General features: G+C 42.6%; 36 protein-coding genes and 1 tRNA gene (1 of these 37 running past the window's edge). 16 read left to right on the top strand and 21 right to left on the bottom strand.

Going from position 1 to position 57,671, the window contains the following annotated elements; all coding sequences use genetic code 11:
- The 4 genes from FHS57_RS20345 to FHS57_RS20330 all read left to right on the top strand — a co-directional run.
- A protein-coding gene (locus tag FHS57_RS20345; protein ID WP_183976908.1) for a cadherin-like domain-containing protein crosses the window boundary here: on the top strand, positions 1–1,253 show its 3' end. The gene continues 2,212 nt to the left of window position 1, outside the view; the window shows 1,253 of its 3,465 coding nt (coding positions 2,213–3,465); the start codon falls outside the window, past its left edge; its stop codon occupies positions 1,251–1,253.
- 83 nt (positions 1,254–1,336) lie between these two features.
- Entirely contained in the window at positions 1,337–8,023 is a 6,687-nt protein-coding gene (locus tag FHS57_RS20340) for an Ig-like domain-containing protein (protein ID WP_183976907.1), read from the top strand.
- Positions 8,024–8,112: 89 nt separating this feature from the next.
- The gene (locus FHS57_RS20335) at positions 8,113–10,251 is read left to right on the top strand and encodes a cadherin-like domain-containing protein (protein WP_183976906.1); all 2,139 of its coding nucleotides are present in this window, start codon (positions 8,113–8,115) and stop codon (positions 10,249–10,251) included.
- 62 nt (positions 10,252–10,313) lie between these two features.
- A complete protein-coding gene (locus FHS57_RS20330) occupies positions 10,314–11,237 on the top strand; it encodes a T9SS type A sorting domain-containing protein (RefSeq protein WP_183976904.1) in 924 nt (307 codons plus the stop codon).
- A gap of 86 nt (positions 11,238–11,323) precedes the next feature.
- Here FHS57_RS20330 and FHS57_RS20325 read toward each other — a convergent pair whose 3' ends face one another.
- A complete protein-coding gene (locus tag FHS57_RS20325; RefSeq protein WP_183976903.1) occupies positions 11,324–12,088 on the bottom strand; it encodes a T9SS type B sorting domain-containing protein in 765 nt (254 codons plus the stop codon).
- A gap of 167 nt (positions 12,089–12,255) precedes the next feature.
- On the opposite strand from FHS57_RS20325, the gene FHS57_RS20320 reads away from it, so the two are divergent.
- Positions 12,256–13,920 carry a T9SS type A sorting domain-containing protein gene (locus tag FHS57_RS20320; protein ID WP_183976902.1) on the top strand — a complete coding sequence of 555 codons (1,665 nt, stop codon included), beginning with the start codon at positions 12,256–12,258 and terminating at the stop codon, positions 13,918–13,920.
- A gap of 277 nt (positions 13,921–14,197) precedes the next feature.
- Here the strand turns inward: FHS57_RS20320 and FHS57_RS20315 are convergent, their stop codons facing one another.
- The 5 genes from FHS57_RS20315 to FHS57_RS20295 all read right to left on the bottom strand — a co-directional run bounded on the left by FHS57_RS20315 (position 14,198) and on the right by FHS57_RS20295 (position 22,159).
- Positions 14,198–14,986 (bottom strand): hypothetical protein, encoded by a 789-nt coding sequence (locus tag FHS57_RS20315; RefSeq protein ID WP_183976901.1) that lies wholly within the window; start codon positions 14,984–14,986, stop codon positions 14,198–14,200.
- Positions 14,983–19,461, bottom strand: coding sequence for a DEAD/DEAH box helicase (locus FHS57_RS20310; protein ID WP_183976900.1), 4,479 nt, complete (start codon positions 19,459–19,461; stop codon positions 14,983–14,985). Before FHS57_RS20310 ends, FHS57_RS20315 begins: the two co-directional genes overlap by 4 nt.
- Before the next feature lie 7 nt (positions 19,462–19,468).
- A complete protein-coding gene (locus FHS57_RS20305) occupies positions 19,469–20,107 on the bottom strand; it encodes an alpha-ketoglutarate-dependent dioxygenase AlkB family protein (protein WP_183976897.1) in 639 nt (212 codons plus the stop codon).
- A 577-nt stretch (positions 20,108–20,684) separates the two neighbouring features.
- Positions 20,685–21,443 (bottom strand): DUF1835 domain-containing protein, encoded by a 759-nt coding sequence (locus tag FHS57_RS20300; RefSeq protein ID WP_183976895.1) that lies wholly within the window; start codon positions 21,441–21,443, stop codon positions 20,685–20,687.
- Positions 21,444–21,628: 185 nt separating this feature from the next.
- Positions 21,629–22,159, bottom strand: a complete 531-nt coding sequence (locus FHS57_RS20295; protein ID WP_183976894.1) for a GNAT family N-acetyltransferase — start codon at positions 22,157–22,159, stop codon at positions 21,629–21,631.
- Positions 22,160–22,625: 466 nt separating this feature from the next.
- Here FHS57_RS20295 and FHS57_RS20290 point away from each other — a divergent pair, with 466 nt between their 5' ends.
- From FHS57_RS20290 to FHS57_RS20260, 7 genes are all read left to right on the top strand, one after another.
- A complete protein-coding gene (locus FHS57_RS20290; protein ID WP_183976892.1) occupies positions 22,626–22,883 on the top strand; it encodes an Arm DNA-binding domain-containing protein in 258 nt (85 codons plus the stop codon).
- A 7-nt stretch (positions 22,884–22,890) separates the two neighbouring features.
- Positions 22,891–23,286 carry a DUF1016 N-terminal domain-containing protein gene (locus FHS57_RS20285; protein ID WP_183976890.1) on the top strand — a complete coding sequence of 132 codons (396 nt, stop codon included), beginning with the start codon at positions 22,891–22,893 and terminating at the stop codon, positions 23,284–23,286.
- The gene (locus tag FHS57_RS20280; protein WP_183976888.1) at positions 23,219–23,665 is read left to right on the top strand and encodes a PDDEXK nuclease domain-containing protein; all 447 of its coding nucleotides are present in this window, start codon (positions 23,219–23,221) and stop codon (positions 23,663–23,665) included. The genes FHS57_RS20285 and FHS57_RS20280 overlap by 68 nt, the downstream gene beginning before the upstream one ends.
- Before the next feature lie 180 nt (positions 23,666–23,845).
- Entirely contained in the window at positions 23,846–26,917 is a 3,072-nt protein-coding gene (locus FHS57_RS20275) for a type I restriction endonuclease subunit R (RefSeq protein WP_183976886.1), read from the top strand.
- Positions 26,911–28,536, top strand: a complete 1,626-nt coding sequence (locus tag FHS57_RS20270) for an HsdM family class I SAM-dependent methyltransferase (RefSeq protein ID WP_183976884.1) — start codon at positions 26,911–26,913, stop codon at positions 28,534–28,536. The genes FHS57_RS20275 and FHS57_RS20270 overlap by 7 nt, the downstream gene beginning before the upstream one ends.
- Positions 28,529–29,575, top strand: coding sequence for a PDDEXK nuclease domain-containing protein (locus FHS57_RS20265; RefSeq protein ID WP_183976882.1), 1,047 nt, complete (start codon positions 28,529–28,531; stop codon positions 29,573–29,575). Before FHS57_RS20270 ends, FHS57_RS20265 begins: the two co-directional genes overlap by 8 nt.
- A complete protein-coding gene (locus FHS57_RS20260) occupies positions 29,565–30,830 on the top strand; it encodes a restriction endonuclease subunit S (RefSeq protein WP_221225680.1) in 1,266 nt (421 codons plus the stop codon). Before FHS57_RS20265 ends, FHS57_RS20260 begins: the two co-directional genes overlap by 11 nt.
- Before the next feature lie 263 nt (positions 30,831–31,093).
- Here the strand turns inward: FHS57_RS20260 and FHS57_RS20255 are convergent.
- From FHS57_RS20255 to FHS57_RS20240, 4 genes are all read right to left on the bottom strand, one after another.
- Positions 31,094–31,167, bottom strand: a tRNA-Ala gene (locus FHS57_RS20255).
- A gap of 212 nt (positions 31,168–31,379) precedes the next feature.
- Positions 31,380–32,765: a leucine-rich repeat domain-containing protein gene (locus FHS57_RS20250; RefSeq protein ID WP_183976880.1), complete on the bottom strand. Its 1,386-nt coding sequence runs from the start codon at positions 32,763–32,765 to the stop codon at positions 31,380–31,382.
- 90 nt (positions 32,766–32,855) lie between these two features.
- Positions 32,856–33,869 carry a sugar kinase gene (locus FHS57_RS20245; RefSeq protein ID WP_183976878.1) on the bottom strand — a complete coding sequence of 338 codons (1,014 nt, stop codon included), beginning with the start codon at positions 33,867–33,869 and terminating at the stop codon, positions 32,856–32,858.
- 23 nt (positions 33,870–33,892) lie between these two features.
- Positions 33,893–34,669 carry a hypothetical protein gene (locus FHS57_RS20240; RefSeq protein WP_183976876.1) on the bottom strand — a complete coding sequence of 259 codons (777 nt, stop codon included), beginning with the start codon at positions 34,667–34,669 and terminating at the stop codon, positions 33,893–33,895.
- Between the two features lie 210 nt (positions 34,670–34,879).
- On the opposite strand from FHS57_RS20240, the gene FHS57_RS20235 reads away from it, so the two are divergent.
- Entirely contained in the window at positions 34,880–35,512 is a 633-nt protein-coding gene (locus FHS57_RS20235; protein WP_122930200.1) for a peroxiredoxin, read from the top strand.
- 132 nt (positions 35,513–35,644) lie between these two features.
- Here FHS57_RS20235 and ahcY read toward each other — a convergent pair whose 3' ends face one another.
- The 9 genes from ahcY to FHS57_RS20190 form a co-directional block, all read right to left on the bottom strand.
- On the bottom strand, positions 35,645–36,961 hold the full coding sequence (gene ahcY / locus FHS57_RS20230) for an adenosylhomocysteinase (RefSeq protein WP_028524543.1): 1,317 nt from the start codon (positions 36,959–36,961) through the stop codon (positions 35,645–35,647).
- A gap of 210 nt (positions 36,962–37,171) precedes the next feature.
- A complete protein-coding gene (aac(6'), locus tag FHS57_RS20225; RefSeq protein ID WP_183976874.1) occupies positions 37,172–37,615 on the bottom strand; it encodes an aminoglycoside 6'-N-acetyltransferase in 444 nt (147 codons plus the stop codon).
- 35 nt (positions 37,616–37,650) lie between these two features.
- A complete protein-coding gene (locus tag FHS57_RS20220; RefSeq protein WP_183976873.1) occupies positions 37,651–38,421 on the bottom strand; it encodes a nucleotidyltransferase domain-containing protein in 771 nt (256 codons plus the stop codon).
- A 33-nt stretch (positions 38,422–38,454) separates the two neighbouring features.
- Positions 38,455–39,804, bottom strand: a complete 1,350-nt coding sequence (gene mgtE / locus FHS57_RS20215; RefSeq protein WP_183976871.1) for a magnesium transporter — start codon at positions 39,802–39,804, stop codon at positions 38,455–38,457.
- A gap of 22 nt (positions 39,805–39,826) precedes the next feature.
- A complete protein-coding gene (rsmA, locus tag FHS57_RS20210; protein ID WP_183976869.1) occupies positions 39,827–40,636 on the bottom strand; it encodes a 16S rRNA (adenine(1518)-N(6)/adenine(1519)-N(6))-dimethyltransferase RsmA in 810 nt (269 codons plus the stop codon).
- A gap of 154 nt (positions 40,637–40,790) precedes the next feature.
- A complete protein-coding gene (locus FHS57_RS20205; protein WP_183976867.1) occupies positions 40,791–42,455 on the bottom strand; it encodes a glucoamylase family protein in 1,665 nt (554 codons plus the stop codon).
- A 116-nt stretch (positions 42,456–42,571) separates the two neighbouring features.
- The gene (locus FHS57_RS20200; protein WP_183976865.1) at positions 42,572–43,423 is read right to left on the bottom strand and encodes a LamG domain-containing protein; all 852 of its coding nucleotides are present in this window, start codon (positions 43,421–43,423) and stop codon (positions 42,572–42,574) included.
- An 83-nt stretch (positions 43,424–43,506) separates the two neighbouring features.
- Positions 43,507–45,036 (bottom strand): RagB/SusD family nutrient uptake outer membrane protein, encoded by a 1,530-nt coding sequence (locus FHS57_RS20195; protein WP_183976863.1) that lies wholly within the window; start codon positions 45,034–45,036, stop codon positions 43,507–43,509.
- A 28-nt stretch (positions 45,037–45,064) separates the two neighbouring features.
- A complete protein-coding gene (locus FHS57_RS20190) occupies positions 45,065–48,049 on the bottom strand; it encodes a SusC/RagA family TonB-linked outer membrane protein (RefSeq protein WP_183976861.1) in 2,985 nt (994 codons plus the stop codon).
- A 230-nt stretch (positions 48,050–48,279) separates the two neighbouring features.
- Between FHS57_RS20190 and FHS57_RS20185 the strand changes: the two genes are divergently transcribed.
- The 3 genes from FHS57_RS20185 to FHS57_RS20175 are packed head-to-tail and all read left to right on the top strand — an operon-like array spanning position 48,280 to position 55,949.
- The gene (locus FHS57_RS20185) at positions 48,280–51,072 is read left to right on the top strand and encodes a triple tyrosine motif-containing protein (protein ID WP_183976859.1); all 2,793 of its coding nucleotides are present in this window, start codon (positions 48,280–48,282) and stop codon (positions 51,070–51,072) included.
- A gap of 20 nt (positions 51,073–51,092) precedes the next feature.
- The gene (locus tag FHS57_RS20180) at positions 51,093–54,713 is read left to right on the top strand and encodes a PAS domain S-box protein (protein ID WP_183976857.1); all 3,621 of its coding nucleotides are present in this window, start codon (positions 51,093–51,095) and stop codon (positions 54,711–54,713) included.
- Between the two features lie 12 nt (positions 54,714–54,725).
- Positions 54,726–55,949: a 1-acyl-sn-glycerol-3-phosphate acyltransferase gene (locus FHS57_RS20175; RefSeq protein ID WP_183976855.1), complete on the top strand. Its 1,224-nt coding sequence runs from the start codon at positions 54,726–54,728 to the stop codon at positions 55,947–55,949.
- Here FHS57_RS20175 and FHS57_RS20170 read toward each other — a convergent pair.
- Positions 55,946–56,719: a 3-keto-disaccharide hydrolase gene (locus tag FHS57_RS20170; protein ID WP_183976853.1), complete on the bottom strand. Its 774-nt coding sequence runs from the start codon at positions 56,717–56,719 to the stop codon at positions 55,946–55,948. The two genes, FHS57_RS20175 and FHS57_RS20170, sit on opposite strands and share 4 nt — an antisense overlap.
- Before the next feature lie 46 nt (positions 56,720–56,765).
- A complete protein-coding gene (locus tag FHS57_RS20165) occupies positions 56,766–57,662 on the bottom strand; it encodes a DUF6454 family protein (protein ID WP_183976851.1) in 897 nt (298 codons plus the stop codon).
- Positions 57,663–57,671: the final 9 nt, after the last annotated feature.

Genomic DNA, 57,671 nt, shown 5'->3' with positions numbered 1-57,671 from the left:
TTATCGGAAAAGACAGCTTTACGTACAGTATTTGTGACAACGGAACACCAAGTTTGTGCGATACCGCAACGGTGACTATTACGGTGTTACCAACGCCATTGGCAGGAAATAAACCGCCAGTTGCGTTGGACGATGCGAATGCAACTTTGATGAATACGCCTGTAAATGGAACAGTTGCTAACAACGACTTTGACCCAGATAACAATACGCCGTTAACTTTTACAAGAGTAAATGCGCCAACCAATGGGACGGTAGTCTTTAATGCTGACGGAACCTATACCTACACCCCAAATACAGGTTTTGTGGGTAGCGATGTCTTTACCTACAAGGTGTGTGACAGTGGTATTCCAGTGAAGTGTGATACTGCCACAGTTACGTTGACGGTACTACCACTTCCTGTGGCGAAACTTGTATTGAGGGTTTTATTACAAGGGGCATTGTACGGAACAAGCGATGGTTTGATGCGGGATGATTTGAGAAGATTGAATCTCCTGCCATTAAAAGAGCCTTATAAGGCGCTCAATGATTCACTTGGCGCATTAAGTACGCGATTTAAACACATAAAAGGCGGAACCGAAATAACCACTTCGGCCGTATTGAGTGCTAATGTAGGTACTGGAAATGCCATCGTGGATTGGGTATTTGTTGAATTACGGTCAAAATCGGATTCTACGGTAGTACTTCAAACGGCTTCGGGATTGGTTCAGAGAGATGGGGATGTAGTGTCATCCACTGATGGAGTATCTGCACTTACCTTTACAGGTTTAACCAGTACATCCTATTTCGTGTCGGTAAAACACCGCAATCACCTTGGCGTAATGACCAAAAAAGCGATTCCGATGACTACTGTAGGGACGTTGGTGGACTTCACCGTGATGGATAGCTCCGACGTGTGGAATCGTCCTAATATTTTGACTTTAAATTATGACGGTGTTGAAATGAATACAACCGTATTGCCTGGTAAGAAAGCGTTGTGGGCTGGAAATGCCGTCTCTGACTTCCGTTTAAAATATGATGGAGCCAATACGGATTTGACAAAACCACTAAACGAAATTTTAGTGGAGTTCTCAGCCGCTTCTTACAATTTTAACAATGGCATTGGTTATAAACAGGGAGATATAAACATGGACGGAAAGGTTAAATATGCGGGTGCCAATAATGACATTATTTACATCCAAAATAACCTGCTGTTATATCGTCTGAACAGTGGTTTGCTGTACAACTTCAATAACATGTTTGAACAAATCCCTTAAACCTTACCCTACAAACTATTATGGAACGATTGATAAAATATCTTTTAATCTTGTTCGGGGGGCTTTTCGTGAGCGTTCAAGCAATGGCTCAGAAAGTAGAATGTACCATTCGATTCAACTCAACTACGAGTGAATACGAAGTATATGGCCGCCCTGACTTTTCTGCTTCAACATTCAATGTTGGGGGAGGAACCCAGATAACGGTAGTATTACCAAAAAGCATTGCTGATGCAAAGTTGGTAATAACCTCAGTAAACGGCGGGGTGTGGGCGGATAATTCAACCGTTTATGCTCCAACGGCTGCCCCAAATTCTGATTTCCACGGAGTATCTACTACGGGGGCTCCGATGGCTTGGACGAATGGGCAAGAGACAATGTTGTTTAAGTTTTCATTGTCTGGGAATTGCGTGGCAGGCGTACGCTTGTTTGAAAATACTACTGACCCACAGTCGGATGCGCCAGGGATGCTTTTTGGGGATTACAATAACTACATTGGTAATGCTCTGAATTTTGCAGACGTTTACAAAAGCAATTACAATAATACAGGAACGACATGTAGCGTAAATTTACCACCGCTTGCGACGAACGACATAGGTGAAACACCACAGGATAAGCCCTTCAATGGAAATGTGTTGACGAATGACAAAGATCCAGAAGGCGGGACATTGACAGTGACGACCACGCCAGTGACGCCACCGACGAAGGGAACGGTAACGTTGAATCCAAATGGTAGCTACACCTACACGCCGAATCCAGGGGTAACGGGTCAAGACGGTTTCTGTTACGAAGTGAAGGACAATGCGGGCTTGAAAGACACAGCTTGTGTGGTGATAACGATCATTCCGACGCCGACGCCAGGCAACGACAAGCCGATTGCGATGGATGACAATACGCAGACGGAAGTAGGCACTGCTGTGACGATTAATGCGAAAGCCAATGACAGCGACCCCGATGCGACAGGAACTCCCAACGGCACATTGGGCAGTCCAGTGAAGTTGACGAACCCGACGAACGGAACGGTGACACAGAATGCGGATGGTACGTTTGTTTACACACCGAATGCGAACTTTACGGGCACAGACAAATTCACGTACCGCATTTGTGATAACGGAACTCCAAGTTTGTGTGACACGGCGACGGTGACGATTAATGTGGTGCCAGTGATAGCAGGCAACAAGCCCCCTGTGGCGGTTGACGATGCAAAAACGACGACGAAGAACGTAGCAGTAAATGGCACAGTAGCTGAAAATGACAGTGACCCCGACAACACGGCGGCACAGTTGACGTACACAAAGTTGACAAATCCGACGAACGGGACGGTGGTACAGAATGCGAACGGAAGTTACACCTATACGCCAAACACGGATTATGTAGGCAGCGACAGCTACACCTACAAGGTATGTGACCCAAGCGGAGCGTGTGACACGGCGACGGTAGTGATAGCGATCTTGCCACCAGCAAACCAGCCGCCGCTTGCGACGAATGACATAGGCGAAACGCCACAGGATAAGCCATTCAATGGAAACGTCTTGACGAATGACAAAGATCCAGAAGGCGGGACATTGACAGTGACAACTACGCCAGTGACGCCACCGACGAAGGGAACGGTAACGTTGAATCCCAATGGTAGCTACACCTACACGCCGAATCCAGGAGTGACGGGTCAAGATGGCTTCTGTTACGAAGTGAAGGATAACGCGGGCTTGAAAGACACAGCTTGTGTAGTGATAACGATCATTCCGACGCCAACGCCAGGCAACGACAAGCCGATTGCGATGGATGACAATACACAGACGGAAGTAGGCACTGCTGTGACGATTAATGCGAAAGCCAACGACAGCGACCCCGATGCGACAGGAACCCCCAACGGCACATTGGGTAGTCCAGTGAAGTTGACGAACCCGACGAATGGAACGGTGACTCAGAATGCGGATGGTACGTTTGTTTACACACCGAATGCGAACTTTACGGGTACTGACAAATTCACGTACCGCATTTGTGATAACGGAACTCCAAGTTTGTGTGACACGGCGACGGTAACAATCAATGTGGTGCCAGTGATAGCAGGCAACAAGCCCCCTGTGGCGGTTGACGATGCAAAAACGACGACGAAGAATGTAGCGGTAAATGGCACAGTAGCTGAAAATGACAGTGACCCCGACAACACGGCGGCACAGTTGACGTACACGAAGTTGACGAATCCGACGAACGGGACGGTGGTACAGAATGCAAACGGAAGTTACACCTACACGCCAAACACGGACTATGTAGGCAGCGACAGCTACACCTACAAGGTATGTGACCCAAGCGGAGCGTGTGACACGGCGACGGTAGTGATAGCGATCTTGCCACCAGCGAACCAGCCGCCGATTGCGATGAATGACATAGGCGAAACACCACAGGATAAGCCCTTCAAAGGAAATGTGTTGACGAATGACAAAGACCCAGAAGGCGGTGTGTTGACAGTGACGACCACTCCAGTGACGCCACCGACGAAGGGAACGGTGAGTTTGAATCCAAATGGTAGCTACACTTACACACCGAATCCAGGGGTAACGGGTCAAGACGGCTTCTGTTACGAAGTGAAGGATAATGCAGGCTTGAAAGACACGGCCTGTGTAGTGATAACGATCATTCCTACGCCGACGCCAGGCAACGACAAGCCGATTGCGATGGATGACAATACGCAGACGGAAGTAGGCACTGCTGTGACGATCAATGCGAAAGCCAACGACAGCGACCCCGATGCGACAGGAACCCCCAACGGAACATTGGGTAGCCCAGTGAAGTTGACGAACCCGACGAACGGAACGGTGACTCAGAACGCGGATGGCACGTTTGTTTACACACCAAATGCGAACTTTACGGGGACAGACAAATTCACGTACCGCATTTGTGATAACGGAACTCCAAGTTTGTGTGACACAGCGACGGTGACGATTAATGTGGTACCAGTGATAGCAGGCAACAAGCCCCCTGTGGCGGTTGACGATGCAAAAACGACGACGAAGAACGTAGCGGTAAATGGCACAGTAGCTGAAAATGACAGTGACCCCGACAACACGGCGGCACAGTTGACGTACACAAAGTTGACGAATCCGACAAACGGGACGGTGGTACAGAATTCAAACGGAAGTTACACCTATACGCCAAACACGGACTATGTGGGCAGCGACAGCTACACCTACAAGGTATGTGACCCAAGCGGAGCGTGTGACACGGCAACGGTAGTGATAGCGATCTTGCCACCAGCGAACCAGCCGCCGATTGCGACGAATGACATAGGCGAAACGCCACAGGATAAGCCCTTCAATGGAAACGTGTTGACGAATGACAAAGATCCAGAAGGCGGTACATTGACAGTGACGACCACGCCAGTGACGCCACCGACGAAGGGAACGGTAACGTTGAATCCAAATGGTAGCTACACCTACACGCCGAATCCAGGGGTGACGGGTCAAGATGGTTTCTGTTACGAAGTGAAGGACAATGCAGGCTTGAAAGACACGGCTTGTGTAGTGATAACGATCATTCCTACGCCAACGCCAGGCAACGACAAGCCGATTGCGATGGATGACAATACGCAGACGGAAGTAGGTACTGCTGTGACGATCAATGCGAAAGCCAATGACAGCGACCCCGATGCGACAGGAACTCCCAACGGAACATTGGGCAGTCCAGTGAAGTTGACGAACCCGACGAACGGAACGGTGACACAGAATGCGGATGGTACGTTTGTTTACACACCGAATGCGAACTTTACGGGCACAGACAAATTCACGTACCGCATTTGTGATAACGGAACTCCAAGTTTGTGTGACACGGCGACGGTAACGATCAATGTGGTGCCAGTGATAGCAGGTAACAAGCCCCCTGTGGCGGTTGACGATGCAAAAACGACGACGAAGAATGTAGCGGTAAATGGCACAGTAGCTGAAAATGACAGTGACCCCGACAACACGGCGGCACAGTTGACGTACACGAAGTTGACGAATCCGACGAATGGGACGGTGGTACAGAATGCGAACGGAAGTTACACCTACACGCCAAACACGGACTATGTGGGTAGCGACAGCTACACCTACAAGGTATGTGACCCAAGCGGAGCGTGTGACACGGCGACGGTAGTGATAGCGATTTTGCCACCAGCGAACCAGCCGCCGATTGCGATGAATGACATAGGCGAAACACCACAGGATAAGCCCTTCAAAGGAAATGTGTTGACGAATGACAAAGACCCAGAAGGCGGTGTGTTGACAGTGACGACCACTCCAGTGACGCCACCGACGAAGGGAACGGTGAGTTTGAATCCAAATGGTAGCTACACTTACACACCGAATCCAGGGGTAACGGGTCAAGACGGCTTCTGTTACGAAGTGAAGGATAATGCAGGCTTGAAAGACACGGCCTGTGTAGTGATAACGATTATTCCTACGCCGACGCCAGGCAACGACAAGCCGATTGCGATGGATGACAATACGCAGACGGAAGTAGGCACTGCTGTGACGATCAATGCGAAAGCCAACGACAGCGACCCCGATGCGACAGGAACCCCCAACGGAACATTGGGTAGCCCAGTGAAGTTGACGAACCCGACGAACGGAACGGTGACTCAGAACGCGGATGGCACGTTTGTTTACACACCAAATGCGAACTTTACGGGGACAGACAAATTCACGTACCGCATTTGTGATAACGGAACTCCAAGTTTGTGTGACACGGCGACGGTAACGATCAATGTGGTACCAGTGATAGCAGGTAACAAGCCCCCTGTGGCGGTTGACGATGCAAAAACGACGACGACGAACGTAGCGGTAAATGGCACAGTAGCTGAAAATGACAGTGACCCCGACAACACGGCGGCACAGTTGACGTACACGAAGTTGACGAATCCGACGAACGGGACGGTGGTACAGAATGCAAACGGAAGTTACACCTATACGCCAAACACGGACTATGTAGGCAGCGACAGCTACACCTACAAGGTATGTGACCCAAGCGGAGCGTGTGACACGGCGACGGTAGTGATAGCGATTTTGCCACCAGCGAACCAGCCACCGATAGGTATTAATGATATTGCAATTACACCACAGGATAGCCCAGTAAGTGGAAATGTGCTAGTTAATGATACTGATCCCGAAGGTGGTCCATTGACAGTGACAACGACGCCTGTAACGCCACCGACGAAAGGAACCGTGACGTTGAATCCAGACGGGACGTTTACTTACACGCCGAATCCAGGGGTGACGGGTCAAGACGGATTCTGTTACGAATTGAAGGACAATGCGGGCTTGAAAGACACGGCTTGTGTGGTAATTAACATCATTCCTAATCCTAAGCCTACAAATGATAAGCCTGTAGCAATTGATGATAATACGCAAACGTATCAAAATACGGCGGTTGTCATCCCTGTGAAGTTCAATGATACAGATCCAGATGCGGCAGGAACGCCAAATGGTACGTTAGGTACGCCAGTGAAGTTGACAAATCCAACGCATGGCACGGTTGTTGCAAATGTAGATGGTACATTTACTTACACGCCAACGACAGGATTTGTTGGGTCGGATAGCTTTACGTATCAGATTTGTGATAACGGAACGCCAAGCTTGTGTGATACTGCAACGGTAACTATCAATGTCCTTGCACCACCACCAGCAGGAAATAGACCTCCTATCGTTGTTGATGATGCCATCATCACTTCGGTGAATACACCTAAGAGTGGCGATGTTTCTAAAAACGACTATGACCCAGATGCTGGCCAGACGTTGACCTTCAGCAAACAGACAAACCCAAGTCATGGTACAGTTGTCTTTAATGCGGATGGAACATACACTTACACGCCAACAACAGGTTACGTTGGTTCGGATCTATTCACTTACAAAGTATGTGATAGTGGAAATCCACAACTTTGTACGCTAGGAACGGTAATTATAGCTGTTCTTCCTCCTGCCAACAAAGTTTGTTTGCAAGCTAAGGTGTATTTGCAAGGGGCATTGTTTGGGGTATTATTACCAGATACCTTGATGCGTGATGACCTACGAGTGAAAGGTTATTTGCCAACCACTAGTCCATATCCAGCAATGGGAATGACAGGCTTAACAACGGCCAATACCAGTACTTTGGCGGTGCTTGGTGCAAGTAGCCCATCTGGTAAAGATGCAATTGTTGACTGGGTATTCGTAGAGCTACGCAGCAAGACAAATCCAACGACCGTAGTGGATAGCCGTTCTGCGCTATTGCAACGTGATGGTGACATCGTCGATGTGGACGGAGTAAGCACGATAACTTTCAATTCGGCTTCGCCAGATAGCTATTATGTAGTTGTGAAACACCGTAACCACTTAGGGGTCATGAGTAAGACACCTGTGGATATGACAAGCACTTGTGGTGTGATTGACTTCCGCAAAACAACGACGCCAACGTACAATTTGGACGAAACAAACGTAGTCAACAAAGCCCAAGTGGACGTTCTTCAAGGGGTTGCGTTGTGGGCTGGTAATTCACTCTTCGATAAACAAGTGATTTATCAAGGAACGGATAACGACGTGAACGTTATCTACCAGCAAGTAATCAACTACGTAGGCAATGTCTTTGTCAGCAAGTTTTACACGCTGAAAGGCTACTATACTGGAGATATTAATCTCAACGGAGATACCATCTTCCAAGGTACAGGCAATGATGTGGAATACATTTACCAAAACATCATTAAGAACCACCCTGGCAATACCTTAGGACAGAAGTTCTTCATCATTAAAGAGCAAATTCCCTAACCAACAATAGAGTGGAAGCCTACCAAGGCTTCCACTTCAAACTCGATACGAAAGAAGAAGCAAAAACCAATTTTAAACCTTAAAAATTTATGAAGAAAGCTCTCTGCCTCGTTTTTGGGCTTGTAATGGGAATGATGAACACGCTCTGGGCCCAGCAATCCTCAAACACTGTTAATTACAAAGTGACTTTTGACGCAACCAGCCAAACGTACACAGCATGGGTAATTCCAAATTACAACGTTCCAAACACCAACAATGCTGGAACCAGCGAAATAGGAGCTACCGCCCAGTTTACCCTTGTTGTTCCCAAAAACTTTGTGATTCAAAACATTACCGACGTCAAAGGAACGTGGGAAAAAACTCCTGACAAACTTGGTCAAGGCCAAGTTGCCAACGGCGTAACCCAATCGTATCCTGCAACCATCCCCAATAATATCGCTTTTTATGTGATAGGTAAAACGACCGACGAAACCAACTATGGTGCTTTTGCCAATGGGGCTCCCGTTGCTTTATTTACCTTTAAAAGTTCAACGTGTTTTGGACCAGTACGTGTACTTCCGCCAGGTGATCCATTTATCACGGCAGCCAGTTCAAAGTACAGCTTAAACGTGGCCAATAGTTTTTATTCACGTTCGGGACAACCCGCAGGTGGAAATATTGATCCAAGAGAGCAATTTCAAAATGTAAGTGGTGGCCCAGCCTTGTGTAGCAGCCCTTATATCTATGCCTATGATGACGATAATATCACGAATCAAAATACGGCTGTGACGGAAAATGTACTTACCAATGACGATTTAGCAACGGGTACAGGGCCATTGAAGGTGACAACTACGCCAGTCCAAGCACCTGCCCACGGAACGGTTGTGTTGAATGCAAATGGTTCTTACACCTACACTCCTGCAAATGGATTTACTGGAAACGATAGTTTTGTTTACCGCGTTTGTGATAGTGGGAACCCTGCTATCTGTGATGAAGCAACCGTAACCATCTCAGTTCGCCCTACTAACCCATCGGGAAACAATCCTCCTGTGGCTATTGGCGATAAATTTGCAACGACCCAAGAACAACCTGTTTCTGGCAATGTGATTTTAAATGACAAAGATCCCGACGTTGGCCAAACCCTCACTGCTTCGGTGATTCAGCAGCCAACACATGGCACATTGACCTTTAATCCCAATGGAACATTTACTTATACTCCTACAACAGGTTTTACGGGTGATGATTTCTTCTTGTACCGAGTGTGTGACAATGGAACGCCTGTTTTATGTGATACTGCAAGGGTTGATTTGAATGTTTATCCTGCCAATTCAGGTGCAATTCCACCTACCGCTAACACAGATTTGTTCTTTAGAAACCCAACGGGGACTGCCACTGGAAATATCATTGCCAACGACAAAGATAACTCAAACACGGGGCTTGATATTACCACAACTCCTGTTTCAGGACCAAGTAGCGGAACCGTTGTTATCAACTCAGATGGTACATTTACCTATACGCCAAACGCAGGTTATACAGGAAGTGATACGTTTGTGTATCAAATCTGTGACCGACAAAACCCAAAACAATGTGCCACGGCAACCGTATTTATCTTAACAAGAATTGTTTCAACAGGAAGTGCAGATTTGAAGGTAACGAAGGTAGCTGATAAAAAAACAGCCGTAGTAGGGGATGAAATTACGTACAGAGTCGTAGTTAAAAACCTTGGAACTGACCCTGCAACGAATGTGGCATTAAAAGATAGCCTGATGGCTGGAATGCAATTTGTAAGTGCAACGGTAAACAAAGGAACGTATTCAAACCCACTTTGGACAATTCCTAACCTTGCAGCGGGCGACAGTGCCGTATTGACGCTAAAAGCCAAACTATTGGGAGAAGGTGTTTGGTTTAATACTGCTAAAATTATTTCATCTGACCAAAATGACCCTGCTTCGGACAACAATGAAGCCAGCGCTTGTACCACTGTACCAGTAAAATTGTGTACAGGTGAAAAAGTGGAAGTAACCGTACCTGCGACTTATACAAACGTACAATGGTTTAAAAATGGTGGAACTACAGCGGTAGCAACGGGCAACGTGGTGCTACTTACAGAGATTGGTACTTATACTTATACCGCAACCAACGGCGCTTGTCCAGCGGGAGGGTGTTGCCCAGTGATTATCGAAGCAGGGGTAAATTGCTGTCCAGTGCAGCTATGCGTACCTGTAGCGGTAAAAAAACGTAAAAAATAACAACAGTAACAAGGGGCCGTAAAAAGCCCCTTGCTATCCTAACCAAGTTAAATAGGATGAAAATGAAATTTTTAAAAAAGGGAGCTGCTTTATTATCATTTCTTGTAAGTGGTACGGGTGTATTTGCACAAAGTGCATCACCGCTAGGTGTTCACTACATGGTGGACTACGATGCAACACATCAAACTTATACGGCTTGGGTAGTACCACAATACAGCACCCCAAATCGCTATAATTCAGATTCGGAAGAAAAAGGGGCGACGGCGCAGGTGACAATCAAGGTGCCTAAAGGCTTTAAACTAACAAGTTTAGAAGATATTCGTGGAAACTGGGACAAAACACCTGGGCGGATTGGTAGCGAAACACCGCTGCTAAAAGCGGGCGCCAACGAACAATTTGCTTACTATGTCATTGGCAAACAGGCCGCTGAAACCAATTACGGCGTTTTCAAAGAAGGAGAACCTGTGGCACTTTTTCGTTTTAAAGGCACGGGGACAAAACCAGAGGATGTAACGGTGTTGGATACCAGTGATCCGTTTGTTGAGATTGCCAACAAATCAATGTCGTTGAATGTGAGTAACAGTTTTTATTCACGCTCAGGGCAACAGCCCAGTGTTTCGGTTCGTCCACTTGAACAGTTTGCACAGCCAATTACATTGCCAAAAGTGTTGGCACAACTCGCTAAGAAACTTCAAGCGAGTATTGGGAGTATGACCAATGAGTTGGAGGAAGCGGCGGGTTTAATCACCTATCCCAATCCTGCGATAAATGACGTGAATGTGAAATACTTTTCCAAAAGTGACGGCGGTAAAGTTCACATTGAATTAATTGACCCGTCGGGTATTGTACGGTATGAAGCGTATGAAACGGCGAAGCAGGGGATAAATACGTTGAAGATTAATGTAGAAAAACTTTCTTCGGGTTCTTACTTAATCCGAACTGATAAAGACAATAAGATAATCACCAAGAAATTCACAAAAGGGTAAGGGTATAAAAGGAAGAAGACGAATGGTTTTCGTCTTCTTCTTAATCAATGGATAGGGCTATCTTTTTAGATGGTCCTATTTTTTTATTATTTCAATAGTAAAACCTTTCCCGTTTGTTGCCAATTTTCGTTAAAGAAATCAGTGGCATTGATCAAATATGTATATACCTGATTAGTAGCGGGTGTACCATCTGGAAGGATACCATTCCAAGTGTTGGTTGGAGTGTCAGCGGTAAAAATTTCAACCCCACTTCGGTCAAATAACTGTAAACGAAATGTCTGAATCAAATACGTTGTGATAACCCAAGTGTCATTAATGTTGTCGTTGTTCGGAGAAAAGGCATCGGGGACATAAATCGCAGGGAGGTCAATGAGTTCATACAGCGATGAATATAATTCAGTCGTTACAGGTTGTCCGTTTACCTGTATTGTAATAGTCGCCGTAACACGGTAAGTATCATTGGGTTGGGCTTGTTGTGTGAGCGTAAATCGTTCCGAATTTATCCAGTTGGAAACATCGACGGGAGGAGCGTCAATTTTACTGACTTTGTATTGAATGGCTCCTGATTGAGTTGGAAAAGGGGAATTCCATTGCAATGTTCGGCCTCTGCCTTTTAAATGAATGGTACATGCGCTACTGGATGGTTCCGACATCTGTCCACAAGAATTTTCAGTTTTTATATAGTAGCAGTAACTACCAGCGGAAGGGTCAACGTTGGTATCACTAAATTGTGGGGAAGAAGTGGTCGCAATCTCTTCAAAGGTGGTAGAAGAAAAAGATGCACGAAAAATATGATACCTTTCATCGGGTTGTGCGTCCAATACCTTGACCGTTGCAAGTGACCCCTCCACTGTTGCTAATACTGATTTTTTGGGTTGAGGGGAACTACATTGAGCGGCCAGGTGTATTGGGAATAAAATAAAGATACAATAGCAAATAAAACGCATTTATTGTGTAATTTATCATGAGTTAAAAATACCTCTTTTTGACGTAAAAAAATACTAAAAGCAACATGGAAATGAAACAAAGAATTTTGATTTTTTGGTTTTTATTGTTTGCAGTCATTGGTCAATTAAAAAGCCAAACTTCTACAAATACCATTCGTTATCAAATTACATACGAAACCGTTAAGCAATTATATACCGTTTGGGTAATTCCTGGGTATAACACGCCAAATACGTTTAATGCAGACACCGCCGAACGGGGGCCAACGGCCCAAGTGACGTTGCGTGTACCAAAATCGTTTTTGATCACTGAGGTCATTGGGGTGAAGGGCGAATGGGATAAAACGCCGTTGCGTTTGGGACCCAACGAACCCAACCAATCTTTCTTTAACTCACTGAGCGACGCCTACCGCTACTATGTCATTGGGAAATCTGCGACCGAAACCATTTATGGGCGCTTTACGAAAGACAAAGCCGTGGCGCTTTTTCAGTTTAAAGGGAATGGGTGCTTTGGAGCCATATCGGTTTTGGATGAGTCGGACGAATTTGTGAAGTTGGCGGACAAATATGCCCTAAATGTGCGGCCCAGTTTTTACTCTCGTTCGGGTCAGCGAAATTTTGTGAATGCGGTGCCATTGGAACAATTTGCGGATCCGCTCGATCCCCCAGCGTATTGTTGTGGCTCAGGGGTGACGATCAATTCCGCGATTACCATCAATACCAATCAAAGCTCTTTTTGTCCTGGTGCGACGGCCACCCTTTCCCTCAAAGGGATGAGCGGCGTTTCTAACCAAGCCGTTCGCTTTCGACTGACCACCACCGAGCCTTTGACGGAAGAGGAAGCCTACGCCTCATCGGGTACGTTGCTTGGGGTGGTGCCCAACAGCGCGCTGACTTCTAATAAAACGGAAGCCGTTTTAACGAACATTGCACTGCCCAAAAACGCGGGGAAGTACTTTGTCGTTGCCACCCTCGATGGCGTAAGTGGCGCTTGCCGCCCGTATTCATCGGCTCGTTTTACGATCATCACCCTTGCCAATGCGGCCATTAGTTCGGATAAAACGGGGACGATTTGTTTGGGGGAAAGTGTGCTTCTGACGGCTCAGCCCGCTGGACAGACCAAATACGAATGGCTAAAAGACGGCCAATCGGTTGGGGTAACTTCAACAAATACCTACCGAGTGACTTCGGCGGGGGAGTATAAAGTGACGGTGACGAACGAATTTGGGTGTACTTTAGGAGCCTCCAATGCGACAACTTTTACGACGATTGTGGTCAACAAACCAACCATTAAGCAAGTAGGGGAGCGGTTGGTTTCCAGCTCAAAAACGGGTAATCAGTGGTTTTACAATAATACGGCTGTACCGAATGCCACCGACACGGTTTATTCGGCGACCAAACAAGGCGTATATACATTACAGGTTACGTTGGGAAACTGCAAAAGTGAACTATCGGAGCCTGTACTTTTTGCGATAACCTCGGTAGAAAAGCCCGCAACGGCGCCAACGATTGGCCTCTATCCCAATCCCACCTCAGGCGTATTTTACGTTCCCTACGCAGACAATAACCCCTATACGGTTGTGTGTTATGATTTGACGGGCAAAAAAATAAAATTACCAGCCGAACCCATGACTGATAAAATAAAGGCCGACGCAATCCAACTTCCCCGTGGCACCTACCTCATCCGACTAGAAAGTGATAAGAAAGTTGAAGGGAGCTGGGTTTTGAAGAAGGAGTAGATTGCTATTGAAGGGCTTGGTTTTCGATAGATGCTGTAAGTTTAAGAGAGAAAGTACGATGAAATTAGGGATTTATAGTATTTTTTGTACTTGTTTAAACTGATTTAGTCAGGGTCTAAACTGAGCATTTAACGTTTTGGTGATATAGTAACTTTTTTAAACAAAAGTTTATTTGAAAAATGAGGATTAAACCGTTAGCTTGTTTGCTGTTTTGCAAAACTTGGCTTGTGTATTGACTTGGTTGGTTTTGCAAATGTGCCAACAAATAGTCTAAAATTTAAAAAAATATATTTAAAATTATACCAATTATAAGCATTCCAATTGCTGAAAATAATAGAGTTTTTAATGTGTTAATTTCTTTTTCCTGACGGGCAAGTCGTAAAATAATATTGTCACACTTATCTCTTATTTCTTCATGCTTTTTAGTGATTTCAATATTTTGTTTATCTGTATGGTTTGTTAAAGTACTCAGCATGTGTTTAAAATGTGATTCTAAGTCAATTCTTTCAATGCGTAATATTTGTGCCTTGAATTCGTTGATTTTTAATTGAAGGTCTATTACTTTGTTGTCAAGATTAGTGAGTTTTTCTTTTAAGTCTTTATTAAATTGACTGATAACTTGTTTTTCAAGATTGCTAAACGAATCTTTGAAATTGTACTCTGTTAATTTAGTGACTTCTTTTTCAATATTTTTAATTTGCTCTTCTAAGCCTTCAATTGGTTTGCTTAATTTTTTTTGAAATTGTTTTATTGCCTCACCTTCAATTGACTTTAAAGCCTTTGACGTATCAAACTCGCTAAGTTTTGCAGTTTCTTTACTTAAATTTTTTGTTTGCTCAGATAGTTTTGCAATTGAATCAAGGTTGAATTTTCTTGAATCATCAAGAACGGCTTTGACATTGATTGATAGACTCTCAAAACTTGCCTGATATTTTTCTATTATTTTTGCTAAGTTGCCTGTTGTAGTAACAACATTGTTTACTTGCTCCTTGGCAGAATTGATATTTTTTAAATTCTGCTCCAAAATAGCTAAAGACTGTAAAATATTTTCGTTTGTTGTACTCATTGTGCGTTAGTGTATTTTTCTGTAAAACTAGTTAACCAATTTGTATGAATGTGTAATTCACATTCAGTTGTCCAATCGTGCATTTTCTTGATTGTCTTTTTGGGGATATGGCTTATTTTTAAATTTGATGCCAACTTTTCAATCCCAATGTAAAACTCATCTTTGTTAGTGTTATTTGAATAAAAATCTCTGTAACCTTCTTTATAGCTATTTTCTAATTCTTGTTCTAATACTTCATTATTATTTGTACCAAGATAGGCTATACTAAATGCATTTAACATTGCAAGTGCTGGGTTATTGTCAGTTAAAGACCTTCTAATTAATCGAACTGCACCTTGCAAGTGTTTAACACTGTCTTTAGGAGAACCACTTGAGCCGTAAACATCTTCGTTTATTACACGTAGATATTTAAATAATATATCAAATGAAGATAATTTCCCTTTGTCTGTATCGGTTGTTAAAGAAAATGCTTCTCCGTTTTCAGTTTCATAATTATCCTGGGCATATTTTGAATTGAAGTAATAGTAAATAAAGTCTTTTAAGTCTTCATTTACCTCTTTCCAATCTTTTTTGTCATTAATCCCCTGCACACAAAAAGTACGCATATCATCAATTGCTCTTTTTCTTTTGACAGCGATTTTTTCATAAATAAACTCAGTAAGGTAAGAAAGGCATTTATGAATTTCGTTATCGCCTTTATATGCTGGTACTTTTTTTATTTCTTCTTCTGCTCGTTCGATAGAATAATATCGCGTTAAGAACCTTTTAAGTCCTTTGTAATATTCCCCGTCTGCTTTACGTTTTGTAACAATTCTGAATTGTTGTTTACTATAGTCTTGTGTAAAGTCGTCAATCAATTCAATGCAACACATTCGATAAATAGCTTTTGAGTAATCGGCATAATTATCCCTGTAAGAAATAAAAGCAACTATCTCTACGCCAACTTCGACAGATAGTAATTTTTCCAAAAAGTTGTTAACTGTTTCAATTTCATTTACTTTAATTTCTTCGTTGTCATCTAAAAAATATTTTGTTGCAGATTTGCTAAGAATTGCGTGCATTGTTTTTTTCTCATTCAAGCTTCCATTGAAGCTGTTATTATAGAAAAACATAACTGTTTCGTAGTCTGCACTTATGTATTCTAAGTTTTTCTTTGAAAAATCTAAACCATTAATTTTTAAAATTTCTTCTAAATCTTTAATATACTGAAATCCTTTAGCTTCTTTTGGGGTTTTACTCAGACTGCAATTATTGACTAATTCACAGCTATCACATTCGCCAAAAGTAAATTTCTTATTATCATCTTCGCATCGTAATTTAACCAAATCGTGGTGCGGTGTGAAATAATCTAAAAATTCATTCCCAATGATTAAGTTGTAATGTTTTATAATTTTATTTAAGTCTTCTTCTTTAAACCATTTGTTTTTAATGATACGTAAAGGGAATTGATTTGATGGAAACTTAGAGTTTATTCTAACCAACTTATAATCTGCAAACAATATCGTTGCTAAAGCAATTTTTTTATCTCTGCCTGCTCTACCTGCTTCTTGAATAAAACTTTCAAGTGAGCTGGAATAGTTCATATTTACAGTAAAACGAACATTAGGTTTGTCAATTCCCATTCCGAAGGCCTTTGTAGCAACCATTATGGGTAATTTGTTATCCCTAAATAGTTCTAAATTTTCAAATGAAGCTCTGTCTATTTCATCTGAATCTTCATCATCTCCACTTCCCATAAAAGTGCCAATATTAGGAGTGTAATCTTTTAAAGAAATTGCATTTTCATTTACCGAAATTCCTCCATTTTTTTTGTGGGGACAAAAAACTATGCCCGCTTGTTGATATTCATTACTTGAAGTGTAGAAGTCAATTGGGAAGTCAACCTTTAAATTTATTCCATCATTATTTTCTTTTGTGTTTTGCCTATTGTTGAATTGTGTTTTTACTCTTTTTAATGATATTTCTGTTTGTAATTCATTTGCATAGGAAGGAACTAGAGAAATGTATTTTTTTAAAAATTCCTTCTTGGAATTATATACAGTCCATTTATCGGTGATATTTACAGCTTTGCCTAGAGAACTGTCTAACAAGCCATTTTTGTCGAAGAATTTGTCGGCTTCATATTCGATAGGTACTTTTTCAATTTTGTATTGAAGTTCTAATCTGTTTGTATTCTCATATCTCACAATTGTATCAGAATCCAAAGCAAAAGCACCATTACCTGATAATTCTCGTTCAACATCAGCAAGCACGTCAAAGGAAGCCGTAGCAGTTAATCCAAACAATGTTAGTCGCTTATCCTTGTTTTTAGGCAACACATAATTATATAGGTTACGCCCTAAATGTAAATATGAAAAACGGAAATCGTGCCCCCATTCTGAAACGCAATGAACTTCGTCTATTACTCCGTATGCGAAGTAAACATTCATATCTCTCATTGTCTTCAATCGTTCCCGAAACTTGTAAATACATAAACGTTCTGGCGAAAGAAAAACAAATTGCATTTGAGAAGACCCCATTTGCCTTTCTCGTTCGTCTTTTTCTTGTGCAGTCAAGGTTGAGTTTATGAAAGTACAAGTATCGATTCCTATGTTTACAAGCCCGTCATATTGGTCTTTCATCAATGACCTTAATGGGTCAATAATAAGCGTTACACCTGGTTGCAACATTGCAGCCAACTGGTAAGTTAGAGTTTTCCCACCGCCCGTTGGTAAAAGACCAATTACACTCTTGTTTTGTAACGCTCTGTTTAAAATGGGAAGCTGACCTTGTCGAAAATCTTCTTTGCGAAAAAGTAATTGAACGAAGTACTTTAAGTGTAACTTGTTAGTTTCAATATCTTCATAATTACCTTGTGTATCGCTTGTAACTAATGGTTTATATTGAATCGTATCTGATGTGTAAATATGCCTTTGATTTCTTCTTATTTTGGCTGAACGGATATTGAAGTAACAATGATTTTTGCACTTGAACTCGCTAAAAGTTTGCTCTTTTATTTCTTCTATTATAGCCATTGAAATATCTATGACTAAATCATAAACTTTGCTTTTTTGTTGAGATGTCGCACTAGCAACGGGTTTTGTATTCAAGTGTAGTGGTGAAGTCAAATATTCCTGCGAACCAATTATTTCTAGGTTCACCTGTGGAAATTTCATTGTTTCAAAGTCAAGACTTAATGCCGTCAAATTCTCGAATATTTGCTTTAAATCTTCAAAAGCCATTGCGGCACAAGGAACGTCATTTTCTTTAACCAAGATATTCCATTGACTTTGTTGAATATCTAACTTTTCAGTAAGAATTGCTTCAATAATTGTTTTCTGCAGACGGGCAATTGCAACGGGCGATTGCGTTAATTGTAAATTGTTTGGGTCAACATTTTTGTTTTCAAAAATGATCGAACCAAAATCGGTACGTTGAAAATTGTTGCCAAAGCTCTGAAATTGAGTTTCAATAAACGGACTTGCTTTGGTAGGTAATCCTCTTGTAATAATATTATTGAGAACTGCTAATATTGGATTTATATCTTGATAAGCACTGGCTCCAATATCAAAAGGTGCAGAAACCTCAAAGTCAGATAGTAGGGATAAATTAGCCCGTTTGTCTTTAAAGCAATCTAAATAATATCCTGCGTGAAATTGTACAGCTGGATAATAGTCGATAGGAATATAGTAAGTCTTGCCTTTTTCAAATTTGAAGACTTTTAGCTTTAGCGTATATTTTCTAAAAACATCTTTACCGTGTGCTTCTTCCGCTAAAAGATTTAATTTGTTTTCACTTTGCTCAAAATCAGAAAGTACTGGAGGTAAATCGAAATAATTGTAGAAAGCATCTAATCTGTGGCTTCGTCCTTCAATCAATGGACTTACACAGAAAAAATAATGTTCTCCTATTACGTTTTCACCAACAAGCTGAGCTAATTTTTTTAAGTCAATCTGCGGTACATCAAGAATATTTGAGAAAAAATGAATCGTAATTGATTGATTTGTTTCAATATCCGTTCTTTCAACTTCGTCTAAGTATTTGTTTACGAGCTGAATTTTTGTTTCATCTTTGATGTAAACGTTTGTGTGCAGTTTTGCTCTTTCTAATGCTTGTTCAGATGGCTCAATTAAAATTACTTTTTGTGTGTTGTTAGGTATCCCTTGACTTTTTAGAAAATCAAAAAAGCAAACAGTTGCCAAACCTTGACCACAACCCCAATCAATAATTGCTATATCAGTTTTAAAAACTTCCTTTGGATTGCTAATCGAAGATAAAGCCTTTTGGATTTTGGCTTCGTGCATATTTCCATAAGAGAAAATATATTGACACATTAGTTCGTGTGAATCTAATAAATCAACTCCTTGATTTAGATTTTGCCAAAAAGTATCTCTCTCACTTTTTGAAAAGTGCGACAATGCATCATTAGAAATTTTTCTAATTTGCTGAAAAGTCGGATTTTGTAATGACTGTATTCTATTTGCGTATTCTTTCATAAAGTCATCACAACTTAATCACTCTAAAAGTTAGGTTTATTCTTTCGTTTACAACTTTGCTTGTTTTTGGTACTTGATGTTGCCAAAAGTGTTGCATTTCTCCTTGCATTATTAAAAGACTCCCGTGTGTTAATTCAATTTCTAACTTTTCTTTAGTCTTAATGTGTCTTAATTGAAATTTTCTTGTTGCACCAAAATTAACGGAAGCAATTACTGGGTTTGGCCCTAATTCCTTTTCTGCGTCTGTATGCCAAGAAATGGAGTCGTTTCCATTTCTATATCGATTAAGCAAAACGCTATTAAATTGAACTTTTGATAAAGGTTCAATCTTGTCTTTTATTTCAAGAAGTTCTCTTGTCCAAACTTTTGGTGCTAATGTTATACCTGAAAATGAATAAGGTTTGTCATTATCACCGTACCACGCTGTCAAACGTGGAAAGGCAACTTGTTTGCCATACATATTCATTGATTCTTGTTTCCAATCAATGTTTTCTTTTAGATTTTGCAAGTACAAATCACTTTCTACTTTTGAAAAAAAATCTGGATAAAATAAATACTCACCGTTTTCAATTTTTGTTAATCCTGACTTTGGTTTATTATTATCTAAAGAAGGTATGATGTTGCCAAATAAGTCTCTTTGTTCCATTTTATTTATTGGTTTGCTATGAAATTTGTGTTTTGGGCAAAAGCAAATGTGCTGCATTGTGTTGGCTTTGTGCTAGGGGATGCAGCTCTTTTGATTTTGCTGAAGCGTTGGCATTTTGTCTTTCATTTTTCTGTTCGTTTTTATTGGTTGTGTCGTCTTTTACGGTGAGGCACAACGAGTGGATAGACGCCACTCCATCGTTTTCAAACGGGTTAAGTATTTGCTGTCGGGTTCTATGGCGTCTATTTCGCAATAGATATGTAATATCTTTACCCTCACTGGCTAACCTAAGTTGTAAGCCTTCATTTACGTTAAGCACTTTGTTGAGTCAAGCCAACAAAAATTTTCGCACAATTAACAAAACTTTAATTCAAAACGCCAACTTTCTAACGAATTTATTATTCGGTGAATGTGCTTGGCAGGAGAAGGGGGGATTTGGGGCTCACTTGAGTGAAAATGAGGGAAGGATAGGCTAGAAGCCAGTAGATAAAAATCACGAGGGGGTGCGCTCGTGATTATCGGAGTAACTTTGATAGAAGCAGAAAGCTTGATTTAACCACTGAGCTGCCACTTTTGGTTAGGTGCTTTGCATCTGTCTGTCGTATATGTTTTTTAGTTGCGAATCTCCAAATCCATAAATTCCTTCTCTGTCTGAAAACTCTGAAAAAACAGCCTGAAATTCTGTCGAGTTAGTGGCAATTATTTCTTTTACAACTTTGTCTGGTCTGCCCAAAGTTTTGTCTAACGGAAATCGATCAATGTGTGCTTGACAAACTTCCTCTAAATATTGAAAACAGTCAGATTGTTTTTTAGATAATTCTTTCAACTTAGTTAAGTCACCAATTTGATACGATGCCCACAAATTTTTGCCTAATTCAATGTCCTTTGGCATAAACCGAATCTTTGAATCAAACGCCTGTTCAAGTTTTTCAGCATTGGCAATACCAAAGCCTTTCCAAGTGTCTGCATTATTTTCAATTGTTGGAAAAACTCGAAAGATTTTAAGTGTCGTATAATTTGCAAGAATTGAGATTACAAACCACATATTTGTCTGACAAAACAAATCGTTTTCAAACCAAAGACAAACTTCAGAATTGTCAGGTAAATTATTTAGTTTTTCAAATTCATTTACTGTTTTAATAAAATATTCTTCAGTCGAAACATGATGAGAATCAGCAATAAATTTGGCCCGAACCGTCCAAAAGTCAGCGATATTGTCGGCATATAAATGACCATCAATTAAGCATTCTCTACAAACAATAAAGTCTTGATTGATTTTTGTTTGACTTAATTGGTCAGCCAAGCAGTCCCCGTTTAATATATGATATGTTTTCATTATTTTGTCGATGTTGTCTGTTTTACATTACTACTAACGGTTTCTGGCTTTGCGTTCGGGCAAGATTACGAAGCATAAATGTAAAGTTTATTCGAAGTACAAGGCCCCAAGTTTGCACCTCAGCCCGCCTAACGTAAAACCCGTGTTATGTCTTTATTCTTCTTTTTTAGTTCTGATTTGTTGCCTCATACTGTTTCAAATTCTTTCGGATAGACTACTGTCCCCGATATGTTTTTAAGCCCATCAGTCGCTAATTCAATTGCCATAAATACATTTGAAGGAACGTCAAATGGTGCTTTTATTTTCCATTTGTCGGCTGGCTGAAAACCGAATTTTGGATAATAATGTTCGTGTCCCAAAACGATTACTGATTTGAAACCCAATTCTTTTGCTACTTCAAATCCTTTTCTGATTAGTTGCCCACCTATTCCACATTTTTGATATTCAGGTCTAACAGCCATAGGTGCAAGTCCTAAACTTTCGTTCAAGTTTCCTTTGTCGTCTTTTATACTGATTTTGGAAAACAAAATATGCCCAACTATTTTATTGTTGTCAGTTGCTACAATTGAAAGTTCTGGAACAAAAGCTATCTGATTAATTCTTAAAGCGTCAACCAGTTTTGCCTCGTTGTCCTGTCCAAATGCAATATGATTAAGTTCAAAAACTTCTCTAAAGTCGCCCTGCTTTTCTCGTCTTATTTTAATCTGTTCTGTCATCTTTTATATTATGTAGTGTCGTCTTTTAGGGTGAGGCATAACGAGTGGATAGACGCCACACCATCGTTTTCAAACGCGTATAAGTTTTTGTTGGCGGTTGTATGACGTCTATTTCGCAATGGTAAGTAATATCTTTACACTCAGCCGCTAGCCTAAGTTGAAAGCCTTCATTTACGTTAAGCACATTGTTGGGTTAAATCAACAAAAAATTTTCGTACAATTAACAAAACTTTAATTCAAAACGCCAACTTTCTAACGCATTTATTATTCGGTGAACGTGGTTGGCAGGAGAAGGGGGGAAGTTTGGGGGGCACTCGCGCTATCGGAGCATACTTTTGGCGTAACTGCAAACGAAAAGGCAGTATAAAGGAGTAGGATAAGGGCTTAAAAAGTAGAAAACCAACGCGTTATAGTGCGGTGGCCTTAGTTTGAGCAGAGTCGAATAAGTTACCTTAGAAAAACCACTATGGCCACCACAAATGTTTACCTTGACACTCGCCGTCAACTTCAATCTGGAGAGTATCCTATTTACCTTCGTGTCACCAAAGCCAGGAAATCGAGTTATGTTTCTTTGGGTTTTTCTTGTAAAAAGGAACTGTGGGATGACATTAATAACCTACCCAAAAAGCGCCACCCTCTTTACAAAGAAATCACGATTGCTATCGAGAAGGCAAAACTGGAAGCAAACCGAGAAATTCTTAACATGCACAACGACGACCAATGAATATTCTATGCTTTCAATTCTGCCGTTATCAACGGCAGAATTGAAAAATATTGATAGTCAATCAATTGCATTTAGCCAGTTATCAACTGCCCAATTTGAAGGACTTACGCCTGAGCTATTTTTCGGTATTGGTTTTACACAACATATTCTGCTGCTCAATAAATGCAAAGATTGGAAAGAACGGCTTTTTTACATACAAAAAACTGCCGAAAACCATTGGACGGTTGAAATGCTCGAATGGCAAATCAAAGCCAATTTGTACCAAAAACAAGGGGCAACGATTCAAAACAATTTTGATAAGACCTTGCCCAAAGCCTTACAACACAGCTCGACGCTTGCTTTTAAAGACGAATACCTGCTCGACTACATCAATCTGGGCCGCCAGCGCGGTCGAAACCGATGATGAACGTGTGGTAGAGAAGGGAATCGTGAATAGTATCAAGGAATTTATAATGAAAATGGGCAAAGGCTTTTCGTTTATTGGCAATCAGCACCGATTGGTCGTTGACGAAGACGAGTTTTTCATAGACCTGCTTTTTTATAACCGCATCTTGAAATGTTTGCGGTCCGCCGAAGCGGTAGCATTTGAACTCAAAAAAGGCAAATTTCGCCCACAAGATGCAGGTCAACTCAACTTTTACCTCAATGTGCTGAATGATACCGAGCGTCAACCCGACGAAAACCCCGCCATCGGGATTGTGCTGTGCAAAGAAAAAAACGAGAAAACGGTAGAGTATGCCTTTCAGCAAATATCCAACCCAATGGGCGTAGCAGTGTATTAGCTCAGTAAAGAACTCCCCCAACACCTCAAAAATGTATTGCCCGATGCTCAGACTTTACAGCAACTACTGGGGTGATAGATTCATAAAAAGTGTTTTGACATACTCAGTAACTAATTGTTTGTTTTTGACTAATATGTCGCTTTCTTTGCGTTTTATTAGCCATTTCTAACTACTCAGGTTATGTCATTCAATGAAAATACTCGTGTCAAGATTCCTGCTATTCTTCACCTCTGCCGTTTGGGGTACAATTATTTGTCACTAAGTCAATCAGTGATAGATGAGAGTACTAACATATTTACCGAAATTTTTACAACGAGTATTGCTAAAATAAATCACGGGATTGAGCCAGAAGAAATCCAACGTACCTTTGAAAAGGTGTCACTAACCCTTGATAATGAGGACTTGGGGTGTGAATTTTTTAAACTCCTTACTGCTACATCGGGAGTAAAATTGTTGGATTTTAAGAATTTTGAAAATAATAGCTTTCACGTTGTTACTGAGCTAACTTGCAAGAACGGTGAAGATGAGTTTCGACCTGATATTACACTTCTAATAAATGGTATGCCTCTGGCTTTTATTGAGGTAAAAAAGCCTAACAACCGAGAAGGTGTTTTAGCCGAACGAAAAAGAATCAACGAGCGCTTTGGAAACAAAAAATTTAGGAAATTTATCAATATCTCTCAACTATTGGTTTTCTCAAACAATATGGAGTATGATAAAGAGTCTATTGTACCTATTCAAGGGGCGTTTTATGCTACTACCTCATTAAAAGACACTATATTCAATTGTTTTAGAGAAGAGCAAGCGCTAGACCTTTCCCAGCTTCTTAAACCAGAGGATGATGCCTTAGAAAATTTTGTTTTGAAAGATAACAACTTATCTACCATTAAATATTCCCCCGAGTTTATTACAAACAAGGAGGTTAGTACGCCTACCAACCGAGTCATCACCTCGCTTTTTAGTAAGGAGCGCTTAAAGTTCTTATTGAAATTTGGAATCGCTTATGTACAGGAAGAAAAGGGGCTTGAAAAGCACATCATGCGTTATCCACAGATTTTTGCTACCAAGGCCATCGAAGCACACCTAGACCAAGGGGTCAAAAAAGGAATTGTATGGCATACTCAGGGGAGCGGAAAAACAGCACTTGCGTATTATAATACCCACTTTTTGACCGATTACTACCAGCATAAAGGTGTTGTGCCTAAGTTTTATTTTATTGTAGATAGGCTTGATTTACTAACTCAAGCAAGTAAGGAGTTCAAAAGTAGGGGATTGGTGGTACATACGGTTAACTCCAAAGAAGAACTTATTGCCGATTTTAAAAAGCAACAGGCGATTCATAACAAAACGGGGCAACGCGAAATCACGGTTGTAAATATTCATAAATTCAAGGAAGATACCACTGTTCTCTCCTCAAATGAGTACAATATCCATATTCAAAGGGTGTATTTTTTAGACGAGGTTCACCGAAGTTATGACCCCAAGGGTAGTTTTTTAGCCAATTTAACCAACTCTGATAAAAATGCCGTTATCATAGGCTTGACTGGAACTCCCTTGATTGCAGATGACCGTAAATCGAAATTTGTCTTCGGAAATTATTTTCATAAATATTACTATAACTCCTCAATTGCAGATGGTTATACCCTAAAACTCATTCGAGAAGACATCGAAACGACTTACAAGATTCAGTTGGTCGAAGCGATGAAAGAGATTGAGGTGTTGAAAGGAAAAACGGATAAGAAAATTATCTATTCCCATGAACGCTTTGTGGAGCCAATGCTTGACTACATCGTTCATGATTTTACAGAAAGTAGAACCAAGTTTGGAGATAAAACGATCGGAGCGATGGTGGTTTGTGATAGTTCTGAACAGGCTGAAAAACTATTTGAACTGTTTACTACAAAGTACGTCATCCCTCAAACGGTTTCTTTTCATCAACAAGCCTCTTTTGCAATGGCTGCCGAGCCTATGATGGCCTACAAAAATAATGCTCCATTGTCTGCTGCGTTGATTTTGCACGATGCTGGTTCAAAAGATGATAGGAAACAACAAGTCGAAGATTTCAAAAACGGTAAGATTGATATTCTTTTTGTGTTCAATATGTTGCTGACAGGCTTTGATGCCAAACGACTCAAAAAACTCTATTTGGGTAGGGTAGTACGGCAGCATAATCTTTTGCAAACACTTACCCGAGTAAATCGCCCCTACAAAGAGTTTCAATACGGGTATGTGGTGGATTTTGCCGACATCAGCAAGGAATTTGACGCCACTAACCGAGCGTATTTCGATGAATTGCAGCAGGAGTTGGGCGATGAAATGGAAACATACTCAAACATCTTCAAGTCAAAAGAAGAAATTGAGTCCGAAATAAAGGATATAAAAGAGCAACTCTTTCATTTTGATTTGAAAAATGCTGAGTACTTCTCGCGGCAAATCTCCGAAATTGAAGACCGTAAAAAAGTACTTGAGATTAAGAAAGCGCTTGCTACGTTGCGGGAATTATACAATGTTATCAGGCATTTGGGGCACTTCGACCTTTTGGAAAAGACCGATTTCCAAAAATTCAATGATTTGTTTAAAGTTGCTAACGACCGCTTACAATTGCTCAACGATAGAGAGGCATTGATGAACAGTCCCGAAACACTTAATTTGCTCAATGTCGCCCTCGAAAACGTGCTTTTCATGTTTCGAAAGCGCTCTGAAAGCGAGTTAGTATTAGCAGACCAGCTTAAAGATACCTTGCGAAAAACCCGCGAAGCACTTGGTAGTAATTTTGACCAACGAGACCCCGAATTTGTGTCGCTTTACGACGAACTGCGACGCTTGTTTAGCAAGAAAAACCTCGATGAAGTGTCTCAAGAAGAAATGAGGGCTAATATTGGGGCATTGCGGTTGATTTACGATAAAGTAACGGAGCTTAATCGAAAAAACAATCTCCTCAAAGCCAAGTACCAAAATGACGTAAAATTTGCTCGCTTGCACAAACGGTTGGTTGAACGGGGAAACATCACAAAAAGAGAGTCAGAAATCCATGAAATACTGACTGATATAAAGCAACAAGCCGATGACGTAGTTCTTATTAATCAGCGATTGTTGAAAAATGAGTCATATTTTGAGCAACAGATGCAGAAGATGATTATAACGGGTTTTCAGAAAACAAACGTTAAATTAGCCCCCGATTCTGCCAAGTACATCAATGCTTGCGTGGTAAAAGAATATCTAAACGAATATCAAGGAATAACTAAATGGTAGTACAAGATTTTACAGCAAATACTAAAGACCTGATTGACAACCTCAAAAGTATTTGTACCTCATACGGTTTAGGCAATGATGGTAATGAATTTAAAATTATCACGCAGGTTTTTCTGTATAAATTCATGAATGATAAGTTTGGCTACGAAGTCAAACAGATTGACCCAAGTTTGCAAACCGCCGATAAGTGGGAAGTAAAAATAAACGAATATTCCGACGACGACTACGAAATGTTGCTCTTGCAGCTCAGCCCCGATAGCGCCAAACTCAAACGGGAGCATTTCTTAGCGTCATTGTTTGAAAAACAAAACAACGAGGAGTTTGCCAAAACGTTTGATGATACCCTTCGTGACATTGCTATCTTCAACAATGAAATATTTTCGGTAAAGACAGGAACGGGGGCTAAAATCACCCTTTTCGACGAACTGAGCCAGTTTGTGGCTGACCCTTCGCAACGAGATAATTTTTGTAAAGCTATTGTTAATCAGTTGGTTAATTTTAGCTTTGAGCGAATATTTGAACAAAAGTTCGATTTTTTCTCTACCATTTTTGAGTACCTCATCAAAGATTATAACAAAGACGGTGGTGGTAAATATGCCGAATATTATACCCCTCATGCCGTTGCCAAAATCATGGCAGCTTGTTTGGTTGATGCCCCCGTACAAAACGTCACTTGTTATGACCCGTCGGCGGGTTCGGGTACGCTCCTGATGAATTTGGCTCATGCCATTGGTGAAGACCGTTGTACGATTTATTCGCAGGATATTTCGCAGAAATCAACGGCTATGCTGCGCCTTAATCTTATCCTGAATAACCTCGTTCACTCTATTCCGAATATCATTCAAGGCAATACGATTCTTGCTCCTTACCACAAAGAGGGCGACAGATTGATGAAATTTGACTACATCGTCTCGAATCCTCCTTTTAAACTTGATTTTAGCGAATACCATGCCGACCTACTAGCAAGCAACAATAGCGAACGTTTTTTTGCGGGGGTCGCCAATATCCCCAACAAGGATAAAGACAAAATGGCTATTTATCCCTTGTTTATTCAGCACATCATGTATTCGCTTACCAGCAAGGGACGAGCTGCTATTGTAGTGCCTACGGGTTTTATTACGGCTCAAAGCGGCATTGAACGTAAGATTCGGGAGCGATTGGTGGAGCAGAAAATGCTGCGTGGCGTAGTGAGTATGCCCAGCAATATCTTTGCTACTACGGGTACAAACGTTTCGATACTGTTTCTGGACTGTGCCAATACCAAAGGTGATATTGTACTGATGGATGCCTCTAAACTTGGCACAACCGTAAAAGAGGGCAAAAATCAAAAAACGCTACTCTCGACCGAAGAAGAACAGCGCATCATTGATACCTTCAACCGCCACGAGGCTGTGGAGGATTTTTCGGTGGTGTTGAGCTACGAACAAATTGCCGAAAAGAATTATTCGTTTAGTGCAGGGCAGTATTTTGATGTAAAAATTGAATATACCGATATTACGCCCGAAGAATTTAAAACCAAGATGGATGATTTTAAGGCAAATTTGAGCAATCTGTTTGCTGAGTCAAAATCTTTGGAAGTCCAAATAGAAAAGGCTTTGGAGGGGCTACGATTTGAATAACGACCTCAAAAACAATGACATACTCTACGATAAAGTGGCTCAGCTCATTGAGCAAGCCCGCAAGCAAGTAGCTACTGCCGTAAACTTGGCAATGGTACATACCTATTTTGAAATAGGCAGAATGATTGTGGAAGACGAGCAGCAAGGCAAACAAAAAGCTCAATATGGCAAATACATTATCAAAGACCTTGCAAAAAAACTTAATGATAGGTTTGGGAAAGGTTTTTCGGAGGTTAATTTGAGACAAATGAGGGCATTTTATGAAGCCTATTCAATTCAGCAGACGCAATCTGCTGAATTGGGGAAAGTACGTTTTACGCTCTCGTGGTCGCATTACTTGGTACTGATGCGAATCCCAAATCCTGATGAGCGGAGCTTTTACGAAATAGAAGCTACCAACAACAACTGGAAAATCAAAGAGTTAGAACGCCAATACCATTCGAGCCTATATCAACGCTTGGCGCTAAGCCGAGATAAAGAGGGCGTAAAATTGCTGAGTCAAAAAGGGCAAATCGTAACATCAACCCTTGACGTACTCAAAGACCCCTATGTGTTGGAGTTTTTGGGGTTGAAAGAAGAACATCAGTATTCGGAAAGCCAATTAGAAACCCGTATCATCGACAACTTACAATACTTCATGCTCGAACTCGGCAAAGGCTTTGCTTTTGTGGGCCGACAAGTACGGTTTTCCTTTGACGAAAGCCACTTTAAGGTGGACTTGGTTTTTTATAACCGCCTGCTGCAATGCTTCGTTCTGATAGATTTGAAGATTGGTAAACTTACCCACCAAGACCTCGGACAAATGCAGATGTACGTAAACTACTACGACCGTTACGAAAAGCAAGACTACGAAAAACCAACCATCGGTATATTGCTCTGCCAACAAAAAAACGATGCTTTGGTAGAACTTACTTTGCCCAAAGATGCCAATATCTACGCCGCAGAATATAGCCTCTATTTGCCAGAAAAGCAATTATTACAACAAAAACTAAACGAATGGGCAACCGAGTTTGAAAATAATTTGAAAAATGATGAGTGAATTAAAAAAACATAAATTCAGTGACCTTTATTCTATGAGTTCAGGGATTTCGTCAAAACCTGAACAAGCAGGGCACGGTAGTCCTTTCCTCACTTTTAGTGACGTTTTTAATAATTACTTTGTTCCTGATTCACTGACTAACTTAATGGATACGTCTGAAAAAGAACAGGAAACCTATTCGATAAAAAAAGGCGATATTTTCTTGACTCGAACAAGCGAAACCATTGATGAATTAGGCATGAGTTGTGTTGCTCTTAAAGATTACCCAAATGCTACATATAGTGGATTTGTTAAGAGATTAAGACCTTTACAAGATGATGTTACCTATGAAAAATATATGGGTTTTTATCTGAGAAGTCGTTTTTTTAGAAAAACGATGACCAATAATGCCGTTTTAACATTGCGAGCGAGCTTAAACGAAGAAATTTATTCATACCTACATCTTTATCTTCCTGATTACAAAACACAAAAAAACGTAGGCGATTTTCTATTACTTTTAAACGAAAAAATAGCCCTCAACAATCGCATCAATGCCGAACTTGAAGCAATGGCAAAAACGCTGTATGATTATTGGTTTGTACAGTTTGATTTTCCCAACGAAGAAGGCAAGCCCTACAAAACATCGGGTGGAGCAATGGTTTGGAATGAAGAGTTAAAAAGGGAAATTCCTGAGGGGTGGGAGGTTGATAAATTAGATAAGGTAGTTAGCATTGTAAGAGGAGCGTCCCCAAGACCGATTGATGATTACTTGAGCGATGAAGGAGTAAATTGGATAAAAATTTCAGATGCAACAGAATCAAATAATAGATTTATCGTAGCAACCAAACAGTTTATTATACAAGAAGGGGTTTCAAAAAGTAGGTTTCTTAAACCTAATACCTTGATTCTTTCAAATAGTGCATCACCTGCAATTCCTCGAATTGTAAAGATTGAGTCTTGTGTGCATGATGGGTGGCTTATCATAGATAAATATAAAGATGGTTTAACAATTGAATATTTGTATCACTATTTTGATAATGAACGGCCTAATATTTTAAATTTAGGGAATGGCAGTATTTTCAAAAACTTAAAAACAGAGTATTTGAAGGAATATAAGATGGTTATTCCACCAAAATCAATATTAGACCAATTTATGCCAATATTTAAAGATTTAAGCGATAAAGTGTACATAAATACACTCGAAAACCAACAACTTGCCACTTTACGAGATTGGTTATTGCCAATGCTGATGAATGGGCAAGTGGTGGTGGAGTAGAGGATGAAATGACGCCTTTCCAGAAGAATGTTCATATCATAAAGAGCCTATAAAAGTGAATGCACGGAAGTAATAACTTTGAAATACTTTCGCAACAGGTGCCCTGTACATTGTTTACGGGGTATTTTTTGTTTTAATGCAGTCTCAAAATGGAAAAATTTAAGCTAAAGAATCCACTAAAACAATTCTAATTTGTTTTGGCAATGTTTGAGCAGAAACAAAAAAGAGTTACGATTGTGGTCGTAACTCTTTGATAATGAAGGTGGAGAAGATGGGATTCGAACCCACGACCTCTTGCATGCCATGCAAGCGCTCTAGCCAGCTGAGCTACATCCCCTTAAAAATGCTATCGGTGCGACGCTTCGCCAAGCGCTCTAGCCAGCTGGTACGCCAGTCCGATGAGCTACATCCCCTTAAAAATGCCATCGGTGCGACGCCTCGCCAAGCGCTCTAGCTAGCTGGTACGCCAGTCCGATGAGCTACATCCGAAATCGGAGTGCAAAGATGAATTTTTGATTCGATTTTTGCAACTACTTTCCCCAAAATTCTTTAATAAGAAACGTCCGTTTTGTTTTGGGTTAAATTTTCCATGATGGGTTTTGAACGACTTAATAACATAGGATCCTCAGTGACAGGATTTTCGCGGAGGTACAGCTTTTTGAGTCGTTTTAGTTGTGGCATTTGAGTGGGGAGTTCGCTAAGGTTGTTATAGCTCACGTCAATCTCTTCAACGACCGATAAAGCGCCAATGGAACCTGGTAACACACTAAATTGATTGTGATTGAGGTCCAAAATGGTCAAACGCTTCAATCTTTTGAGGCTGCTGGGCAGACTAGAGAGTTTGTTGTGGTGCGCATACAGGGCCTGAAGGCGTCTCAACTTCCGAAGGTTTTGGGGTAGATGCGTCAGTTGGTTATTTGACAGTGCCAATTGCTGTAATCTCCGCATTCTTCCGATGGACGAAGGCAATTCTTTAAGGTTGTTGTGGTACAGGTCAATCACTTCTAGCCTTCTTAGTTTGTTGATGCCTTGCGGCAACGTGTTGAGGTCGCACGAATACAAATTGATGTCGCGCAAGCGCCGCAAACCCAGAAAACTTTGGTCGTTTAGCTGTGAAAGTTTGTTGTAGCCCAACCATAAACTTGAAAGCTTTTTACAGGCTTGAACCGCCGCTGGAACATCAGTAAAACGATTGTTCTGGATATTTAAAATACGGAGTGTTTTGTTGGGCGTGAGCGTTAAGCTGTTGTTTGACAATTGGTTGGCATTGAGCCAGAGGTGTTTGAGTTTGGGTAGGCGAGTTAAATCTATGTTGGCATTCTTGAGCTCATTTCCGCCTAAATTAAGCTCCTTCATTTCGGTAAACTTATAAATTATCTCTGGTACTTCCGTTAGTTCAAGCTGATTGAGGGCAAGGATTTTAACCGTATCAGGTCGGGTGGTAGCAATTGCGTCATCGAGGGTGCTAATGACATTGCGGCCTTTGGGAAGCTGGCGTATCAGCCCAATGTTAATAAGTTGGTGAAAAGAGTACGCTGCCGTGATTTTAACGGGAAAACGATAGTTATCCAAATAGACACGGAGCGAATCCAATACCTTCGTTTTCGATTCTTCCGATACTTTGCCTTCAAAACTATAAAGAAAATAATCAAAATGACCTTCCTTGCCAACATAAAAACGTGCCCATAAAATGCCGTTATCTTTTTTAGTACTATTTTTTCTTGCCTGACCATTGACACTGAGCAAGAACGCTTGTTGCGATTTGAAATACGAATCAGCCGCGCCATCAAAAAACTTTTTGGGGCTAGGATAGAGGCTGTCCAATTGCTTTACACTCAGGTGCTTGCTTTCTGCTTCTGAGAAAGTCATGATTTTTATTTGCGAATACGCAAACGAGCTAACGAAGAAGATAGACGACAAAAAAAATAGTTTCATAGTTGTAGGAGGTTTACTCTTCTAACTACGAAACTAAAGATAATATTTTGTAAAACAATATATAAAGTAAAATTTTATATAAATTTTCTCTTATCGAGAAAGTTTCCCAGAGCTATCACCCGAAGATAACCGTTCAACTTCGTCTATGGAAACCAAGTTAAAATCGCCTTCAACGGTATGTTTGAGGGCAGCCGCCGAGGTGGCAAACTCAAGGGCGTGCTGCACACTTTGGTCAAAATAGTCGTAGCCATACAAAAAGCCAGCGATAAAAGCATCACCGCTTCCGATGCGATCCACAATGTGGTGAATGTCGTAGGTGGTAGTTTTGTAAAACTTCTCGCCATTCCAGGCTTTTCCCTTCAATTGGTTGTGGGAAGCACTGATGGAATCTCGTTTGGTGTCAAGGATCAGCTTAATGTTGGGATACTTTTCCATGATTTGTTTTGAGGTGGACACCCACTTGTTCTTATCCTCGGGTAGGGGCTTAATCCCAAATAAATCATCGGCATTGCTATTGCCGCAGACGATGAGGTCACAGTAAGATACCAATTCTGGCATAATATCCTGCGGTGTTTTGCCCCAATTCCATAGACCTTTACGGTAGTTTACGTCTGCCGAGATTTTAACGCCCAACTTTCGGGCGGTTTGCACCGCTTCTAAGCAGGCCTGTGCAGCACTTTCCGACAGGGCAGGGGTGATGCCCGTGAAGTGAAACCAATCGGCACCCGTCAGAATTCGTTCCCAATCAAAACTATCAGCCTCAAGGGTACAAAAGGAGTCATTGAGGCGGTCATAAATCACTTGGCTTGCTCGGGCGTTGGCACCATTTTCTACGAAATAAATTCCCATGCGGTCGCCACCTAACTGGATTTCGGAGGTGTCGAGGCCGTATTTACGCAGGTACATGATGGCAGCTTTCCCAATGTCGTTGTTGGGAAAACGGGTCACGTGGACGGCTTGAACGTCCCATTGGGCAGTTGCAATCGCAACGTTGGCTTCTCCACCAGCGTAGGTAATGTCAAAACGATGGGCTTGGCTAAAACGAGCAAAAGCAGGCGGTGATAACCGCATCATGATTTGACCGAAAGTAACAATTTTTTTCATACCTTGTAAAGCTAAGTTTTGGGCTATTTACTCCGTTTTTCTTGGCGTTTTTTGATGGTTTTTTTAGCCCATTGATACGAATCTGTAAAAACTTCACTTTCAATCGTAAAGCCTAAACTATAATAGGGGCCGTTGTAATTGGAGGGTACATTTTTTTGGTACAACGCATAGCGATAGCCACCTTGGGCACTGAAACCCACCCACCGAGTTGCTTTCCATTTAAGAAAGAGCCCGACTTGGGCAGGCATAAAAATATCGTTTCGCCGCCAAATCATCAAATCATTCAGAAGTTTGTTTCTCGAACTTTGGGTTGCCCCCACACCCAGTTCAACAGGTATGCTAAAACGCCAACGCTTGTTTTCAATGATATTGGGAAAATACATTAAGCTAAAAAAATAAAGGTCGGTTTTGGTATAGTACCCCAAATTGATGACTTGCGAAGCATTTTTACGGAAGTCAATGAGTCGTAGAAATGAGTTAAACGTAAGCCAATAATACCCAAAAGTAAGTTCATGGCGTTTCCGCCCAAATTTTATTCCTGTATTTACGCCCCAAATATTGACAAATTTTTTGTCAATAAACGAACTTCTAGCGTCCCAGTTGAGGGTGTACATGAGGTTGGGGCCGCGCCTCATGCTGTCTTGGCTACTGGAAAATAATTCTTTGAGGAATTTGAGCGATTTAGGAGTATGGGTAGAGTCACTGGTTTTGACAGAAGTGGAGTCAACGTCAGCTGCCCACACTCGAGCAGGAATGGTAAAGGTGGTTAAAAATAGATAGAAGAGGTGTTTACGAAACATGCTGTACTTCACGCTAAAACAATTATTATCAATAACGTTTTTCTCAGAAGGTTTAGTTTTATTTTTTTGCTAATTGGAACAATTTTTACTGTACGTTTGTACTACATTTGTCAAGCCTCCCAAAAAAGAGGCTTTCAATTATCGGATAAACCATACAAAGCCGATAGTCTATAAGTAAAAATATTCATTCCACAAAAACTCTTATTTATCATGTCACTTAGATTAGGCGATGTTGCCCCAGATTTTCAAGCGGATACTACGCAAGGCCCTATCAGTTTCCACGAATGGTTAGGTGATTCTTGGGGATTGTTATTTTCTCACCCTGCCGATTTTACACCAGTTTGTACGACAGAATTGGGCAAAACGGCGTTATTGAAGGGCGAATTTGCAAAAAGAAACGTAAAAGTAATAGCGGTGAGCGTGGATGATTTGGATTCTCACGCGCGTTGGGTACCAGATATAAACGAAGTAAATGGTACGGAAGTAAATTTCCCAATCATTGCGGATGAAAACCGTAACGTGGCAACGTTGTATGACATGATTCACCCAAATGCGAGTGAAAAAGCAACGGTTCGTTCGGTGTTTGTGATTGGCCCAGATAAGAAAATTAAACTTACGTTGACTTATCCAGCATCAACAGGCCGTAACTTCAACGAGCTTATTCGCGTTATTGATTCGCTTCAACTAACGGCTTATAACCAAGTAGCGACGCCAGCAGACTGGAAACCAGGAGAAGATGTGATTGTGGTACCTGCTGTTTCGACGGAAGATGCCCAGAAAAAATACAGCGATTTGCGAATCGTAAAACCTTATTTGCGTTATACCGCGCAACCTAATAAGTAAAAAAGCTATTTGGTCAGACGATAGTCAGACCAAATAGCCTTTTTTACCTTTGGGTCTGACTATCGTCTGACCCTGTTTGACCTTTTTGCTCGGTCTGACTATCGTCTGACCGAGCAAAAAACAAGTAATGGCTTAGTAGCGGTACAATTCTGATTTGAATGGCCCTGCTACTGTAACACCGATGTAAGCTGCTTGCTCTTCATCAAGGGTTTCAAGCTTCACCCCAATGTGTGACAAGTGCAATTTCGCTACTTTTTCGTCGAGGTGCTTAGGCAAGATATAAACTTGTTTTTCGTATTTGCCTGGGTTGGTGTATAACTCAATTTGTGCCAATGTTTGATTACAGAATGAGTTTGACATCACAAAAGATGGGTGACCCATCGCACAACCCAAGTTCACCAAACGACCTTCTGCCAAGACGATGATTTCTTTGCCATCTACTGTATAAAGATCAACCTGTGGTTTGATTTGCTCTTTCGTTGCGCCGTAGTTTTCGTTCAACCAAGCCATGTCGATTTCGTTATCGAAGTGACCGATGTTACAAACTACTGCTTTGTCTTTCATTGATTTGAAATGACGGCCTTTGATGATGTTGATGTTACCTGTCGCCGTTACAAAGATGTTAGCACGCGTCGCAGCTTCATCCATCGTAACTACTTCAAAACCATCCATCGCTGCTTGTAATGCGCAGATTGGGTCGATTTCGGTCACCAAAACGCGGCAACCAGCACCACGAAGTGATTCTGCCGAGCCTTTACCTACGTCGCCATAACCTGCTACAACGGCCACTTTACCAGCCAACATCAAGTCAGTAGCACGACGGATAGCGTCCACCAATGACTCTTTGCAACCGTATTTGTTATCAAATTTCGATTTAGTAACCGAATCGTTTACGTTAATTGCTGGAAGGTGCAATGTGCCGTTTTTCATACGCTCGTACAAACGGTGTACACCTGTTGTTGTTTCTTCCGACAAACCACCGATTCCTGCAATCAACTCAGGATAGTTGTCAAACACCATGTTTGTCAAGTCACCACCGTCGTCAAGAATCATATTTAATGGCTGACGCTCTTCTCCGAAGAAAAGTGTTTGTTCGATACACCAATCAAATTCTTCCGCAGTCATACCTTTCCACGCATATACTGAGATACCCGCGGCAGCAATAGCAGCAGCAGCGTGATCTTGCGTTGAGAAGATGTTACATGAAGACCAAGTTACTTCAGCACCCAATTCAACCAACGTTTCAATCAAAACGGCAGTTTGGATAGTCATGTGCAAGCATCCTGCGATACGAGAGCCTTTCAATGGCTTCGTAGCGCCATATTCAGCACGAAGTGCCATCAAACCAGGCATTTCGGCTTCCGCCAAACGAATTTCTTTGCGGCCCCAATCGGCCAATGTGATGTCTTTAACTTTGTACGGTACGTACGTTCCTGTTGCTACTGACATTTTATGTTAATATTAAATGTGATTGCTTATTCGCTACGTGTTTACCAACACAAATGCAAAATTAGTAGGTATTAGCTGGAGAATGATTGTTTAAACAATTGAAAATGTGCCTCTATCCAAAAAAAAGATATTTTATAAGGTAAGAATAGGGGGAAACGTTACAATGTTAGATATAAACAGTGTTATATAACATTATGGTAGATAAAATGTCTAGTCAAGATTTTTGACAAAACACACGATTCTTGCCGCTTCGCTAAAGCCTGCTTTTTCATGGAAGAGAATACTAAGTTGATTTTCAATTTCAACATCGGAGCAGAGTTGTTTAAATCCATGTTGAACAGCCCATTGCTCGGCACGTGTAATAAGCATTTGCCCCAGACCTTTCTGTCGGTAATCGCTAGCGATGTAGAGCCCTTCAATGTAGGCAACGGGTAGTTCGTCGGCACCTTCTACGTAATCATGACGAATGCTAAGTTCAATAAAACCAATGGGTTGCCCTTCTTGGTATGCCAAGAAACATGTACCCTCACCTAATTCTAAAACTTCTTGATAATGACTTAGCATTTCATCCAATGAAGTATCAGGCCAAAGTTGAGTGGCTAACTGTGCAATGGCTCGAATGGAGGAGGGATTAAGTGCTTCGATGAATGGCATTTTTGAACGTAGTAAACAAATTGCTAAATCAAAACTTAAGCCCAAGCTTCAGTCAATGAATTGCGAAATAGGCTATTGAGTAATTGGCTGGAAGGCGGGGCAACTTTTTCAATACTTTTGACAAAATTGGTATAAAATGCTATTTTATCTTCTAAAAAAAGGTTGAGAGCTGGGATAGGGTCAGCTTCATTTAACTCTTCACCTGACTTTTTTCGTATCAACAATTCTTGAATAATGGCTTTTAAACTTGGGTCATCAATCTGACTTTCAAGGAGTACGTCAAATTCTACTGGAGCCATACGGTTAGTTTTTAGTATCCAATCGCAGGCAAGTAGCGGGCGTAAAACGTAAAAATATTTCTTTAAGCGGACTTGTTCTTTTAACAAATAATCTCGGTAGTTGCCTTCTGCCATGTGTAAATAGTGGTGAAGGCAAGCTCTTGGGTTAAAAACCTCCTGTGTCAGCTTTTGAAGTTGTTGGGCCGTCGAAGTTTGTTCTAAGTAAACAATAGGACTCTGTAACCACTCTAACAAGGGAGGGTTTGATTTTCGAAATAGTCTTAGGGCTTTTTTTAGCTCCCATCCTGAAAAATCAAGCTCATTGGGTAACATTTCCTCAATACTATCTCGCTTTTCATCGATTGTTAAATACCAATCTAGCGAATGAATATATACAAATCGAACATCCCAATCACTATTGGTAGAAGCAAATCCCCAAGCACGACTGCCACTCTCAACAGCAAACAAGATTTTGATGTTGTGCTGTTTTTCTAAGCGTAAAAGTTCTTTTTTAATTTCCTGGTTCATCGCATTTTTAGAATTTTATGGTAAAAGATCCTTCTACATTTTCAACAAAAAATGCGCAATTAAAAAATAGGTACCTATCCCAACGAGGTCGTTGGCAGTAGTAATGAATGGCCCCGAGGCAACTGCGGGATTAATACCAAAGCGGTCGAGGATAAGAGGGGTAATTGTCCCCATAAAGGAAGCCAGTAATACCACCGCCATCAGGGAAAGACTTACCACCCACACCAACTGGGTTTGACTAAAAACAAGTACGTATAATCCTGCTAAAAGCCCAATAATGAGGCCGTTGAGGGAGGCAATGACAATGATTTTAAGCAAACGTTCTTTCCAACTTATTTCTAACCCTGACTTGTCGGCCAAGGCTTGCACAATCAACGAAGCCGTTTGGATTCCGACGTTTCCACCCGTCGAACCCATGATGGGTATGAACATCGCAAGGGCGGCTATTTTGCTGAGTTCGCCCTCAAAAATCCGAATTACAGTAGCGGCCATCAAGCTTCCAATCACGCCCACAATCAGCCATGGCAGACGCCCCTTCACTTGTTGCCAAAGGTTATCGTCTTCTTCCACTTCGCCCGTGATACCCGAAATTGCTTGAATATCTTCTTCGGCTTTTTCGATAATGACGTCCAGAACGTCGTCAATGGTGATGCGACCAAGCAAACGTTTTTGGACGTTTACGACTGGAATGGCCTCTAAATCGTACCGTTGCATGATTTCGGATACTTCCTCAACGGGGCGGTAGGTTTCGACGTAGTGAATGTCTTCGTCGTAGATGTTGCCGATTTTGGTGTTTTTTCGGGCTAACACCAAGTTCTTGAGCGAAATAAGCCCTAGTAAGGTCTGATTGTCGTCAACGACATAGACAGCATACACTTTTTCAACGTCTTCGGCTTGTTTACGAATCTCTTCAATGCACTCATTGACCGTCCAATTGACATTGGCTTTGACCAATTCTTTTTGCATCAATCCCCCAGCCACATCTTCGTCGTAGGGGAGGAGGTCAATGATAAAACGGGCTTGTTCACGGTCTTCTAGCAGCCCAATGACTTCTTCCCGAACCTGAATGGGCTGCTCTTGGAGCAAATCCACGGCATCGTCCGAATCAAAAACTTCGATGTAGCGGGCAATTTCGGCGGACGAAAAATTCTCCAAAAAACGTTTGCGGTCTTCGGGTTCTATTTCTGCCAAAATTTCGGCACCTATTTCCGTATTGAGCAAGCTGAAAAGGTAATGGGCGGGTTCGGTCTCCAGCTCATACAACAACATGGTGATGTCGGCAGGGTACAACTCATCCATTTCTGCCCGAAGCAAGGCATCGTCTCGTCCAGTGATGGCCGTTTCAATTTTTTCGAGAAACTCTTTGGTTAATTCAAACGTCATACCTTCAATACGTCTTTATCGGCTATTCGCCGCTGGCAGGTTGATTTTCTACAAGCTGGGTTAACAAAACAAAATCAGCCACGCTAAGTTGCTCGGCGCGTTTGTCAAGAAGCGGGTGATTAAAAGTGAGACCGAGCGGTTTGAGCGCATTCCGAAGCGTTTTACGTCGTTGATTAAAACCCGCCTTCACTACTTGGGTAAACTGCTTTTCATCACAATCAAGTTTGTCAACTTGGTTGCGTTTGAGTCGAACTACGCCTGATTGTACTTTTGGTGGCGGGTCAAAGGCTTCGGGCGGAACGGTAAAGGAATATTCGATGTCATAAAAGGCTTGAAGCAAAACGCTCAAAATGCCGTAGTCCTTTTTCCCTGGAGGCGCTGCGATTCGGAGCGCTACTTCTTTTTGAAACATCCCAATGATTTCAGGAATAAGGTCGCGGTAATCGAGGGCCTTAAAAAGAATTTGGGACGAAATATTGTAAGGATAATTGCCAATCAGGGCAAACCGTCCCGTCCCAGTCGAAGTACCATTTTGAATAGACTGATACCATTCGTTGAGGTTCATTCGGAGAAAATCGCCACCGATGATTTTACCTTCGAGTTTGGGGAAATTTACTTTTAGATAGGCGACTGATTCACGGTCTATCTCAACCACATAGGTGTTGTACTGTTCCTTGGGTAAAATAAACTGCGTCAATACCCCCATTCCTGGGCCGATTTCGAGCACGGTGTCGTATCCTCCGTGTCCAGAGAGAAGGTCAGCGATGCGGTAGGACGCATCCAAATCGCGTAAAAAGTGCTGTCCTAAGTGTTTTTTTGCTTTAACTTTCATGCCTTGGAGGCTTTTGTGGGGCTATGTTTGCGCAATTGCGGCACGAAAGTACAAAATAACCCTTTGGGGAGGGCTATCGAGGAGTAGGAAATGTTAGAGCAGTGGTCGTGTGGTCTGGTTGCTTCCAACCAGACCGCACGTTTCGAGAGGGGGGTTATTCAAAACCCAACTTAGTTTTAGAAGTTTGGACTTCGGGGCACGACATAAAAAGTTTCCACAATAATCCTGTACGGTGGTTTTCAATCATGCAAATAATGGGGCCTTGGTCGATGGCCAAAAATGAATTGGCCCACCAAAGGTTGGTAAGGTTGAAGCCGTCAACAAAACCGTAGTCTTTCCAAATCTTATCGCCCAATTTGTAATAGAAAAACCGCAATGCCCGCATGGACTCTTGTGGCGTATAAGGCATGGCCGAAATCGCCGCAGTAGGGCTGATGACCCCCAAATCTTCGGTGGGAGAGTGGGCCGCGTAACCGTTGTTGGTGTCGCTTGCCGTAAGTCCCCAACAATCAGCACTGTAGCCCGAATAATTTTTAGGATTGGCCAGACAGTACTTGTAGTTGATTTGAGTATGCGCTAAGTTTTGTTGCCAATAATCGGCGTATTGGTCTTTTAATCCTTTGGGATTGAGGCCCAAAAACGAATAATGAGAGAAGAACAACGGCCCGCCTAAGTCAAATCCGAGGGGCAGTGTTACGCCATAAAACTGCTTGCCATTTTTCATTTTGCCATTTTCAGCCCAACCATTGGTATATACATCTTTGTTGATACTGTGGGTAGGAGAGCCCGCAGCCAAGAAGTACGTAATCAAGCATTCGTTCCAGCCGTGAATTTGGTGATTCATGCGCCATTCGTAGTTGGGCGACCAATGCCAGTACAATACTTTTTCGCCGTTTTTGGTATGCCAATCCCATTCAACAGCATTACAAATGTCGTTGATGGTTTGGCGAAGCGCGGTTTCTTCCGTCGTTTTTTTGTCAAAATACTGCCGAGCGGTCATTAACCCTTGGATGAGATAAGCGGTTTCGACCAAATCGCCGCCGTTATCATAGGTACTAAAAGGAACAGTGGCGCCCGTTGTGCCGTTCAACCAGTGAGGAAAAACGCCGTGGTGGGTTTTGGTTTTATTTTTTAGAAAATCAGTCATTTTGGCCAAACGCTCAACCGCTTGTTGACGAGTGATAAACCCGCGCTCAACTGCCACCACCATGGCCATGACGCCAAAGCCTGTTCCGCCAGAGGTACAAACATCGCCAGAGGTATTTCGCTCGCGAGCAAGCCCAGAGACAGGATGACCAAATTCCCAGAAATAGCGAAAAGTCTGCTTTTGTACCAAGGTCAACAGCTCATCGTCGCTAATACGCGGAAATTTATCGGCGGTATCGAGCGCCGTGGTTAGTCCGAGATTAATGTTGGTATTCAGAAGGGTAGTTTTGCGGGACTCCAGCTCAGGGCCTACCAAAATACTATACTGCGTAATGCTTTTTAAGGGTTGTTGCGGAACAAGTCGAACCGCGCTGTCGGCCTTAAAAAAAGTATAATTGAGGGGGATTTTTGCCGACGACTGGCGCTCTACCAACGAAATCGCCGCGGTGGCGGAGGTTGTATTGAGTGGTGCCGAAAAACTTATTTCTATTTTGGGCAAAAGGTTGGTATTGTTGGCATAAAACCCACCAGATTGTTGGTCGTTGACGGTCACCAACGTATAGTAAAATTTCTCTGGGGTGGCAATGTTTTGGGTTTTGCAAGAAAAAAAACTCGTTGAAACAATAAGCGCAGATACGCTGGCAAAGTAAAGGAGTGGTTTTAGGGTAACCATAATGAATGTGATTTTAGGATGCGCCAATGACTTGAGTGCCTAAAGTAAGAGCACCCCTCGGAGGAGATGGTGCTCTTGTATCGTAAAAAGTAGGGTAGAAAATCAAAAATTAACAATTAGCGTCCAGCAGTCTCAAGCTGAAAAAGGGAGCTAATGTCACCTTCAGAAAGGGCTTTGTTCCAAACCCGAACTTCATCAATCATTCCTGTTAAAGGTACTTGCCACGCGTCTGGTGTTCCCGAGATGTTGGTGCCCCATGCACCAATGATTGGCTTGGTTGGAGTTGTGAAGTTGAGCGTACCTGTTGTTCCTCTCAATTCCCACTCTGGGTTCGATACCTTAACGCCGTTTGCGTAAATTTTGAAGTTAGACGTTGCGCCATCCCATGTCATTACTATGTGCGTCCATGTACCGCCAAATTTTGCGGCCTGAACTCCTCCTTTGGCAGGTTCGTTGCGCGAGTCTTGCCAAGAGTCGTTCCCATTCACTTTCGTAACAACCAGTCCTTTCAATACCAAAGTATCAGAAGCGGCTTTTCTCCAACCTGTTTCGGCCATCAAGTTGACGTTACCTGCCCATTCGTTGGGGCGAGTAAGTGTAAAAAATACCGATGGATTTGAACCATTGTTTTTTACGTTAGCCCAGAGACTAATGGTGGCATTGGGAAGGCTGTTTAATGAAGCGATGGCATCGTATGCCAAATAACCCGCGGCAAAGTTAGCCGCTTGCCCTTTGATACCTGTTGAATAAGACACGTTTTGAGACTTGGTAGGAGCGCTTCCTGATTTTGCTTCTTTAGGGTCGCCATTAAGGCCCCAATACGCCACTAAGTTTGAGCTTGCTACTTCGTCGGCGTTGTTGTAACCACCGATAGGAGGTAAAGCTTCTTCTTTGCTGCAAGATGTCAACATGCTTCCTGTGATGATGGCACTTGCCAATGCGCCTAAAAGGATTTTGCTAGTTTTCATGTGATTTTTAGATGTGTTAAAAAAAAGTTGAAACAATGAATAAGAAAAATTGAAAATAAGATGCTTGATGTGTTTTTGGGTGCTTAGTAGCCGCTGTTTTGGATTAACTTTCCGCCACTTAGCGCAATTTGAAGCGCAGGAATTGGCAATAGCTCATGCGTGCCTTTGACGAACTTTTTGCCCGTTTTTTGCAATGTTTCAGCCGCACGGCCTTGGCGAACTAGGTCAAAGAAACGGTCGTGTTCCATGGCCAATTCGACGTGGCGTTCTTGCCAAATGGCTTCGCGAAGGGCCGTTTGTGCGGTAGAGGTAGCAGCTTTTAGCCCTGCTCTTTGGCGAACCCGATTCAGCGGAGTAAGTGCTTCGCCGCTTCTGCCTAGTTCGTTGGCCGCTTCGGCGTGGATAAGTAAAACCTCGGCAAAACGTAGCAAGTGGACATTTTTTTGCTTGCGGTCGCGGTTGCCCAGCCAGCTTTCTACGTTTTTGTTTTCGCTGTGGTACGCTTTGTAGTTGTATCTGAGGTTTTCAACGGAGTCGGCACTTGGGACACGGAAACCATCAAATAATACGGTGCCTTTGTACGTCCCGCTGTTATCGATAAAAATGATGGTTGCATTTTTTCTCAAATCACCTGCTTCGTACGAATTTGCCAAGGTCGTGGTGGGGTTACAAAAGCCCCAACCTAAGTCTGTCCAGCCGCCTTTTCCACCTACCCGTGGCCCTTGGAACATCGAATAGTTGCTGATTCCAAAATCTGAATTATTGAATTGACCCGTTTGAACTTCCAAAATAGCCTCTTTGCTGTTGTCTCCCACTTGCCGCCAAATCGTCGAATAGTCGGCCAGCAAGTCATATTGACCCGAATTGATTACTTCTTTGGATAAATCATACGCCTTTTGCCACTCTTTTCGGTACATATATACTTTTGCCAAAAGAGCTTGTGCTGTTCCTTTGGAGATACGCCCCGCTTGCGTCTGGCTGCGTAGAGGAAGGGTGCTGACACCATTTTGCAAATCGTCGATAATCACTTGATAAATCTCTTCCGCAGACGCTCGGGTTTGGAAAACGGGGTCATTGTTTGCATCGGCGGCGTCTTTAGGCACCCGAAGAATTTTGGGTACTCCTCCGAACCAACGCACGAGGTTGAAATAATAATAGCCTCTAATAAAGCGTACTTCGGCGCTTAAACGGGCTTTGGTGGCCTCGTCGAGGGTTGAATTACTGATGGCAACGAGCGATTGGTTCACTTTGGCGATTCCGTTGTAATAGCCACTCCAGAGCGCTTGGACGAACAAATTGGTTGGGGTGTGGGTAAATTCATCCAAAACGCCTACAGTTCCAGCTTGGTCGCTGGCAGTGCTGCCTTTGTCGGCGTCGTCAGAGAGGATATTGGTCGCCGAAACGAAAGCGATACCGTGTACATCTCCTTCTGCGCCAAATGCTTCACCCAACATCAGGCTGTTATATACCCCAACGACGAGGTTTTGGGCAAAATTTGGATCCGTATCAGCCGTAGGTTTGCCTTGTAATGGAACATCTAAGAAGCTGCTGTTGCAAGCTGTAAGGCTCAATAGCAAACTCACTATACCTACCGAAATGTTATGCTTTTTCATGTCTTTTCTTAGTTGGAATACCACTGATTTAGAAACCTACATTGATACCTACCGCCAACGTTTTTGTGGTTGGATAGGCATTTAGCTCAATCCCCGCTCGGGTGGGGTCCCCTGGGAGTTCGGGCGTAAAACCAGAGTATTTTTTTAACGTGAAGATATTTTGGGCAGTAATAAACACCCTTGCTGTGCCGATATGGGCTTTTTGAAGGGTAGCAGCTGGGAGCGAATAACTCAGCGTAACGTTGTTGAGACGAATGAAATTTCCTGACTCAATAAAGTAAGTAGAAGCAGGAAGGTTGCCCGCATTGGCAGCAGGTTCGGTTTGAATGCCACTACCACGGGTCCAACGGCCGTAAGCCATTGAGCGCTCAACGTTGTCGAGCAATGCTTGGCGGAAGGCTTTTTTACCGTTGTAAACCACATTCCCGAGGTTTCCGATGGCATCAGCGCTGAAATCAAAACTTTTGTAGGTGAAGCCAAGGTTGATTCCAAAAAATACCTTGGGTTGATACGAACCCGCAAACACGCGGTCAGCGTCGTCTATTCGTCCGTCATCGTTGGTATCTTGGTATTTAAAGTCGCCTGCCGAAGCGCCTGGCTGAATCACTTGTCCTTTGGAGTTTTTATAGCCCGATATTTCATCATCCGTTTGGAAAACCCCGAGTACTTGAAGCACGTAAAAACTTCCAACAGGGTGGCCATTATCGGTTTTGGTTGTGTATTGTTGGGCGGCTCCAATCCCTCCGTCAAGAATTGGTTGTCCGCCGTTAAGGCCAATCACACTATTTTTGTTGAAAGTGGCATTGGCTCCAATGCGGTACGAAACGGTCGAACTGATTTTGTCTCTCCAGTTAAGCATTGCTTCTAAACCCGTGTTGCGAATCGAAGCGGCATTGGTCAAAACGACGCCGTCTTTATCGCCCGTAACCGACGGAACTTTGACGTTGATGAGTAGGTTGCGGGATTTTTTATCATAAAAACCAAATTCTCCCTGCAAACGCCCGTTCATGGCGCTAAATTCTACGCCTAAGTCCATTTCTTCGGTGGTTTCCCACTTCAAATTTGGGTCTTTGATTTGGGTAATGGCCGAACCTAACGTGGCAGTTCCTCCGCCAAAAGCATAGGCAAGGTTCGGCTCAACGGTCACAAGGTAGCCATCCGAATCAATGCGGTCGTTGCCTACACGTCCCCAGCTTGCTCGCAGTTTGAGGGTTTCAAACAAGTGTTGACCTTTCATAAATGATTCTTCTGAAAGAACCCAGCCAAGCCCCACCGAGGGGAAATATCCCCAACGGTTTTGAATAGGAAAACGAGAACTTCCGTCGGCACGTAAGGTAGCTGTTAATAGGTATTTGTCTTTAAAATTGTAATTAGCACGGCTGATGTAAGAGTTGCGCGACCATTTGTCACCGTCGCCTGAGTTGGTGGAGGTGTTGGCATTTCCCGTGTTGATATACCAAAGGTTAGAAGCCGCAGGGACGTCTCTTCGGTAGGCACTGAAGGTATTCATCGAATACGCTTCGGCAGTTGTACCTACCATTACGCCAAAGGTGTGGTCGTTCCATTGCTTATTATACGACACCGTATTGTCCCAAACCCAACGAAATAGGGTTGTTTGGCGACTGGTTAGGTTACTGTTGGGATTTCGTTGATTTCCACCAGGCTGAATAAAGGTCGTGCCGTCGTTGTTGAATTGATAGTTGTAAACACGCTGGTTAGCGAAAATCAAATCGCCTCCCATGCTGCTGCGAAATGTCAGAAAAGTAAGGGGTTTAAACTCGACATATCCCGCACCTTGCAAACGGTTGTTGAGGGTTAAATCATCGTTATTTTTGATGTCTAAAACGGCATTCCCTACGTTTTGATAGAGCGACGTATTTCCATACAAACCATTTTCAACCGCAGGAATGATAGGAGCAGCCCGATAGGCATTGTTGTAGGCCGCTCCTAAGTTGACATTCTGATCTCGACTGTTGGCGTACGAGGTCATCAAGCCGATTTTTAGTTTGGGATGAAGTGTAAAGTCGTTGTTGAGGCGGGCAGTAAAGCGCTTAAAAATGTTGTTAATCACAATCCCTTCGTCGGTCAAATACCCCAAGCTCAAATAATGGGTTGCTTTTTCGGAACCACCCGAAATCGACAGGTTATGATTTTGCATCATGGCCGTTCGCAAAATTTGCCCATACCAGTCGGTTGATACATTTCCTGCCTGAATTGGCCGTCCGCTGGCGGCGCTCAAATAGTTGGCATATTCGTTTGCATTGGCCATTTTGACCAAGTTTGCCGCTTGACGCGCCCCAATTTGGTTGTTATAATTGACCGATAATTTGCCCGATGTTCCTTTTTTAGTGGTAATGATAACCACCCCGTTGGCACCACGCGAGCCGTAAATAGCGGTGGAAGAGGCATCTTTCAAAATATCGACATTGGTGATGTCGGCCGTGTTTATGTTACTAATGTCGTCGGTCAAAACTCCATCAACCACAAACAGCGTGGCGGTTCCTGCCAAAGCTGTGCCTGTTCCACGGATACGGATGTTGGGAGAGCTTCCTGGGCGGCCACTACTGATGATTTGAACTCCCGCCACTTTTCCTTGAATGGCTTGGGTAGGCGTCATCACAGGCTGCTTGGCGAGGTCTTCTCCTTTGATACTCGATGTTGCTCCCGTAATATCAACTTTGCGTTGGGTGCCATAACCAACCACGACCACTTGCGCAAGCTCGTTGGCGGCTTCCGAAAGGCTGATGTTGAGCGTTGCTTGTCCAGTATAAGCAACTTCCTTGGTTTCGTATCCTACACTCGAAATGACCAACGTGGCAGTAGAAGCAACGGCCAACGAAAATTGACCGTTCATGTCGGTGGTTGCGCCTAGGTTGGTTCCTTTGATGGCTATCGACACGCCTGGGATTCCTTCTTTGGTTTTTTCGTCAGAAACCTTACCAGTAAGTTTGTTTTGGGCTAAGGTCGCAAATCCTACGAACAGCAGGAAAAGCGTATTCGTAAGTGTTTTCATCGTTAGCTGTTGTAATGTCATCATCATAGTTTAGTATAGGCTAAATAAAATCGTTAATTGTAATAAAGTAAGATATAATGGTGTAATATGAAGGCAAAGGTAAGGCTGTTTGCGAATCGAATCCTAATTATTAGATACATCAATACCACATCATATCTTAGAAATTTTCAAATAAATGCGTATTTTGCCACATCATTGTCGATTTTTTGATGTGAATCACCCTCTTTTTTATGAGTAAAAGGTTTTTGCGTAGTATGTGCTGGCTTGGGTTTTGGGGATGCTTTTTTTTGACTAAAACAGCCCTTTCTCAAACGCTAGAATCGCTCTGTTTGCCTGCGCTGTATAACCATAGCCACCTGACTTATAAGGCCGATAGACAAAACTGGAAGATTACCCAAAGCCCCGTAACGCAGTTTATGTACTTTGCCAATTCAAAGGGGCTTTTGGAGTTTGATGGCGCACGGTGGCGGGTATATGAGCTGCCAAATAAGCAAATTGTACGCTCGGTTTGGGCCGATACAGATGGGCTAATTTATACGGGAGCACTCGGCGAATTTGGTTATTGGAAAGAAAACGCAAAGGGTGTTTTGCAGTATCATTCCTTGAAGAAATTGGTGCACGACCAAGCGTTTCAAAACGAAGAAATTTGGCACATCTTGGAAACTCCCGCGGGCATTCTTTTCCAATCGTTTGCTTTTATGTACTTGTACCAAGGGGGAAAAGTAAAAAAACTCACAACCCCTGGCAATATCTTGTTTACGTTTCAGGCAGGAAAGGCATTCTACCTTGAAGTCATCGACAAAGGCTTGTTTGAATTAAAAGGGGAGCGCTTTCAAAAAATAGCGGCCAGTGAGTTTTTGGGAAAGGAAGCGATTTATACCGTCGCTACTACTGCTATTCCTAACGAACTGCTGATTGGGACAAACAAGGGCCTGTATCGTTTTGATGGCAAACAATTTTCGGTGTTTAATCAAGAATTGCATGATTTTATCCGAACCAACCAGTTAAATGCAGCTACCCGACTTCGTAATGGCAATTATGTGTTTGGAACCATCCGACAAGGCTTGGTCTTGACCAACCAGCGCGGGGAGATTTTGTACAAGATTAACCAAAAAAATGGCCTTCAGAACAACACGGTTCTTTCGCTTTTTGAGGATGAAAAGGGCAATGTGTGGGTTGGGTTAGACAATGGTATTTCGATGCTTGCGCTGAGTTCGCCCTTTAAATATTTTGAAGACCTAGAAGGCAAAATCGGTACCGTATATGACATCATGACGTTTCAGAACACGCTTTATCTGGCTACGAATCACGGAGTTTTTGCCAAATCATTGACGTCAAAGGCCGAATTTCAGCTCATTCGGGGGCTACAGGGACAAGCCTGGGATTTGGAGGTGTTTGACGACCAGCTTTTGTGTGGTCACAACAACGGAACGTATCGGATTGAGGGAGATAAGGCCGTTCAATTGTCTAATATAACGGGTGGGTGGCAACTAAAACGCGCGCTCAATAAACCGTCGATGCTGATTCAAAGTACTTACACCAAGCTCTGTTTGTACGAAAAAGATGCGCAGGGGAAGTGGGTGTTCAAACATACGATGGAGGGTTTCTCAAATCCAACGGCGCAATGGGAGGAGTTGCCCGACGGTCGATTGATTCTTAACACTAAAAATGCGGGTTTGGTGTTGCTTCAACCTGCAAGTGATTATAAAACGGCGAAAAAGGTAACCAATCTGGGGCTGAGGGCAATCAACTTACTGAAACAGGACAAAATCTACGTTACGTCAGAGAAAGGTGTGCAGGAGTTTGACCAAAAGCAATCAAAATTTATACCATCAGCTCGGTTTGAGGAAAGTAAAGCACAAAAACTCTTTGCCTTTTCGGATAAAAGTTGGTGGGAGTTGACGATTTCGGGGGGGCTACGTTTATTGAAAGAACCCAACCAATGGCAAGTGGTACCGCTGCAAAACAATTTTTTGGTGGATGATTATGAGACCATTGTCTCGCATGATTCGGTTGCAAGAATTTTTGGTAGAGAAAACGGATTCGCTTTTTTGGCTTCCACCGACTTGTTGACCCAAAATAACGTCCGCCCGTTGATTCGAGGTTTGGAAGTAGAACAGTTTCCAGAACTAACGCAGTATTACTCCAAAAATGGCCGCTCGGGCGAAATAGCGCTGAAATACAACCAAAATAATCTTAGGTTTAAGTTTAGCTCTACCGATTTTGCTTCTAGTGTCAAATACAGTTATTGGTTAGAAAATGCGTCGAAAGATTGGTCAGACTTTTCTGATAATTCGGTGAAAGAGTTCAATAATTTGATGCCAGGGAGTTATACACTGCACCTCAAAACGAACACAGGTTTGCAAGAAGCAACCCTGAATTTTAGTATTTTGCCACCTTGGTACTGGAATTTGTGGAGTAAATTGGTTTATTGTCTATTTTTCTGCTTGATTTGTTTTTTCTTGTACCAATGGCACAAGAGACGTTTAGCGGCTGAAAATGAACGTTTGCAGCAGCAAAAAGCCCTTGAGTTGAAAGAACAGAAGGAAAAAAATCGACAAGAAATTATTAGAATTAGGAATGAACAATTGGAGCAAGACTTGGTGAGAAAGTCGGAGGAGTTGGCCAATTCTACCATGGAATTGATTAAGAAAAATGAGCTTTTTCAAGAAATTCAGGCCAAGGTAAGTGAGATGCAGGTTCATTCTAAACCCAATGATTTTCAGCAACTTTCCAAATGGATTGAAACCCACATTTCAACTGGAAAAGATTGGCAGGTTTTTGAACAAAATTTCAACCAAGTACACGAACAGTTTTTTAAAAAATTGATGGAAAACTATCCAGATTTGTCCAAAGGTGATTTGAAACTTGCGGCTTATTTGCGCATGAATCTTTCATCAAAAGAAATTTCTCAGTTGTTGAATATCACCTATCGAAGTGTTGAGCTTAAACGCTATCGACTGCGGAAAAAAATGAACCTTGGGCAAGACGAGAACCTTGCCGAATTTATGATGAGTTTTTAGAGCCTTTAATTACTTTTTTTGTGGAAATCACCTTGAAAATCGAACCTAGCTCCTTTATTGACCAACTTAATTTGTTTGGACTGACGGTCCTGCCCACGGGTAGAATTCGTTTTGCCAATGCCTACACCACCCGTATGCTGGGCTGGAGTGTGGAGGAGTTGCAACGCTTCAATTTTTTTGAAGATTTGCTAACCGCCGACCACCGTAACGCAATCCAAACGTTTATCAATGAATCTATCGAACGGGGACGGGTGGCCGAATTTCGAGAAATACCACTGGTTTCAAAAAACAAGCACCTCCGAACGATTTTGCTTAACTCCTTGATTTTGAATAAAGATGAGGCAGGTCTTGTTGATTTTACCTTGATTGGAGACGATGTGACAAATAAGCTTCGCGTCGCCAATGCCCTCGATAAATCGAATGCCCAGTTGCAAGATTTGGTGGACAATACCAGTGATTTGATTCAGTTGGTGTCGTTGGAAGGTAAATTTTTGTTTGTCAATCGGGTCTGGCGCGAACGCCTTGGCTACGATTTGGAGGATTTGGCAACGCTTCAATTGAAAGATATTTTGTGGCCTGAAGCCGCCGATGCAACGCTTCAACTCCTGAAACGCATCCAGGAAGGTGAGCAAGTGCCTGATTTTGAGACTGTTTTTTGGGATAAACAACACAAAAAAATATACTTGACGGGCAGTGTAACTTGTCGGTATGACAATGGAAAACCGACTGCTTTTCGTTGTATTCTTCACGATGCTACCAGCCGAGTACGGGCCGAACGCTCCCAGAGTTTGTATTACAGCATCGCCAATTGGATGATTAAAACGCAAGACTTGGATGAGTTTTATGAACGCGTACACGAAGAATTGGGAAAGGTAATTGATGCCAAAAACTTTTTTATTGCGCTCTACGACCCCACAAAGAGCTATATGTATTTTCCGTATTATGTCGATGAATACTTCAAAGGCAATGTGCGGTTTACAAAACGAAAAATTGGCAATGGCCTGACGGAATATGCCATTCGCGCCAATAAATCACTGTTTTTATACGAAAAAGACATTGAAGAACTCGCTGAAAAGCAGGGGCTTTATATGTATGGAAAAATACCAAAAGTGCTGCTGTGCGTCCCGCTCCGCATTGGTGATCGGGTGACGGGCATCATTGGCGTAAAATCATACACAAACCCCAACCAGTACCGTCATCGTAACCTCGAAATGTTGGAGTTTATTTCGGGGCAAGTTGCATTAGCCATCGCGAGGAAGCAAAACGAAGCCGAACTCAACCGCCAAACGGCCCGATTGAACGCCATCTTTGACAGTAGTTCGTACTTAATTTGGTCGGTCAACAAAGCGTTGCAGTTGACTTCATTCAATAAAAACTACGTGTCGTTTTTGCAGCAACACCTTAGGACAACGCCCGCCATTAATACCACAACCGAGCGATTGGGATGGCAGCTGATGACGATTGATAACCGTCGTTTGATGGAAGAGCGTTATCGTCAGGCATTTAGAGGGACGCCGCAGGGTTTTGAAATGAAAATTGAATCCAGAAATGGGGACATGGACATGTGGCTTGAGTTTAGTTTGAGCCCCATCCGTACCAACGGCAGCGCCATCGAAGAAGTATCGGGTATTGCACGCGACATTACGCCAAGAAAACTTGCCGAGCTTTCGATGCAGCAAAGCGAGGAGAAATTTAGGGGTATTTTTATCAACCTGCAAGATATTTACGTGCGAGCCGACCGTTCGGGAAGAATTACCATGATAAGTCCGTCGGTGCTTAAACGTACTGGATATACCATTGAAGAAGCCCTCAATACCAAAGTTGCCGATTATTTTGTAAACAAAAAGGATGTTCATAAAGCCTTGGTTCGCTTGTCACGGGATAAAAGCTTACGAAATTTTGAGGCCGAACTGCGAATAAAAGACGGGACGGCGCGTCAGTTTATGTTTAACATGCTTTTGTTAAATGACGAGGACGGTGCGCCAATTTTTGCGGCGTTGGCACGCGATATTACGGAACTTAAACGTAACCAAGCCGAATTGGTCAAGGCCAAAGAAGAAGCCGAACGGTCGTTGAAGGTTAAAGAACGGTTCTTGGCCAACATGAGTCACGAGATTCGTACGCCTATGAACGGCGTGATTGGAATGTTGGATCTGTTGAACGGAACGCAACTGGATGTGGAGCAAAAAGACTATGTCCAAACGATGCGACGTTCGTCGGAAACGTTATTGAATATTTTGAACGATATTCTGGACCTTTCTAAAATTGAAGCAGGAAAAATGGCGCTCAACGAAGCCCCTGTTTCGTTGGAAGAAATTTTTGAGAAATTAACGGCGCTTTTCTCGCAAGTTGCTAAAAATAAGAATAATACACTTGTTTGTAAGTTTGACGAAGGGCTGCCTCAGTACATCATTGCGGACCAAACGCGCCTGCTTCAAATTTTGTCAAACCTCACTTCTAACGCCCTCAAGTTTACCGAGAATGGGGAGGTAAAAGTGGACGTGTCGCTGGTTTGGTCAAAAGGAAAGTTTCACAAAATCAAGGTCGAAGTGCGGGATTCTGGAATTGGAATCACGCCCGAAAACCTCAAATTGTTGTTCAATGCCTTTACACAAGTCGATAATTCGTCACGCAAAACCTTTGGAGGAACGGGGCTTGGTTTAGTGATTTCCAAGGAGTTAACTCGTTTGATGAAGGGCGAAATAGGGGTGGAGTCTGAGCTTGGCCATGGAAGTATGTTTTGGTTTACGTTTGAGACCAAAGAGACGGTTATCAGTCCGATTCAGCAACAAAAATCGTCGTCGGAAGAAATTAAACTTGAGAATTATTTTAACGAGTATCGCCCCACTATTTTGCTGGTTGATGACAATTTTGTGAACCGAAAAGTAGCCAGTGAAATTTTGAAAAAAGCGGGTTGTATTGTCGATACGGCTGATAGTGGTAAAAAAGCGATTGAACTCGTTGCCGCTACATTTTCACCCGAAAAACAACATTATGATGTCATTTTTATGGACATCCAAATGCCAGACATGGATGGCATCGAAACCACCCAAAATTTGAGAAATCAATTTGGGAAAACCCTGCCAACCGTAGTGGCCATGACGGCCTACTCAATGAAAGAAGATCGGGAGCGCTTTTTGAGTCAAGGAATGGACGATTATGTGCCCAAACCTATTCGTGCTCAGGTGCTTATTCAAAAAGTAAAAGAGATTGTTGACGCAGGAAAATCCCTAAAAGATACCATTGCCCTTAGCCAAAAGCAAAAGGAAATAGCCCAAGAAATCAAGCTTCCTATCATTGATTTAGACATTGTGGCGCAATTGCGTGATTTGGGAGGAATGGAGCTAATTAGTTCTATTTTTGAAGATTTCGTCATCGAGTCCTCGGAGTTGGTAAGCGAAGCGGTGGCGGCTTTTGCTGAAAACGATATACCAGTTGTCAAAAGCAACATGCACACGCTCAAAGGAAGTGCGGGCACGATTGGGGTGTCGCGGGTGGCCGAAATTGCCAGAATAGGAGAGGGCAAACTTAAAACAAACGATACCAGTACATTGGCAGTGGATTTGGCCAACCTCGAACGAGAGTTTAACGTGTTTTTAAAAGAATATCAACAGATTTTAGAAGAATTTGCTCAAAGTTAGCATTTAGATACCATGTCGCACCGCACTTTTTCTTACAGCCTTTTGAGGGCTTACGTTCGTTTTTGGCACAATACTATTTTTTATCGTCAAGTAGAAATTAAGAATTTTCCGTCGCATTTATCGCCAGATGCGCCGTTGTTGATTATTTCTAACCACCAAAATACTTTGATGGATGCCTTGGCGATTGTGCTCAACGTGGGCAAACGCCAACCTTACTTTTTGACCCGAGCCGATTTGTTTAAAAAAGATACCGTTCGGAAATTATTGATGTCGCTAAAAATGCTACCCGTGTATCGTTTGCGGGATGGGGTAGATGAAATGCAGCAAAACGACGAGATTTTTCAAACCTGCGTTACTATTTTGAGCACTGGAGGTACATTGGCGGCATTTCCTGAAGGAAACCATGGCGTTCAATATCACCTTCGGCCGTTTAAGAAAGGACTGGCGCGTATCGCTTTTCGGGCAGAAACAGAGCACGATTGGAAGGTGAATTTGCAAATCCTTCCCTGCGGATTGTACTATTCGCATTGTCAAAAAATGGGAGAGAGGCTAGTGCTAAATTTTGGTGAGCCCTTTAAAGTAAGCGACTATCGGGCTGATTATGAGCAAAATCAGCCACGCACATTGACCCAAATTACCCGTCGAATGTCGGACGAAATCAAAGCATTGATGTTACACATTGATGATTTGCCCCACCACGATACGATCAAGTGGCTAACCGACAAAGAAAGCCGTAAAGCGGGGGATATGTTGACCCATATTTTACAAAAATCGGAAGAACTGTCGAGTCTAAAAACCAATGAACCAGAGGTATATGCCCAAAAAATAGAAGAAGCATCGGCGGAGAGAAAGCGGCTTTCGAGCCAAGGAATTGAGGCTGAGATTGCGGGGCAACCTCAGCCTTCGTTTATTGCTTTGCTGTTGAAAACCTTGGGGATGATTGGCACGTTGCCAATTTGGCTTTATGGTACTATCAACAGCGGTATTGCTTACGGGATTCCTTTTTTGATGACAAAAAAACTAAAAGACCCGCAGTTTTCGAGCGCATTCCGAATTGTACTTTTTGCCCTTGTTACATTCCCTTTGATATGGTTACTCCAAACAGGTATTGTGTGGGCAGTAACTGATTTTAAAACCGCCGCCGTTTATGCCCTTTTGCTGGCACCTACAGGATATTTTGCGCACCGTTGGGCGCGTTGGTGGAGCGAAACGATGCAGCAGTGGAAACTTCGCTAGAAGTCGGTGGATGACTGGCTGATGTCCATTTTTTGAATCCAAATATTTCGATATAGCACGTCGTGGCCTTCGGCTTGTAGCTTGAGGCCACCAGGCGTATCGGTAATGCCTTTTCCGCCGTCGTTTCCTCCGTCAATTCCTGAGTTAGCCCCGCCCCACACTTGGTTAATGCGCTGATTTTTATGGACTTTCTTGCCGTTGAAATACATTGTTACGAGAGCTTTTTCAACGAGTTTTCCGTCTTTAAAACGAGCTGCTCTAAACACAATGTCGTACGCATTCCATTTTCCAACGCCATTGTAGGCATAATAAGGGGAAGGCGTTTCGTTGATGACCGCCGCCATTCCGTGCGAAGTAGTGTCACCGTCAAGCACCTGAATTTCGTAGCGGTTTTGCAGGTAAACCCCGCTGTTTCCTCCAGGTTTTTGAATCAAAAACTCAATGTGTAAACGAAAATCGCGGAACTTTTCCTTCGTCACAATGTCGGCCGAGCCATATTTCCCACCAGCCGCTGCGGGGTCATTGGTGTTTAAGGCCGTTCCTTTATTGACAGGGTCATTGACGATAAACCATTTGATGGGCAGGGTAGCGGCTAGGCGTGGGCCATCCCAATACGTCCATTTCTCATCCAACATTTGGCGAGAACCATCAAAATAAACCTCCGCTTTTTTGGGAGCTTTAACGCCAACCCCTACTTGGGCCGCCGATTGGTAAGAAATAAAAGCAGTCAGTGCTGCGATGACGATAGGTTTAGAAAATTTAAAATTCATGTTGAGAGGTAGTTGAATTACTTTCAAAAGCGCCAAATCACGCTTTCTACTTCAAAGTAGCCTCATAGACAAACAGGGTAGAGGCGGCATCGTCGTCAGGGACAAAATAGGCACGCAGACCCTTTGCCGTTGATTCGATGAAAAATGGGTTGTTGGTCATGGGGGCACCCGTAGGCGACCAAAGTAAAAGCGGAACCTGAAAAACGGGTCGATTATCGGTCAAGTTGACAATCTCTAGTCCTCCCAAACTAAGCGTTGTCCCGTCGTTTTTTTTGAATTTTTGCAAACCGCCGCAGAGCATAAGGTTGGGGCTTATTGAATGGCAATCTTGGTAATCAATGTAAAAAGAAGGGTTGCTAATGCGTTGTTTTTCAGGGATATTTGTGGTTGTGGTCACTGCCCCAGCTTTGTCTAAATTCCAGTGGTAAAAATGGCGAGAACCCCAACTTGCACCCGACAGCGTTTGGGAGGAGGGCGGATGTACAATAGCGCCAATGTGGTCATCAAACCGCATTACTTCTTGGGCGGTTAGTGACTCGGGCTCTACTTTATAAATGATGGAGCGGCTGTTGGGGCGGTATTCGGCCACGGGCACCCAGAGGTACTTTCCGTCAAAATCAATACCACCAGGGTGATACATAGCGCCTTCGCCGAGGGTGATTTTGCCCAATAATTTACCCGTAGCGTCAAACTTAAAAAGGTGTCCAACACCTTCGCCACCATCACTTGAATCGCGGCGTTTTCGGGTTACTTCGACCGAGCTCATGTAAAAAAACTCCCCAATTTTAACCATTCCTTGGGGGTGAAAACTAGGAAATTGAAGCCGAATCGCGGCGGTTTGCGACCATTCGGTGGCTGGGCGCAATTGTTTGATTTTTTCGACAAGGGAATGTTGGGCAAAAAGAGGGCTCGTGATGAGCCAAAAGGAGACTAGGTATTTCATGCGCGAAAA

The organism is Runella defluvii, from assembly GCF_014195535.1.
Classification (GTDB): Bacteria; Bacteroidota; Bacteroidia; order Cytophagales; family Spirosomataceae; genus Runella; species Runella defluvii.
This window is presented reverse-complemented; position numbering and strand designations above follow the sequence as displayed.

Coding starts and splice junctions, on each gene's coding strand:
- FHS57_RS20340 (WP_183976907.1), top strand. CDS start 1,337: ATGGCTCAGAAAGTAGAATGTACCATTCGATTCAACTCAACTACGAGT.
- FHS57_RS20335 (WP_183976906.1), top strand. CDS start 8,113: ATGAAGAAAGCTCTCTGCCTCGTTTTTGGGCTTGTAATGGGAATGATG.
- FHS57_RS20330 (WP_183976904.1), top strand. CDS start 10,314: ATGAAATTTTTAAAAAAGGGAGCTGCTTTATTATCATTTCTTGTAAGT.
- FHS57_RS20320 (WP_183976902.1), top strand. CDS start 12,256: ATGAAACAAAGAATTTTGATTTTTTGGTTTTTATTGTTTGCAGTCATT.
- FHS57_RS20315 (WP_183976901.1), bottom strand. CDS start 14,986: ATGAGTACAACAAACGAAAATATTTTACAGTCTTTAGCTATTTTGGAG.
- FHS57_RS20310 (WP_183976900.1), bottom strand. CDS start 19,461: ATGAAAGAATACGCAAATAGAATACAGTCATTACAAAATCCGACTTTT.
- FHS57_RS20305 (WP_183976897.1), bottom strand. CDS start 20,107: ATGGAACAAAGAGACTTATTTGGCAACATCATACCTTCTTTAGATAAT.
- FHS57_RS20300 (WP_183976895.1), bottom strand. CDS start 21,443: ATGAAAACATATCATATATTAAACGGGGACTGCTTGGCTGACCAATTA.
- FHS57_RS20295 (WP_183976894.1), bottom strand. CDS start 22,159: ATGACAGAACAGATTAAAATAAGACGAGAAAAGCAGGGCGACTTTAGA.
- FHS57_RS20290 (WP_183976892.1), top strand. CDS start 22,626: ATGGCCACCACAAATGTTTACCTTGACACTCGCCGTCAACTTCAATCT.
- FHS57_RS20285 (WP_183976890.1), top strand. CDS start 22,891: ATGCTTTCAATTCTGCCGTTATCAACGGCAGAATTGAAAAATATTGAT.
- FHS57_RS20275 (WP_183976886.1), top strand. CDS start 23,846: ATGTCATTCAATGAAAATACTCGTGTCAAGATTCCTGCTATTCTTCAC.
- FHS57_RS20270 (WP_183976884.1), top strand. CDS start 26,911: ATGGTAGTACAAGATTTTACAGCAAATACTAAAGACCTGATTGACAAC.
- FHS57_RS20260 (WP_221225680.1), top strand. CDS start 29,565: ATGATGAGTGAATTAAAAAAACATAAATTCAGTGACCTTTATTCTATG.
- FHS57_RS20250 (WP_183976880.1), bottom strand. CDS start 32,765: ATGAAACTATTTTTTTTGTCGTCTATCTTCTTCGTTAGCTCGTTTGCG.
- FHS57_RS20245 (WP_183976878.1), bottom strand. CDS start 33,869: ATGAAAAAAATTGTTACTTTCGGTCAAATCATGATGCGGTTATCACCG.
- FHS57_RS20240 (WP_183976876.1), bottom strand. CDS start 34,669: ATGTTTCGTAAACACCTCTTCTATCTATTTTTAACCACCTTTACCATT.
- FHS57_RS20235 (WP_122930200.1), top strand. CDS start 34,880: ATGTCACTTAGATTAGGCGATGTTGCCCCAGATTTTCAAGCGGATACT.
- ahcY (WP_028524543.1), bottom strand. CDS start 36,961: ATGTCAGTAGCAACAGGAACGTACGTACCGTACAAAGTTAAAGACATC.
- FHS57_RS20220 (WP_183976873.1), bottom strand. CDS start 38,421: ATGAACCAGGAAATTAAAAAAGAACTTTTACGCTTAGAAAAACAGCAC.
- mgtE (WP_183976871.1), bottom strand. CDS start 39,804: ATGACGTTTGAATTAACCAAAGAGTTTCTCGAAAAAATTGAAACGGCC.
- rsmA (WP_183976869.1), bottom strand. CDS start 40,636: ATGAAAGTTAAAGCAAAAAAACACTTAGGACAGCACTTTTTACGCGAT.
- FHS57_RS20205 (WP_183976867.1), bottom strand. CDS start 42,455: ATGGTTACCCTAAAACCACTCCTTTACTTTGCCAGCGTATCTGCGCTT.
- FHS57_RS20200 (WP_183976865.1), bottom strand. CDS start 43,423: ATGAAAACTAGCAAAATCCTTTTAGGCGCATTGGCAAGTGCCATCATC.
- FHS57_RS20195 (WP_183976863.1), bottom strand. CDS start 45,036: ATGAAAAAGCATAACATTTCGGTAGGTATAGTGAGTTTGCTATTGAGC.
- FHS57_RS20190 (WP_183976861.1), bottom strand. CDS start 48,049: ATGAAAACACTTACGAATACGCTTTTCCTGCTGTTCGTAGGATTTGCG.
- FHS57_RS20185 (WP_183976859.1), top strand. CDS start 48,280: ATGAGTAAAAGGTTTTTGCGTAGTATGTGCTGGCTTGGGTTTTGGGGA.
- FHS57_RS20175 (WP_183976855.1), top strand. CDS start 54,726: ATGTCGCACCGCACTTTTTCTTACAGCCTTTTGAGGGCTTACGTTCGT.
- FHS57_RS20170 (WP_183976853.1), bottom strand. CDS start 56,719: ATGAATTTTAAATTTTCTAAACCTATCGTCATCGCAGCACTGACTGCT.
- FHS57_RS20165 (WP_183976851.1), bottom strand. CDS start 57,662: ATGAAATACCTAGTCTCCTTTTGGCTCATCACGAGCCCTCTTTTTGCC.